Origin of the sequence: Prosthecobacter sp. (assembly GCF_034366625.1) — a bacterium.
In the GTDB taxonomy this organism is placed as follows: Bacteria; Verrucomicrobiota; Verrucomicrobiia; order Verrucomicrobiales; family Verrucomicrobiaceae; genus Prosthecobacter.
Window position 1 is genome coordinate 342,526 of record NZ_JAXMIH010000005.1, and the last position, 55,985, is coordinate 398,510.

The 55,985-nt window shown below is 60.6% G+C and carries 54 protein-coding genes (2 of these 54 only partly in view); 32 read left to right on the plus strand and 22 right to left on the minus strand.

Going from position 1 to position 55,985, the window contains the following annotated elements:
• Positions 1-907 carry the 5' portion of a sulfatase-like hydrolase/transferase gene (locus U1A53_RS02365; RefSeq protein WP_322278755.1) on the minus strand. Its footprint begins 1,001 nt before the window's first position, so only the first 907 of its 1,908 coding nucleotides appear in the window; the start codon lies at positions 905-907; its stop codon lies off the left edge, out of view.
• A 142-nt stretch (positions 908-1,049) separates the two neighbouring features.
• Here U1A53_RS02365 and U1A53_RS02370 point away from each other — a divergent pair, with 142 nt between their 5' ends.
• Positions 1,050-2,471: a DUF1501 domain-containing protein gene (locus U1A53_RS02370; RefSeq protein WP_322278756.1), complete on the plus strand. Its 1,422-nt coding sequence runs from the start codon at positions 1,050-1,052 to the stop codon at positions 2,469-2,471.
• Here the strand turns inward: U1A53_RS02370 and U1A53_RS02375 are convergent, their stop codons facing one another.
• Positions 2,472-3,821 carry a Gfo/Idh/MocA family oxidoreductase gene (locus U1A53_RS02375; RefSeq protein ID WP_322278757.1) on the minus strand — a complete coding sequence of 450 codons (1,350 nt, stop codon included), beginning with the start codon at positions 3,819-3,821 and terminating at the stop codon, positions 2,472-2,474.
• Between the two features lie 126 nt (positions 3,822-3,947).
• On the opposite strand from U1A53_RS02375, the gene U1A53_RS02380 reads away from it, so the two are divergent.
• Positions 3,948-4,583, plus strand: a complete 636-nt coding sequence (locus tag U1A53_RS02380; RefSeq protein ID WP_322278758.1) for a cyclase family protein — start codon at positions 3,948-3,950, stop codon at positions 4,581-4,583.
• On the opposite strand, the gene U1A53_RS02385 is transcribed toward U1A53_RS02380, so the two are convergent.
• Together U1A53_RS02385 and U1A53_RS02390 are read right to left on the minus strand one after the other, a co-directional pair.
• On the minus strand, positions 4,580-5,380 hold the full coding sequence (locus tag U1A53_RS02385; RefSeq protein ID WP_322278759.1) for a rhomboid family intramembrane serine protease: 801 nt from the start codon (positions 5,378-5,380) through the stop codon (positions 4,580-4,582). The two genes, U1A53_RS02380 and U1A53_RS02385, sit on opposite strands and share 4 nt — an antisense overlap.
• 13 nt (positions 5,381-5,393) lie before the next feature.
• Complete coding sequence (locus U1A53_RS02390; protein WP_322278760.1) at positions 5,394-6,692, minus strand: ABC transporter permease; 1,299 nt, start codon at positions 6,690-6,692, stop codon at positions 5,394-5,396.
• Positions 6,693-6,790: 98 nt separating this feature from the next.
• Between U1A53_RS02390 and U1A53_RS02395 the strand changes: the two genes are divergently transcribed.
• Positions 6,791-7,459, plus strand: coding sequence for a DUF4412 domain-containing protein (locus U1A53_RS02395; protein WP_322278761.1), 669 nt, complete (start codon positions 6,791-6,793; stop codon positions 7,457-7,459).
• 1 nt (position 7,460) lies between these two features.
• On the opposite strand, the gene U1A53_RS02400 is transcribed toward U1A53_RS02395, so the two are convergent.
• Both U1A53_RS02400 and U1A53_RS02405 read right to left on the minus strand, forming a co-directional pair.
• Positions 7,461-8,486, minus strand: a complete 1,026-nt coding sequence (locus U1A53_RS02400) for a beta-ketoacyl synthase N-terminal-like domain-containing protein (RefSeq protein WP_322278762.1) — start codon at positions 8,484-8,486, stop codon at positions 7,461-7,463.
• Positions 8,483-9,706 (minus strand): beta-ketoacyl-[acyl-carrier-protein] synthase family protein, encoded by a 1,224-nt coding sequence (locus U1A53_RS02405; RefSeq protein WP_322278763.1) that lies wholly within the window; start codon positions 9,704-9,706, stop codon positions 8,483-8,485. Before U1A53_RS02405 ends, U1A53_RS02400 begins: the two co-directional genes overlap by 4 nt.
• Positions 9,707-9,750: 44 nt before the next feature.
• Between U1A53_RS02405 and U1A53_RS02410 the strand changes: the two genes are divergently transcribed.
• Both U1A53_RS02410 and U1A53_RS02415 read left to right on the plus strand, forming a co-directional pair.
• The gene (locus tag U1A53_RS02410; protein ID WP_322278764.1) at positions 9,751-11,013 is read left to right on the plus strand and encodes an AMP-binding protein; all 1,263 of its coding nucleotides are present in this window, start codon (positions 9,751-9,753) and stop codon (positions 11,011-11,013) included.
• Positions 11,010-11,672 (plus strand): class I SAM-dependent methyltransferase, encoded by a 663-nt coding sequence (locus U1A53_RS02415; protein ID WP_322278765.1) that lies wholly within the window; start codon positions 11,010-11,012, stop codon positions 11,670-11,672. The genes U1A53_RS02410 and U1A53_RS02415 overlap by 4 nt, the downstream gene beginning before the upstream one ends.
• Here U1A53_RS02415 and U1A53_RS02420 read toward each other — a convergent pair.
• Both U1A53_RS02420 and U1A53_RS02425 read right to left on the minus strand, forming a co-directional pair.
• Positions 11,622-12,449, minus strand: coding sequence for a polysaccharide deacetylase family protein (locus U1A53_RS02420; protein WP_322278766.1), 828 nt, complete (start codon positions 12,447-12,449; stop codon positions 11,622-11,624). The genes U1A53_RS02415 and U1A53_RS02420 overlap by 51 nt on opposite strands.
• Positions 12,446-13,381, minus strand: a complete 936-nt coding sequence (locus U1A53_RS02425) for a hypothetical protein (RefSeq protein WP_322278767.1) — start codon at positions 13,379-13,381, stop codon at positions 12,446-12,448. Before U1A53_RS02425 ends, U1A53_RS02420 begins: the two co-directional genes overlap by 4 nt.
• A gap of 88 nt (positions 13,382-13,469) precedes the next feature.
• On the opposite strand from U1A53_RS02425, the gene U1A53_RS02430 reads away from it, so the two are divergent.
• The 4 genes from U1A53_RS02430 (at position 13,470) to U1A53_RS02445 (ending at position 16,842) form a co-directional block, all read left to right on the plus strand.
• A complete protein-coding gene (locus U1A53_RS02430) occupies positions 13,470-15,020 on the plus strand; it encodes a tryptophan 7-halogenase (RefSeq protein ID WP_322278768.1) in 1,551 nt (516 codons plus the stop codon).
• A 64-nt stretch (positions 15,021-15,084) separates the two neighbouring features.
• Positions 15,085-16,170: a chorismate synthase gene (aroC, locus tag U1A53_RS02435; protein ID WP_322278769.1), complete on the plus strand. Its 1,086-nt coding sequence runs from the start codon at positions 15,085-15,087 to the stop codon at positions 16,168-16,170.
• Between the two features lie 4 nt (positions 16,171-16,174).
• Positions 16,175-16,426, plus strand: a complete 252-nt coding sequence (locus U1A53_RS02440) for a hypothetical protein (protein ID WP_322278770.1) — start codon at positions 16,175-16,177, stop codon at positions 16,424-16,426.
• Entirely contained in the window at positions 16,423-16,842 is a 420-nt protein-coding gene (locus U1A53_RS02445) for a hypothetical protein (RefSeq protein WP_322278771.1), read from the plus strand. The genes U1A53_RS02440 and U1A53_RS02445 overlap by 4 nt, the downstream gene beginning before the upstream one ends.
• A 25-nt stretch (positions 16,843-16,867) precedes the next feature.
• On the opposite strand, the gene U1A53_RS02450 is transcribed toward U1A53_RS02445, so the two are convergent.
• Positions 16,868-18,316, minus strand: a complete 1,449-nt coding sequence (locus tag U1A53_RS02450; RefSeq protein ID WP_322278772.1) for a C39 family peptidase — start codon at positions 18,314-18,316, stop codon at positions 16,868-16,870.
• A 60-nt stretch (positions 18,317-18,376) separates the two neighbouring features.
• Entirely contained in the window at positions 18,377-19,687 is a 1,311-nt protein-coding gene (locus tag U1A53_RS02455) for a glucose-1-phosphate adenylyltransferase (RefSeq protein ID WP_322278773.1), read from the minus strand.
• 127 nt (positions 19,688-19,814) lie between these two features.
• On the opposite strand from U1A53_RS02455, the gene U1A53_RS02460 reads away from it, so the two are divergent.
• Positions 19,815-20,780, plus strand: coding sequence for a c-type cytochrome domain-containing protein (locus tag U1A53_RS02460; RefSeq protein WP_322278774.1), 966 nt, complete (start codon positions 19,815-19,817; stop codon positions 20,778-20,780).
• Between the two features lie 21 nt (positions 20,781-20,801).
• Complete coding sequence (locus U1A53_RS02465; RefSeq protein ID WP_322278775.1) at positions 20,802-21,326, plus strand: peroxiredoxin; 525 nt, start codon at positions 20,802-20,804, stop codon at positions 21,324-21,326.
• A gap of 114 nt (positions 21,327-21,440) precedes the next feature.
• On the opposite strand, the gene U1A53_RS02470 is transcribed toward U1A53_RS02465, so the two are convergent.
• Positions 21,441-21,728, minus strand: coding sequence for a glycine zipper domain-containing protein (locus U1A53_RS02470; RefSeq protein ID WP_322278776.1), 288 nt, complete (start codon positions 21,726-21,728; stop codon positions 21,441-21,443).
• 108 nt (positions 21,729-21,836) lie between these two features.
• Here U1A53_RS02470 and U1A53_RS02475 point away from each other — a divergent pair, with 108 nt between their 5' ends.
• Positions 21,837-23,249: a class II fumarate hydratase gene (locus U1A53_RS02475; protein ID WP_322278777.1), complete on the plus strand. Its 1,413-nt coding sequence runs from the start codon at positions 21,837-21,839 to the stop codon at positions 23,247-23,249.
• Between the two features lie 24 nt (positions 23,250-23,273).
• On the opposite strand, the gene U1A53_RS02480 is transcribed toward U1A53_RS02475, so the two are convergent.
• Together U1A53_RS02480 and U1A53_RS02485 are read right to left on the minus strand one after the other, a co-directional pair.
• On the minus strand, positions 23,274-23,798 hold the full coding sequence (locus tag U1A53_RS02480; protein WP_322278778.1) for a universal stress protein: 525 nt from the start codon (positions 23,796-23,798) through the stop codon (positions 23,274-23,276).
• A gap of 115 nt (positions 23,799-23,913) precedes the next feature.
• Positions 23,914-24,366 carry a hypothetical protein gene (locus U1A53_RS02485; protein ID WP_322278779.1) on the minus strand — a complete coding sequence of 151 codons (453 nt, stop codon included), beginning with the start codon at positions 24,364-24,366 and terminating at the stop codon, positions 23,914-23,916.
• Between the two features lie 283 nt (positions 24,367-24,649).
• Between U1A53_RS02485 and U1A53_RS02490 the strand changes: the two genes are divergently transcribed.
• The 6 genes from U1A53_RS02490 (at position 24,650) to U1A53_RS02515 (ending at position 29,285) form a co-directional block, all read left to right on the plus strand.
• Entirely contained in the window at positions 24,650-25,108 is a 459-nt protein-coding gene (locus U1A53_RS02490; RefSeq protein ID WP_322278780.1) for a universal stress protein, read from the plus strand.
• 89 nt (positions 25,109-25,197) lie between these two features.
• On the plus strand, positions 25,198-25,638 hold the full coding sequence (locus U1A53_RS02495) for a hypothetical protein (protein ID WP_322278781.1): 441 nt from the start codon (positions 25,198-25,200) through the stop codon (positions 25,636-25,638).
• Between the two features lie 71 nt (positions 25,639-25,709).
• A complete protein-coding gene (locus U1A53_RS02500; protein ID WP_322278782.1) occupies positions 25,710-27,275 on the plus strand; it encodes a hypothetical protein in 1,566 nt (521 codons plus the stop codon).
• Between the two features lie 42 nt (positions 27,276-27,317).
• Positions 27,318-28,169 carry an alpha/beta hydrolase gene (locus U1A53_RS02505; RefSeq protein ID WP_322278783.1) on the plus strand — a complete coding sequence of 284 codons (852 nt, stop codon included), beginning with the start codon at positions 27,318-27,320 and terminating at the stop codon, positions 28,167-28,169.
• A gap of 66 nt (positions 28,170-28,235) precedes the next feature.
• Positions 28,236-28,847 (plus strand): plastocyanin/azurin family copper-binding protein, encoded by a 612-nt coding sequence (locus U1A53_RS02510; protein ID WP_322278784.1) that lies wholly within the window; start codon positions 28,236-28,238, stop codon positions 28,845-28,847.
• A gap of 21 nt (positions 28,848-28,868) precedes the next feature.
• The gene (locus tag U1A53_RS02515; protein WP_322278785.1) at positions 28,869-29,285 is read left to right on the plus strand and encodes an OsmC family protein; all 417 of its coding nucleotides are present in this window, start codon (positions 28,869-28,871) and stop codon (positions 29,283-29,285) included.
• Here the strand turns inward: U1A53_RS02515 and U1A53_RS02520 are convergent, their stop codons facing one another.
• Both U1A53_RS02520 and U1A53_RS02525 read right to left on the minus strand, forming a co-directional pair.
• Positions 29,286-30,005: a hypothetical protein gene (locus U1A53_RS02520; protein WP_322278786.1), complete on the minus strand. Its 720-nt coding sequence runs from the start codon at positions 30,003-30,005 to the stop codon at positions 29,286-29,288.
• 23 nt (positions 30,006-30,028) lie between these two features.
• Entirely contained in the window at positions 30,029-30,745 is a 717-nt protein-coding gene (locus tag U1A53_RS02525) for a DUF1080 domain-containing protein (RefSeq protein ID WP_322278787.1), read from the minus strand.
• A 115-nt stretch (positions 30,746-30,860) separates the two neighbouring features.
• On the opposite strand from U1A53_RS02525, the gene U1A53_RS02530 reads away from it, so the two are divergent.
• On the plus strand, positions 30,861-31,280 hold the full coding sequence (locus tag U1A53_RS02530) for a VanZ family protein (protein ID WP_322278788.1): 420 nt from the start codon (positions 30,861-30,863) through the stop codon (positions 31,278-31,280).
• On the opposite strand, the gene U1A53_RS02535 is transcribed toward U1A53_RS02530, so the two are convergent.
• Positions 31,243-32,445: a complex I subunit 1 family protein gene (locus tag U1A53_RS02535; RefSeq protein WP_322278789.1), complete on the minus strand. Its 1,203-nt coding sequence runs from the start codon at positions 32,443-32,445 to the stop codon at positions 31,243-31,245. The genes U1A53_RS02530 and U1A53_RS02535 overlap by 38 nt on opposite strands.
• A gap of 79 nt (positions 32,446-32,524) precedes the next feature.
• A complete protein-coding gene (locus U1A53_RS02540; RefSeq protein WP_322278790.1) occupies positions 32,525-32,902 on the minus strand; it encodes a DUF4282 domain-containing protein in 378 nt (125 codons plus the stop codon).
• 94 nt (positions 32,903-32,996) lie between these two features.
• Between U1A53_RS02540 and U1A53_RS02545 the strand changes: the two genes are divergently transcribed.
• From U1A53_RS02545 to U1A53_RS02575, 7 genes are all read left to right on the plus strand, one after another.
• A complete protein-coding gene (locus U1A53_RS02545; RefSeq protein ID WP_322278791.1) occupies positions 32,997-34,097 on the plus strand; it encodes a TraR/DksA C4-type zinc finger protein in 1,101 nt (366 codons plus the stop codon).
• Between the two features lie 23 nt (positions 34,098-34,120).
• Complete coding sequence (rpmG, locus tag U1A53_RS02550; RefSeq protein ID WP_294397372.1) at positions 34,121-34,294, plus strand: 50S ribosomal protein L33; 174 nt, start codon at positions 34,121-34,123, stop codon at positions 34,292-34,294.
• Between the two features lie 18 nt (positions 34,295-34,312).
• Positions 34,313-34,552 (plus strand): 30S ribosomal protein S18, encoded by a 240-nt coding sequence (gene rpsR / locus U1A53_RS02555; RefSeq protein ID WP_322278792.1) that lies wholly within the window; start codon positions 34,313-34,315, stop codon positions 34,550-34,552.
• A 91-nt stretch (positions 34,553-34,643) separates the two neighbouring features.
• Positions 34,644-35,432: a GTP cyclohydrolase FolE2 gene (folE2, locus tag U1A53_RS02560; protein ID WP_322278793.1), complete on the plus strand. Its 789-nt coding sequence runs from the start codon at positions 34,644-34,646 to the stop codon at positions 35,430-35,432.
• A complete protein-coding gene (locus U1A53_RS02565) occupies positions 35,429-36,472 on the plus strand; it encodes an L-threonylcarbamoyladenylate synthase (protein ID WP_322278794.1) in 1,044 nt (347 codons plus the stop codon). The genes folE2 and U1A53_RS02565 overlap by 4 nt, the downstream gene beginning before the upstream one ends.
• A complete protein-coding gene (gene murJ / locus U1A53_RS02570) occupies positions 36,469-38,082 on the plus strand; it encodes a murein biosynthesis integral membrane protein MurJ (RefSeq protein ID WP_322278795.1) in 1,614 nt (537 codons plus the stop codon). The genes U1A53_RS02565 and murJ overlap by 4 nt, the downstream gene beginning before the upstream one ends.
• 6 nt (positions 38,083-38,088) lie before the next feature.
• Positions 38,089-38,688, plus strand: a complete 600-nt coding sequence (locus tag U1A53_RS02575) for a hypothetical protein (protein WP_322278796.1) — start codon at positions 38,089-38,091, stop codon at positions 38,686-38,688.
• A gap of 2 nt (positions 38,689-38,690) precedes the next feature.
• On the opposite strand, the gene U1A53_RS02580 is transcribed toward U1A53_RS02575, so the two are convergent.
• The 3 genes from U1A53_RS02580 to U1A53_RS02590 all read right to left on the minus strand — a co-directional run bounded on the left by U1A53_RS02580 (position 38,691) and on the right by U1A53_RS02590 (position 42,939).
• Positions 38,691-39,974 carry a hypothetical protein gene (locus U1A53_RS02580; RefSeq protein WP_322278797.1) on the minus strand — a complete coding sequence of 428 codons (1,284 nt, stop codon included), beginning with the start codon at positions 39,972-39,974 and terminating at the stop codon, positions 38,691-38,693.
• Between the two features lie 28 nt (positions 39,975-40,002).
• Positions 40,003-41,958, minus strand: a complete 1,956-nt coding sequence (locus U1A53_RS02585; RefSeq protein WP_322278798.1) for an alpha-1,4-glucan--maltose-1-phosphate maltosyltransferase — start codon at positions 41,956-41,958, stop codon at positions 40,003-40,005.
• Between the two features lie 66 nt (positions 41,959-42,024).
• The gene (locus tag U1A53_RS02590) at positions 42,025-42,939 is read right to left on the minus strand and encodes a sugar phosphate isomerase/epimerase family protein (protein ID WP_322278799.1); all 915 of its coding nucleotides are present in this window, start codon (positions 42,937-42,939) and stop codon (positions 42,025-42,027) included.
• A 51-nt stretch (positions 42,940-42,990) separates the two neighbouring features.
• Here U1A53_RS02590 and U1A53_RS02595 point away from each other — a divergent pair, with 51 nt between their 5' ends.
• Positions 42,991-44,187: an alpha/beta hydrolase gene (locus U1A53_RS02595; protein WP_322278800.1), complete on the plus strand. Its 1,197-nt coding sequence runs from the start codon at positions 42,991-42,993 to the stop codon at positions 44,185-44,187.
• A 22-nt stretch (positions 44,188-44,209) separates the two neighbouring features.
• Here the strand turns inward: U1A53_RS02595 and fabF are convergent, their stop codons facing one another.
• Positions 44,210-45,466 (minus strand): beta-ketoacyl-ACP synthase II, encoded by a 1,257-nt coding sequence (fabF, locus tag U1A53_RS02600; protein ID WP_322278801.1) that lies wholly within the window; start codon positions 45,464-45,466, stop codon positions 44,210-44,212.
• A 123-nt stretch (positions 45,467-45,589) separates the two neighbouring features.
• Between fabF and U1A53_RS02605 the strand changes: the two genes are divergently transcribed.
• A complete protein-coding gene (locus U1A53_RS02605) occupies positions 45,590-46,234 on the plus strand; it encodes an outer membrane lipoprotein carrier protein LolA (protein ID WP_322278802.1) in 645 nt (214 codons plus the stop codon).
• Here U1A53_RS02605 and U1A53_RS02610 read toward each other — a convergent pair.
• Positions 46,228-47,112 carry a farnesyl diphosphate synthase gene (locus U1A53_RS02610; protein WP_322278803.1) on the minus strand — a complete coding sequence of 295 codons (885 nt, stop codon included), beginning with the start codon at positions 47,110-47,112 and terminating at the stop codon, positions 46,228-46,230. The two genes, U1A53_RS02605 and U1A53_RS02610, sit on opposite strands and share 7 nt — an antisense overlap.
• Positions 47,113-47,256: 144 nt before the next feature.
• Between U1A53_RS02610 and secG the strand changes: the two genes are divergently transcribed.
• The 4 genes from secG to U1A53_RS02630 form a co-directional block, all read left to right on the plus strand.
• Positions 47,257-47,790, plus strand: a complete 534-nt coding sequence (secG, locus tag U1A53_RS02615) for a preprotein translocase subunit SecG (RefSeq protein ID WP_322278804.1) — start codon at positions 47,257-47,259, stop codon at positions 47,788-47,790.
• A gap of 111 nt (positions 47,791-47,901) precedes the next feature.
• On the plus strand, positions 47,902-49,854 hold the full coding sequence (locus U1A53_RS02620; RefSeq protein WP_322278805.1) for a hypothetical protein: 1,953 nt from the start codon (positions 47,902-47,904) through the stop codon (positions 49,852-49,854).
• 247 nt (positions 49,855-50,101) lie between these two features.
• Complete coding sequence (locus U1A53_RS02625) at positions 50,102-50,596, plus strand: DUF6036 family nucleotidyltransferase (protein ID WP_322278806.1); 495 nt, start codon at positions 50,102-50,104, stop codon at positions 50,594-50,596.
• Positions 50,593-55,985: the 5' portion of a PVC-type heme-binding CxxCH protein gene (locus U1A53_RS02630; protein WP_322278807.1), read on the plus strand. Its footprint extends 10 nt past the window's final position; only the first 5,393 of its 5,403 coding nucleotides appear in the window; the start codon lies at positions 50,593-50,595; its stop codon lies off the right edge, out of view. The genes U1A53_RS02625 and U1A53_RS02630 overlap by 4 nt, the downstream gene beginning before the upstream one ends.

Genomic DNA, 55,985 nt, shown 5'->3' on the forward strand with positions numbered 1-55,985 from the left:
CGTGGCCCTGCATCCACTCCGGCGGCTGCACGCCGATGATGCTGAGCAGCGTAGGCGCGAGATCGACAAAGCTGACGAGGCGGTCGGACTTCAAGCCAGCGCCGTATTCCTTCGGCGCGAGGTGTTTCCAGTTCGGCGGGAAATACACGACCATCGGCACCTGGAGGCCGGAGTTGCAGGGCCAGCGTTTGTTGCGCGGCATGCCGCTGCCGTGGTCGGCGTAGTAGAAGATGATCGTGTCAGCAGCGAGACCGGCTGCTTCGAGTTCGGCGAGGCGTTTGCCAGCGGAGGCGTCGGCCAGCGTGACCTGATCATAATACTGCGCCCAATCCTGCCGCACTTCGGGCGTATCGGGATGATACGCGGGCACACGGACCTTCGCCGGATCGTGAATCGCCTCGTGCGGGCGTTTGCGGAGCTGGCTTTCGTGGCTGCAGGTCTCGTTGAAGATCGCGAAGAAGGGCTGGCCATCCTTGCGGTTCTTCCAATGCGCGTTGCCGGACGACAGATCCCACACGCCTTCGGGCTTCTTGAGGTTGTAGTCCTCCTTGCTGTTGTTGGTGCAGTAGTAGCCGGCCTCTCGGAGGAACTGTGGATACATCTTCGTGCCCTTCGGCATCTGCGTCATGCTGCGCATATGCTCGCCGCCCGTCGAAGGCGGATACATGCCGGCGATGAGCGTTGTGCGTGCCGCGGCGCAGACGGGGGCGTTTGACCACACGCGCTTGAAGAGCATGCCCTTGGCGGCAAGCGCATCGACATTCGGCGTGGTGGCAAACGTGTCGCCGTAGCAGCCCATGTGCGGGCCGTGGTCCTCGCTTGTGAGCCAGAGAATGTTGGGGCGGTCAGCGGCGAAAGCTGAAAGCTGAAAACTGAAAGCTGAAAGGAGGATGCTGAGGAGCTTCATGGGGCGCTGAGAACGGCGGCATGTTTGTCGATCCTTCATTTCAATGCGTTTGCATGGACAAAGCCGCCTCCCCTGATGTGTTCTCGTGCCGCTGGGGATAGACAGCATCGTCAGACGACGATTTTCATGCCAGACTGCCACTATGAACCTCCGCCAAGAACTTCAGGCCGAATACGCCCGCTACCGCAGCCGCCGCTGGTTTTTCAAAGAGTGCGGTGTGGGGCTGGCGAGCATCGCGGCGATGGATCTGGCCGTGAAGGCGGCTCCGGCGGTGGTGAATCCGCTCGCGATCAAGAAACCGCATTACCCGGCGAAGGCGAAGCGCGTGATCTACCTGTTCATGGGCGGAGCGCCGAGTCATCTGGAGTTGTTCGACAACAAGCCCGAACTCGCGGAGTGGGACGGCAAACTGCCGCCGCCGGATTTGCTCAAGGGCTATCGTGCCGCGTTCATCAATCCGAACAGCAAGCTGCTCGGGCCGAAGTTCAAATTCGCGCGGCATGGTCAAAGCGGCGCGGAATTGAGCGAGCTACTGCCGCACACGGCGAAGATTGCCGACGATCTGACGATTGTGCGCTCGATGAAGACGGACGCCTTCAATCATGCGCCGGGGCAGATCTTGATGAGCACTGGCTCGCAGATCTTTGGTCGGCCGAGCTTTGGCGCATGGACGCTTTACGGACTGGGCACGGAGAATCAGGACATCCCCGGCTATGTCGTCATGCAAAGCGGCCAGAAGGGCCCCAGCGGCGGCATGAGCAACTTCGGCTGCGGCTTTTTGCCAACGGTTTATCAAGGCGTGCCCTTCCGCAGCAGCGGCGAACCGGTGTTGTTCCTGAACAATCCGCAGGGTGTCGATGATGCCACTCAGCGCGACACGCTGGATGTTTTGAAGCAGCTCAATGAGGAGCGGCTCAACATCGTGGGCGATCCCGAGATCGCCAGCCGCATCAACAGCTTCGAGCTGGCCTATCGCATGCAGCAGACCGCGCCGGAGCTGATGGACATCTCGAAAGAGCCGAAACACATCCTCGACATGTATGGCGCGAAGCCTGGCGAGGCATCGTTCGCGAACAACTGTCTGCTCGCGCGTCGGCTCATTGAGAGCGGTGTGCGCTTTGTGCAGCTTTTTCATGAGGCGTGGGATCATCACGGCGGTCTGGTGAAGGGCCTGAAGGATCAATGTGGCCTCACCGACCAGCCCTGTGCCGCGCTCGTGCGCGATTTGAAGCAGCGTGGTCTCTTGGAGGACACGCTCGTCATCTGGGGCGGCGAATTTGGCCGCACGCCGATGGTGCAGGGGGGCAGCGATGGGCGCGACCATCATCCGAATTGCTTCAGCATGTGGTTTGCCGGCGGCGGCATGAAACCGGGCTTCACGCTCGGTCAGAGCGATGAATTTGGTTTCAACGTCGCGGAAGATCCCGTTCACGTTCACGATCTGCACGCCACCCTGCTGCATCTGCTCGGTTTCGAGCACACGAAACTCGCCGTGAAGTTCCAAGGACTCGACATGCGCCTCACGAACGTGCATGGCGAGCTGGTGCCGAAGTTGCTGGCGTGATCAGATGCCGTAACCTGCGCGATAGGCTTTGTGGATGATCGCGTCCGCTTCGGGCGTGTTGGGCGATTTGAGCGCGTTCGTGTCCCATTCGACGCGTTTGCCGAAGCGCACGGCGAGGAGACCGACGAGCAACGATTCGGTGAAGGGGGCAGAATACCAGAAACCACTCTTCGCATCCTCGGGTTTGCCGGTTTTGCAGGCTTCGAGGAATTCTTTGCGATGGCCGCTCAGGCAGCGCGGGATCGTTTTGGCGGGGATGACGAACTGCTGCATTTTCGACTCGGGCACAATGCGTGGAGTGCCGGACCAGCCACCGGCGAGGATGCAGCCTTTGTCGCCGACGAAATAGATGCCGTTGTCGCCGAGGTTACGGGTTTCTTCGAGGCCTTCGGGACGTGGTGGTAGCTTGCCGCCGTCATACCAGACCATTTTCACGGCGGGGCGGTCGCCTTTGGCGGGGAAGTGGTAGGTGATGATGCTCCAAACTGGGAAGGACTGGTTGTTGTTCGGGCCGTTTTCGGCCTCGACCCAGTCGGGCGCGTCGAGATCGAGCGCGTAGAAGGCGGGATCGGCGTTATGCACGGCCATGTCGCCGAGCGCACCGCAGCCGAAGTCCCACCAGCCGCGCCATTTGCGCGGGCAGAAGTCGGGGTGATAGGCGCGCTCCTTCGCCGGGCCGAGCCAGAGGTTCCAATCGAGGTTCTTCGGCAGCGGTGGCGTGTCGGTGGGATAGGCCTTGCCTTGGGAATCCCAGAATTTGCCAGGGCGGTCGGACCACACATGCACTTCGGTGACTTTGCCGATGGCACCGGCCTGAATCCACTCGCGAGTGAGGCGGATGCCTTCGCTGGCGTGGCCCTGATTGCCCATCTGTGTGACGCGGTTGGTTTCCTTCGCGACATCGCGCATCGCACGTGCTTCGGCGATGGTATGGGCAAGCGGCTTCTCGACATAAACGTGACGGCCCGCCCGCATCGCCATGATGCTCGCGGGCGCATGCACGTGATCCGGCGTGGCGACGAGCACGGCGTCGATGTCCTTCTGCTTCTCAATGAGTTCGCGGTAATCGCGGTAGAGCTTCGCTCCGGGGTATTTTTTGATCGTGCCGGCGGCGTGATCGAGATCGACATCGCAAAGCGCGACGATGTTGGCGAGGCCGGACTCATCCAGGTCGCGGATGTCGCCGCCGCCTTGTCCGCCGATGCCGATGCAGCCGAGGTTGACCTTTTCACTCGGCGGCGTGAAGCCGGGGCCGCCGATGACGTGACGCGGGACGATTTGGAAGCCGAAGACCGTTGCGGCGGCGGTTTTGACAAACTGGCGGCGAGGAAGCGTGGAAGGCTGGGGCATGCGCATGCAAACGGGCAGCTTCAGCCCGCTCTTGCGCCGTCGCTTGCCGCCCCGATATCCAGGGGCTCGCTGTTAAAGCTGTCTTTCAGTGTGTCAATAATGCAGGTTGTGTCGTATTTATTGCCTATGAAACGCCCTTGGAAAGACGTCTCCGTGTCGCTGCGCGACGGCATGGTGACCTGGCCCGGTGATCCCGAGTGCCACATCAAGCGCGTGAACCGCATGGAAGACGGCGCGGTGTGCAACCTGACTCACCTCAGCATGAGCGCCCACACCGGCACGCACATGGACGCGCCGCGGCATTTCATCGCGGATGGCATCACGATGGAGCAGATGCCATTCGAGGCGGTGATCGGCCGCTGCCGCGTGTTTGAGATCGAGTGCGAGGATCAGATGCAGATCACGGTGGATGATTTGAAGAAGCTCAAACTCTCGCCCCGGCAGCGTGTGTTGTTCAAGACGCGCAATTCAACACGGAGCTGGGCGATGAACGAGTTCGACAAAGACTTCATCTCCATCCGCGCCGACGCCGCGCAATACCTCGTCGATCACGAGGTCATGACGGTCGGGGTCGATTACCTCAGCATCGGCGGTCATGGGAAGGATGTTGTCGAAACGCATCAGATCCTGCTCGGCGCGGGCATCTGGGTGATCGAGGGCCTCAACTTGGCCGAGATCAAGCCCGGCTACTACGAGCTGATCTGCCTACCGATCAAACTCGAAGGCGCGGACGGGGCACCGTGCCGGGTGGTGCTGCGCTAACCGGCGCGGCGTTTCATTTCATCGCTCGCCTTGTCCAGAATGCGGCGCTCCTCGGCGGTGAGGCTTTGCATGCCTTGACGACTGATTTTGTCGAGGATGTCATCGACGGTCGGAGTGGCATTTTTCGCGGGCTTTTTGGCCTTGGGAGAGGGTTTGGGCATCGAGGGCAGCTTCAACTCGCCTGTTTCGTAACGGATGAAAGCGTAGGCGGTGCCGACGTTGGCGGCGAGGAGGAGCAGGGAGGCCCAGTCGCGTGCGGCGAGACTGCTGAGGGCATTCAGACCGACGAAGATAGCGGCAAGCACCCAGGCGTCGATGGTGAGGATGATGATGCTGATTTTCGCACGCGGATAAAGCGTGGCGAAGGCGATGAAGACGCCGAACTCGAGCTGCATTATGCCTGCGCAGGCGAAACCGCGAACACCTGCGAGGCCAAACAAAGTGATCAGCAGCGGTGAGACCAGCAAAAGCAAGGCCAGCAGGCGCACGAAGGCACGGCGGCCGAGATGGCGCTCCACGGCCTCGCCGAAATTCCAGAGCAGGTAGCAGCCAATGAGAATCCACAGGCTGGGTGGATTGACGATGACGTAGGTCAGCGGCGTCCAGAGATGGAGCTGGTTGAAGGTACTGTCGAAGGTGAAGACAAGGTGCGCCATGACGCCGTAGCCGAGCACGGCGGTGACGATCATGCTCGCGGCACCGACGAGCGCGATGATTGCGGCGAGATAGACGGGGTGCTGCTTCCACCAGGTCAGCGGGAGGCGGTCTTGAGATTCGGGGAACCAGGAATTGAACATGGGATGATGAGTTTCACTTTCGCACCCGATCCACGAGCACGGCACTGAGAATGACGAGTCCGAGGACGATTTTCTGGGTGTTGCTCTCGACGTTGGTGAGGTTCATGCCGTTTTGAATCACAGCGATGATGAAAGCGCCGATCAAGGTGCCGGACATGGTGCCTTTGCCGCCGCTGAGACTCGTGCCGCCGACCACGACAGCGGCGATGACATACAGTTCATACATCTGGCCGTAGGTGGGCGATCCGCTTTTGAGCAACGATGCCGTGACCACACCGCCAAGGCCTGCGAGCAGGCCGCAGAGGATGTAGGCGATGAGAATGACGCGTTTCACCGGTACACCGGAGAGGAACGCGGCCTCGGTGTTGCCACCGACGGCGTAAAGATGACGGCCGAGGCTGGTTTGAGTCATCACGACATGCGCGGCGGCGTAAAGCAGCAGCATGAGCACGACGGCGTTCGGCAGGCCGAAAAGGTCGGACCCACGACCGAGCCAGACGAAGGAGTCCGGCACCTGATAGACGGATTGATTCTCCGCCAGACGATACGCGAGACCGCTGCTCACGAGCATCATGGCCAGTGTGACGATGAAGGGCGGCATGCGCAGGCGTGTGATGAAGGTGCCGGAGATCAAGCCACACACGCCGCACAAGGCGATGCCGCCGAGGCCTGCCAGGAACATTTCCATCACACTCGCGCTCGTGCCTTCAAAACAATCGCGCACGATCATCGCCGTGACGACGGCGGAGAGAGCGATCAGGCTGCCCACGCTCAGATCAATGCCACCGGTGATGATGACCAGTGTCATGCCGATGGCGAGAATGGCGATGACGGCGATTTGATTGGCGATGTTGAGCAGGTTGTCCGCTTTGAGGAAGTTCGGCCATGCCTGCGATCTCGGTTTGAGCACGCGAGCGTCCTTGAGCGCGGGGAAGTCGGTGGCGAGATCGCTGAACACGAGCCAGGAGGCCGTGGCGTGATTGCAGGCGATGACATCGAGCCCGCCGGAGGTTGCGGCGCGTTGCAATGCGACACGGGCGTCTTTTGGCTCGCCCTTCACGATTTCGCCACGAGAGCCGAGCGCGGCGTTCAGAGCTTCCGCAAAGGCGATGTCCTCGGCCTGCGGGCGCACGACGATGAGCACTTTGGCATTGGGAGCGATCTGTGCGGCCAGTTGTTTCGCCGCCGCCGCGTCCTGCGGATGTTGCTCAGTCCAGGTGACGATGCTGAAGAAGGCGCAGAGCAGCAGCAGCGCGACGAGCATGCCGGAACCAGCAAGGTGATGGCGGATGAAGGCAAGGAGGCGGCTCATGCGGAAAGAACGATCATGCGGAGTGGATGAACGCCGTTCAAGACCGGAGATGATCAGGATTGACCGCACAAACAGTCATGGGGTAGCCTCAAGGCATCATGAAAACCTCCATTCGCGTTCTCGCCGTCCTGTTTTGCACTGTCGCGTTCGCTCGTGCGGACTGGGTCATCATTCAGAAGACCAACACCGCTGGTGAGGAGAAGGAGACGGTCACGAAGATCAAAGGCGAGCAGGCGCGTGTGGATGTGGGGACGCAGATGAGCGTGATGGTGGGGGCGGAGGGCATGATGATGCTCATGCACACGCAGAAAGTGCTCATGAAGATGGATCTGGCGACGATGAAGACGGCGCTGGAGATGGCGGCCAAGGCCTCGGCCCCGCTCGACAAGCAGCCGGCCACCAAGCCGGTGGCGACGGGGCAAAAAGAAAAGATCGGCGACTGGGAGGCCGAGATTTTCACCTGGGAAGGCCAGCTCGGCAAAGGGCGCTTTTGGGTGGCGAAGGACTTTCCGAAGTTCGCGGAGATCAACGCGATCAATGACAAGCTGGGCAAGGCGATGGGCAACGCGATGGCCGGTCTCGCACCTCAGGCGTCTGATTTCAGCGGCATGGTGGTGAAGTCGGAGATGACGATGATGGGCAAAAACATGGTCACTCAGCTCATTTCCGCGAAGGAGCAGGAGGTGGATGCCAAGGAGTTCACCGCCCCGGAAGGCTATAGTGAAATGAAGATGCCGATGGCGCCGGGTGGAGCGCCGCCGAAGTGAGTCATGGCGTCAACACGCACGCGTAGGCCGCCGTGTTGGCGCCGGGCATGGAAATGACCACAGGCTGCTGCGTTTCACGTGTTGCCAGAGTTCCGAGCACAAGCTGCAAGGCCGCGCTGGCGCCCATGCTCTCGCCCAGAACGAGCTTCGGGCTGAGCACGGTCTGCCATGGGCTCCCAGACCACGCGGTTGTCTCCGCACGGTCGAGTTTGGAGATGCCGGTGCGGTCGTCGATGAGGGTGGCTGGTTCGCGGAGCTTTGCCTGTGTTTGTGCCGCAAGTTCCGGCAGCAAGGCGCAGCGTTCTTGCCAGGAAAGATAGGCCAGCGGGCCGATCACATCACGCACACGCGGGCCGCCACTGCTGGCGGAGAGCAGCAGCGCACCTGCTCCTTCGGACGCGATGAGCTGTGGGTGATAATAGGTGAGCGCCTCGGCGCTGAGCCAGTCGCACTCTTCGGCGGCGATGAGCAGGCATTCCTCGACGAGGCCGCTGTGAATCCAGAACGTGGCGGTGTCGAGCGCCTCCATGATCGTGTTCGGCGCGCCCACGAGCGTGCTGACCGCACCGTCGATGCCGAGGAAGGAGGCGAGGTGCGAGGCAGGTGCGTTGAACACGGTTTCCGGGAAGATGAGCGGGCTGGCTTGCGCGGGATTTTGCAGCACCTCGTGGTAGAAGCGGCCTGTGTAGTTCACACAGCCGTTCATCATGATGAAAAGGATGCCCAGCCCCTGTGGCGGAGCCGCAGGGTCGTGCCCGGCATCGGCCAGCGCCTCGAGTGCGGCGGCCACCGAGTAGCGCGTGATGGCACTTGAGCGGCGGAGGCGTGGATGACGCGAGATCTTTTCCGGCGGCACGGCGGGAACGAGGCGCGTCTCGCAGGGCCAGGTGCGCTCATCGCCGGGACGTGCGCAGCCGGTGGCTGGCAGCGGCGTTCCAGCACGCACGGCCTTGAGCAGGTCAGCGGCGCTCCAGCCTGCGGCGCTCACGGCTCCAACACCGCGAATATGGATGTCGCTCGTGTTCATGCGGTCCTCCTTTGCAGGACGAGGGTCGCGTTTGTGCCGCCAAAGCCGAAGGAATTGGTCAGCGCATGCTCCAAACGGGCTTGGCGGAATTTTTGCACGAGGTCAAAGCACACGGCGGGATCGACCTCGCGCACGTTCAGGCTCGCGGGGAGCCATTGGCCGCGCAACGCCATCAGGCAGATCACCGCCTCGACTGCTCCGGCACCGCCGAGGAGATGACCCATCGCCGATTTGGTGGAACTGACGGGAATGTTTTTCACAGCATCACCCGCCCAAGCGGCGATGGCGGCGGCTTCGGCCACGTCATTGAAGGGCGTGCCGGTGCCGTGGGAGTTCACATAGCCAATTTGCGCCGGAGAAACACCGGCCTGGGCGCAGGCGCTCGTCATGGTGCGGATCGCGGCTTTTCCCTCGGGGTCGGGCTGCGTGAGGTGATGCAGGTCGGTGGCGGTCGAATAGCCGGCCACATCTCCCAGCGCGTCGCTTTGGCGCGCATCCTCGGCTTCGAGCAGCATCACGGCGGCACCTTCACCCAGCGCGAGGCCATCGCGCTGCGCATCAAAGGGGCGTGGAATGCCGCTGGGGGCGAGGGCGTGCAGGCTGTCGAATCCGGAAAACACGAGTTTTGCGAGCGCATCGTAGCCGCCAGCGATCACGCGTTTGGCCCTGCCAGAACGAATCATGTCGGCCGCCCAGCCGATGGCGTTGGCACCGGAGGCGCAGGCGTTGGAAACGATGATGACCGGGCCACGCCAGCCGAATTCGGCGGCGATGCTGCTCATCTGGCGCTGTGGCTGGTAATGCTCCGCACGGGAAAGCTGGGAGGGGACACGTCCTGCATCCTGGCGCGCGTTTTCGAAATAGGCCTCGCCCAGCGGCATCGCCCCGGCGGAGGTGCCGATGACCATCGCGTCGATGCCGTCCATGGTTTCACGCCCGGCCTGGGCCAGCGCTTCGCGGATGGCAAGGAGCAGCATGCGCGTGCCGCGATCGACGAAGGCCTGTTTGTGCGCGGAAACACGGTGAAACAGGTTTTCCGCAGGCACATCGACCACCCCGGCAGTTTTGGCGATGAGACCGGTCGTGTCGAAAAGCTCGACCGGCCGGAACGCGATGCGATCCGCCGCCAACGACTGCTCATTCGCCTGCCAGCCCAGGCCCAGCGGCGAAACAATCCCGGCTCCGGTGATGGCGATGCGCTGGCGTGGGGGTGGCGGCACGGAAGAAAAGATTGGAAACAGGTGAGATTCGTCGCGCACGGTGGTTGAACTGCCCACGCAAGTGTTCATTCTACGGCACGACGCAGGACATGGATTACGCCTCGTCGCAAGGACTGCAAATGTTTGGTGAACGCTGGGAACGTATTGTGGCAGAGCGCGGCGCGCAGGCGGCCCTGTATCTAGCCGACGGCAGCGCCACGACCTTCCGCCAGCTTGATGACGAAGCACGGGCGATGAAGCCTGCTGGGGATCACGTTTTGGTGCAGGGCGATGCGCCGGAGGTTTTGCGTGCGTTGCTGGCCGGGTTTCTCCACGACGTGTCGGTGCATCTGGTGGAAAAAGACCGTCAGCGCCGTGTTCCGTCCATTCCACCGCCCGCAGGCACCGCACTGATCAAACAAACCGTCGGTGGTTCTGGTCTGCGTCGCTGCCAATTCTTCACGCTCGATCAAATCGCCGCCGATGTGGACCGCCTGCATGCGGCGCTCGATCTTGGCGCGCACGGCGTGGGGGTGGCGGCGATTTCATGCGCGCACTCGTTCGGCCTGACGATGACGGTGCTGCAAACGCTGTTCAACGGCGTGCCGACTTGTTTTGCGCCGCAGCCGTTTGCCCAACCGTTGATGGAGGCGATGAAACATCACGCGCGTGTCTTTCTGCCGGGCGTTCCGGCCTTGTGGAAGGCCTGGCTGATGGGCGAGGTGCGGTTTGGCAATGTCAGCCTTGCGATTTCCGCCGGATCACCGCTCACACTCGAACTGGAGCGTCTTGCGCTGGAGAAGCACGGGCTGAAGATTCATAACCTGTATGGCACGAGCGAATGCGGGGCGGTGTCGTGGGATGATTCGGACGTTTTGCGCAGTGATGCGCGTGATCTCGGCTCACTCCTGCCCGGTGTGCAGACACAGACGGATCATAAAGGCCGCCTGGTCGTCACCAGCAGTTCGGTGGGCCTTGGGTACGATGAATTGCTGCCGGAGGAGCGCTATGGCGGCGGTTTTTTCACCACCAGCGACCAGATCGACCCGAGTGGAGAGCGCTTGATGTTCGAACAGTGCATCGGAGGCGGCATCAACGTGGCCGGCCGCAAGCTGAGCCCGGCCGAGATCGGCGAAAAGATCAAGCGTGCCGCAGAGCTGCCGAGGGTGACGATTCGAGGGGCGTCGAGCCGTGATCCCGAGCGCTGTCAGGATATCGTGGCCGAACTCGATGTGCCACAGGCGGAGATCGACGCCGCGTTCAAAACCAAAGCCTGCTCATTGCTGGCACCGTGGGAAGTGCCGCGTAGATGGATTGGAAAATCATGAATACCCCGCTGCCTGCCGCCGCCTTGAAACACATCGCCTCGCTCAGCGCCAAGCGCTGGGACCGCTGTTACACGGCGATGAAGCTGCGTTCAGACCCGGTTTATACGGCGGTGACACGTGAGCTGGCCGGATCAGCGCTGCCGGTGCTCGACATTGGTTGCGGCCTCGGCCTGCTGCCCTTTTATCTGCGTGAATCCGGCTTCACGCCGGACATCATCGGCTTTGATTACGACACGCGGAAGATCGCCAGTGCGCAAGTCATGACAGGGCAGGGTGGTTATGCGGGTTTGAGCTTCATGGCAGGCGATGCGCGCACCGGACTGCCGGATTTTGGCGGAAATGTGGTGATCCTCGACATCCTGCAATTCTTCACGCGTGTGGAGCAGGAGACGCTGCTGCACGCGGCGGCGGCCCGAGTGGAGGAAGGAGGGAAATTGATCATCCGCAGTTGTCTGGCGGATGATTCGACGCGTTTCCGCATCACCGTGGCGGGTGATTGGTTCGCCAAGCTGACGTTTTGGATGAAGGCGGCGCCTGTTTGCTATCCCGACCGTGCTTTGTTCGAGTCCGTGCTCAGTTCCGCCGGGCTGCGGGTGCGCGCGGAGCCGTTATGGGGCGGAACGCCGTTCAACAACCACCTCATCGTTGCTGAACGTTAGCGCGCCCGGCTCCGTGCCACATTCCAGGCCGCTTTCCGCCAACAACGCCACCACGGACTGCGCGACTTCGATGGCGATGGGCGTGGCCTCATGAATCAGGACGATGGAACCCGGTTTCAGCCGGTTGCGGATGCGTTGCGTGACGAAATGCACGTTTTGAATCACACCGTCGAATCCTCGCGCATCCCAGAGCATCATCTTCAGGCCCAACGCCTGCGCGACGAGGGCGGTGAACATGTTGTGATGACCGGCGGGCGGGCGGAAGAAGCGCGGTGGATGTTCCGGGCAGATGGAGGTGAGCGTCTCCTGGCAGCCGGCGATCTCGCGCCACAAGCCTGCCGGGCGCAGCGCCCAGAAGGTGGTGGCGGGATGCGTCTGCGTGTGATTGCCGACCTCATGACCGCGCGCGACGATCTCACGCACGAGTTCGGGATGCTGTGCCGCCCGATCACCGATGAGGAAAAAAATCGCCTTGATGTGGTGACGGTCGAGGATGTCGAGAATCGCGGGTGTGTGCTGTGGATGCGGGCCGTCGTCGATGGTGAGCAGCGCGCGGTTTCCAGCCTGCGGCAGCCGTTTGATCATGCGGCCGAACAATGCGCAACGCGGCACCAACGTGCCGATCGTGATGGTGGTGAGCACGGTGCAGAACAAAAACACCGCCGCGCCCACCCACCCCTGCCAGACCAGCCAGCCGACGATCAGCAGCGGCGTGAACGAGATGGCGAAGCGAAGATACGCGCGTTGCAGGCAGCGATGGCGTGATTCTGCATTCATGCCGGATCGCGGGTGACGAGCGGTTCAAACACAAACCATTGGTCCCAGTGTCGTGAGAGGAAATCATGCATCACCGGCACCCAGGCGGCGCTGACTTCGGCCGCCTTGGGCTTGCGCCCGCCTGGATGGAACGGCTTGCCAATTTCAATGCGATAAGCAAGCCGACCACGACGGCTCAAGAAGACGGGGTAACACGGCACGCCGGTCACTTCAGCCAGCACGAGCGGTCCACGGGGAATGAGATAGGTCACACCGTCGATGCTGGCGTGCGTGGGTGCCACATCGCCCATAACGCGGTCGCCCTGGACGCAGACGACCTCGCCGGCGAGCAGCTTGCGGCAGAGTTCCATGCCGAGGTGGCCGCCGGGTTCGTTGTAATGGACGTGCAGATGCGGGTGGCGGCGCTCCTCCTCGCGCAGTTCTTCCTCGCGCAGTTTTTGCAGCGATGCCGTGGCCTCAGGCATGCGCACGGTGTGGATCGGGCGGCCAAACTTGCGTGCGAACAGCCCGGCGCCGATGTCGTAGTTGCCGGAATGCACGGTAAAGACCAACGCTCCTCCCGCCGTCTTTTGCAGCGCCTCGAAATCCTCCTTGCCGATGATTTCCCAATTCACCTCACGCTGGAAATGCAGATGCCACAGCCGGTCCAGATAGGTCAGCGCAAACTGGAGGAACACCTGGAAGCCCGCCAGGGCGCTGGAACCCCGGCCCGGCATGAGGGCGTTGAGATTCGCACGCACCGCCTCACGCTGCGGCACCGCCAGCAGATAAGTCACCGCCGTCACTGGATAAACGAGCGCCGTGATCACAAAAGCGGGCAACCAGCGCATCATAAACAGCATCAGACGCGTCCAGAACGCCGCATGCAGGCCCATACGTGCAGGGGCGGCGTGCGTCTGCGGCTGGTGGCTTGCAGTTTCGGCGGATGGCATTATTTAGACGCGGACAAGGGTAGGCGGGAGGCGTTCTGTTTCGACCGTCACACCGCCTCCGACAACTGACTTTTTCACCTCTCACGCCATGACGACACCTGCAGCCGATTACGACGTGGTCATCATGGGCGGGGCGTTTTCGGGCGCGGCGGCCGCCATGCTGCTGAAACGCGACCATCCCGACATGCGTGTGCTGATCGTCGAACGCACCGTGCATTTCGACCGCAAGGTGGGCGAAAGCACCTCCGAGGTCGCCGGCTGCTTCCTCACACGCGTCCTGCACCAGTCCAGCCACCTGAGTGCCAAACACTACCAGAAGCACGGCCTGCGCATGTGGTTCTGCAAAACGCCCGAAGACTCCGTCGATGATCTCACGGAGATCGGCCCGCGCTTCCAGTCGCGTCTGGCGACCTTTCAGCTCGACCGCTCGATTCTGGATGAGCATCTGCTCCAAGAAGCCTGCGATTTTGGCTGCGAGCTGCTGCGGCCAGCCACGATCAAATTGATCACACTGTCCGAGAGCGAGGCACCGCACACGCTCGAAATCATGCCGCAGGAAGGGCAGATGCGCACCATCACCACGCGCTGGCTCATCGACGCCTCCGGCAAAGCTGCCTTACTCGCCAAAAAGCTCGGCATTCACCACTCCATCGGCGACGAGCATCCCACCTCCTCGGTCTGGTGCCGCTTCCGCAACGTCAATGACCTCGACAGCTTCAAGAGCCGCAAGATGTTTCCGAAGCTCGCGACAGAGGCCAAATGCATCCGCACCACGGCCACCAATCACCTCATGGGCCGCGGCTGGTGGTGCTGGATCATTCCGTTGTCGGATGGCAGCTTCAGCGCCGGTGTCACCTGGGATCGTCGTTTGTACACGCTGCCGGAAGGGCCGTCCCTCGTCACCCGGCTCCAGGCGCATCTGGTGAGCCATCCTGTGGGCAGGCTGATGTTTGAAAACGCCATCCCGGACGCGGACGACACGTTCTATTACAAGAACCTCGGCTACCACGCCGAATACATCGCCGGGAACCGTTGGGTGATGGTCGGCGACGCTGCCGGGTTCATGGACCCGCTCTACAGCCAGGGCCTCGACTTCTGCGGTTACACGGTCTTCGCCGCCAGCGAACTCGTGCGTAAAAATCTCGCCGGTGAGGACACGCAGATGATCACCGACTACCTGAACACGGCCTACCCGCGCAGCTACCGCACCTGGTTCGAGGCGCTCTACAAAGACAAGTACACCTACCTCGGCGACGCGGAACTGATGCACGCCGCCTTCCTGATGGACCTCGCGACCTACTTTCTCGGCCCGGTGCGCGGTGTTTACACCAATCCCGCGCTCGAATGGACGCTGATGCCCTATGACGGTCCGGTGGGGGCTTTTTTCGGCAGGTTCATGGCCTTCTACAACCGCCGCCTCGTCTGCATCGCGCAGGAGCGTGTGCGCAAAGGCATCTACGGGCGCAAGAATCACGGCCACTTCCTTGCACCGCGCATGAGCATGTCCCCCGACACTTCGGCGGGCCGCCTGCTCTTCGACGGCATCATGGTCTGGCTCAAAGCCGAGTTCAGCACCTGGATGGCCCCCGCTCCGGCGAAGGATGCCATCCCGATGACGGAGAAGCCGGTGGAGGCGTGAATCATCGGCGCAGGCGAGCACGAGATATTTGCAGCACGTTCATCCCCGGCCATGATGCGGTCTCATGTCCAGCAGTCTCGGCACACTTTTCCGCATCAGCACCTGGGGCGAATCCCACGGCCCCGGCGTCGGCGTCGTCATCGACGGCTGCCCGCCGCGCATTCCTCTGACGGTGGAGGACATCCAGGCAGAACTCGACCGTCGCCGTCCCGGCCAGAGCAAGATCGTCACGCCACGCAAAGAAGACGACAAAGCCGAAATCCTCTCTGGCGTGCTCGACGGGCAGACGCTCGGCACGCCGATCGGAATCTTCGTGCGCAACACCGACCAGCGCCCTTCGGCCTACACCGAAATGCAGCAGGCGTACCGGCCCAGCCACGCTGATTACACCTACGACGCCAAATACGGCATCCGCGCCGTCTCGGGCGGCGGCAGATCGAGCGCGCGTGAAACGATTGGCCGCGTCGCGGCCGGTGCCATCGCCCGCAAGGTGCTGCAGCACTCGATTTCCGGCTACGAATGCCTCGCCTACGTCAAAACGGTGCAGAACATCCACGCTGAGGTTCCGACCGGTGCCGCACTGAATTCCGCTGTCATTGAATCCAACATCGTCCGCACCTGCGACCCCGCCGCAGCGGAGAAAATGATCGCCCTGATCGAAAACATACGCAGCGAGGGCAACAGCGTCGGTGGTGTGATCGAATGCGTCGTGCGTGGTGTGCCGCCCGGCCTTGGCGAACCGGTGTTCGACCGCCTGGAGGCCGATCTGGCCAAGGCGATGCTCAGCCTGCCGGCAACGAAGGGTTTTGAAATCGGCAGCGGTTTTGCAGGCTCGAAAATGACCGGTCTGGAGCACAACGACGAGTTCTACATGGATGGAGAAAACGTCCGCACTCGAACCAACCGCAGCGGCGGCGTCCAGGGCGGCATCAGCAACGGCGAGGACATCGTCTTCCGCGTCGCCTTCAAACCCACCGCCACCGTGTTGCGCGAGCAGAAGACCGTGACCAACACTGGCGAGGACACCACGCTCTCCGCCAGAGGCCGCCACGATCCCTGCGTTCTCCCACGCGCCGTGCCGATGGTCGAGGCGATGGTGCATCTGGTGCTGGCGGATCACTTTCTGCGCCAGCGGGCGCTGCGAGGGTGATGTCATGCGCTGGCTGGTCTTGCTGCTGATGGTTCCACTTGGAGCCGCTTCCAAGGAGGTGGAGATTCCATGCACGACCTGGTTTGAGGGCCACATCACGGCTGCTGATGTCATCGTGATTGCCGAAGTCGTGCAGGCTGAGTCGGAGGTGATTCAATCGCCGGGCAAGGCTCTTCTGAAGGAGTCGTGCGTTTTGCGCATTCAGGAGGTGATCGGGAAAGCCCAAAGCTCCATGCGGCCACGACGGTTCGATTGAGCAAAGAGCATCCTCATGATCTTTATGAGCAGATCGATCCAGGCTGGGGCGATTACCGTCACCTGCGAGCGGGCCAGAAGGCGGTGCTGCTGGTTCACTTTTATGAAAACAATGTGGCCATCGGCAGTGATGCCGTGATCGTGTTGAACGCAGAAAACCAGTCGTTGCCCGAGATCTTGAGGCGCACGGGTTTGGACTGCTCTCTCCTCACGGACGCGGATCTTGCTGTTTGGAAGACGGCAAGCCCGAGGATGTATCCGGAACTGGCCGCACGCGTGGCCTACGAACGTGAATTGCGTGAGGAAGAGCGAAGTAAATCAGTGCTTACCTGGACCGAATGGCTGGTTCTTGGAAGCATCATCATAGTCTTGATGTTCGCCGTCTCACGGGTTGTGAGACGGATCAAACGAGCATGAGTTTGTTCTCCGTTTACAGCGCGAATTAAAACCCCACGACCCAGTATTCCTGCTGAGAGATCATCTCCGCTTCAGGAATGGTGATCCAGCGCTCCTTGTAGCGTTCGCCCCAACTGTCGCTGAAGGCGATTTCGTTGGTCTCTTTGTTGTAACCGATGATGAGGACGACGTGGCCCTGGTCCTTCTCTTTGCGAAGCGTGGCCGCGCCATTGGTTTCGGCCAGTTTGGCCTTCCAGGCGGTCAAATCGGTCATGTCCTGGCGGTCTTTGGTGCGCTTGTTGGCCAGATCGTTGAAGGCATCCGTACTGTAGAGACCCCAGATCACCGGAACGCCTTTGTCGATGTACTTTTGCAAGTCCTTGAGCTTGAACTCGCTCTGCCAGGAGTCGAACGAGCGGCCTTTGCGGCGGATGTCGCTGCGCACGCCTTCCAGCAGCATCTGCACGCTGGTGCCGCCGCCGATGTTGGTCTCGCCAGCCATCGCCAGCACATACATGTCCGCGGGAACGCTGAGGTAACGCATCGCACGCTCCGCCGTGGCGGGAACACAGTAGCCTTTCGGTCCTTGATCCACCATCGGGATCTCGCTGATCACGACATCGCCGTTCGGGCGCTTCTCCACATTTGCCAGGGCACGATCACGGATGATTTTGTCACCGGTCATTTTGACCTTGCCACCAGCGTCGGACACTTCGGTGGTCACCAGCTCCACGCCAACATACTCGCCCTCCTGCTCGCGCAGCAGGATCGAGTGACCGCGCCAGTCCCAGCGGAGCATGGTGTCGCGTGCCTCGCCGTCGCCAAAACGCTGCTTCACTGGTTCGCCCAGCTTCTCGGAGAGCTTCGCGGTGATGGCCGCCACATCCGCCTTCATGGCCCTTTCCAAGATCGCCAGGGCCTGGGCTTTGGGCGTGTTGCGGTCCACGCGATTGTTGTTTTCGCCGTCCATGCCGAAGAGGTCGCCCTTGTTGGCAAACACCAGCGAGAGGTTGGTCGTCAGTCCGTCGGCGGCATAGAGCGCCACGGAGTAGGGCCGGGCGCCGAACATGCGGAAGGTGTCCTTGGGATAGGAGCGGAAACTACTGGAGACCTTGGTCTCTGATTCTTTCTTGAGTTCCAGCTTGCCTGCCACTTCGTCCGCCTTGGTCTGCCACAGCATCGCGTCCGCGAACAACGGCAGGCCGACAACTTCGTTCACGACTGCCGGGTCCAGCTTGTCGTTCGGGCCGTTGAATTTCAAAACAGAGGATTTCTTCACATACTCCTGATCCGCAGGCGAAAACGTGTTAATCCCCAGCGTGAAGCGCTGGCCGCCGGCCATTTCGATCGTCACCTGATCTCCTGCGGTGCCGACGAGTTTCGCCTGGATCGCCTTGCCCTGGGTGTTGGTGAAGGTGCGGAGTTCAGACGATTGCGCGCTCGCCGTGGCGAGGATCAGTCCGAGAACAAGGAAAACGCAGGATGCATGCTTCATGGCGGCGTTTTAACGTAACGTGCCGTGCTTGTGAAGCATGAAATTTTGGCGGGCACCCCGTCAGATCCACGTACCCGCCGGAATGATGGCGTCCTTGGGAATGCAGACGATGCCGTCACGGATGTAGAAGTTGTCGCCGTCCATCTCGCTGGGCTTGCCTTCAGGAGTGATGACGACGTTGTCACCGATGTGGACGTTTTTGTCGATGATCGCACGCTCGATCCGGCAATTGCGGCCGATGCCGGGCGGCGGACGGTCCGGGTCTGTGCCGGCGGCTCCAGCGTAGAAGTCGGCACCCATGATGATGGTGTCGCGGATCGTCGCGCCGGGCTCAATCTTGGAGCGGACACCGATGACGGCGGTTTCGATGTGGGCATCGGTGACGATGCAGCCGTCGGCGATGAGCGCGTGATGGATGGTGGCACCGTTGATCTTCGTGGCGGGCAACGCACGGGAGTGGGAGAAGATAGGGGCGGTGGAGTCGAAGAAATCGAACTGCGGGACCAGTTTGCAGAGATCCAGATTGGCCTGGAAGAAGGAACGGATGGTGCCGATGTCCTCCCAGTAGCCTTGGAAGTTGTAGGTGTGCACACGGCGGTCTTTGATCGCCGTGGGAATGATGTGCTTGCCGAAGTCGTTGTGCGTGTTGTCCAGGCACTCTTCGAGCACCTGACGGTTGAAGAGGTAGATGCCCATGGAAGCCTCAAACCGTGGCTCGTCGGTGGGCAGCCCCATTTTGCGCAAGGTCTCCACCGGCATACTGAGCTTCTTCAGCACGGCGGGATCCTTGGGTTTCTCGACGAACTCATAGACGCGGCCGTTTTCATCCGAGTGCATGATGCCGAAGCCGGTCGCGTCCGTCGCGTTCACCGGTAGCGTGGCGATGGTGAGATCCGCCTCATGCGCGAGGTGCTCGCGCATCACTTTGCGGAAATCCATGCGGTAGAGCTGGTCACCGCTGAGGATGAGGAAGTAGTCGTGTCCGCCATCGAGGAAGTAGCGCAGATTTTGCCGCACAGCGTCGGCGGTGCCCTGGTACCAGCGCTCGCCCTCCGGCGTCTGCTGCGCGGCGAGCACCTCGACAAACCCCCGTGTGAACTGGTCGAAGCGGTAGGTGCGCGAGAGGTGGCGGTTGAGCGAGGCGCTGTTGTACTGCGTGAGCACATAGACCTGACGCAGGCCGGAGTTGATGCAGTTGCTGATGGGAATATCGACGAGGCGATACTTGCCGGCGAGCGGTACGGCGGGCTTCGCGCGATCCTTGGTCAGCGGAAAGAGCCGCGTCCCGGCTCCGCCGCCCATGACAATGGCCAAAGTGCTGCGGCGAAGGACCGAATCAGCTTCGATTTGGGCGGAGGTGGGCGTGCTCATGATTGGTAGTTGGGTTGCTCATCATTTCTCTGAAACAAGACAGGCAGGCAAGCGTTATCCCTGCCCCTATTTTGGCGGGCAGACGCGCCTCGCAATTATTTTTAGTTCTATCACCCTCCCCAACCACATGTCCACTCCTGCGTTTCGTTTCACACTATTTGTCGCCATCTGCCTGTCCGTGTCCTCCGCATTTGCGGCGGTAAACTTTGAAAAAGACCTGCTTCCCGTCATCACCAAGAAGTGCATCGAGTGTCACAAGGCTCCCTTCGAAGAGAACGGTAAAAAAAAGGAACCCAAGGCTGGCCTGCGCCTCGATGCCTCCTGGGCCATCCTGAAAGGCAGCGAAAACGGCCCTGTGCTCACGCCGGGTGCTCCTGACAAGAGCGGCATTTACGAGTCTGTCATGCTGCCGAAGGATGACGACGGCCACATGCCGTCCAAAGGCGAGGATCTCACCCCTGCGGAGATCAAGCTGCTCAAAACCTGGATCGAGGAAGGCGCGAATTTCGGCGGCTGGGTCGGCAGTGTGGCAGGCATGCCCGCCGGTGCCCAGACCGAGTCGGCGAAGCCCTTCAAGCCCCGCCCTCACGATTTGTTCTACGCCAGCCTCGAAAAAGAAGTGAAGCCACTCTCCGATGACCTTCTCGCCAAGGCGAAGGCCGCCGGTGCCCAAGTTGCCCCGGTAAAAGTCGAAAGCCCGCTCGTGCGCGTCGATTTCCTGACCGGCGTCTCCAAGTGCGATGACGCCAAAGTCGTCGCCATTCTGCCGATCAAAGAAAACATCGTCCAGCTCGATCTCGGCCGCACCATCATCACCGACGGTGCCTTGAAGACCCTCGCGCAGCTTCCCCGCCTCGTTTCCCTCGATTTGCGCCAGACCAAAATCACGGACGCTGGTCTCGAAGCACTCATCGGGCTCAAAAAGCTTGAGAGCCTCAATCTCTACGGAACCGACATCACCGACGCCGGATTGAAGCACCTCGCCAAAATCAAAAGCCTCAAAAATGTCTATCTCTGGCAGTCCAAGGCCACCAAGGCCGGCGTAAAACAACTCGCCAGTGCCATCCCCGGTCTCAAAGCCAGCATCGAATAACCCAGTCTTTACGTTATCCTCATGAAAACGCGCCTCCTTATGCTTACCGCCCTGTTCAACGCTCTCTTTGGCACCGCCGTCGCCGGAGAAGGTGAAAAGGTCAACTACGACGCCCCCGCCGTCTCCGGCATCAATCAAGACGGCGCCACCGTCAACTTTGCCGACGTGTACAAGAAAGGCCCCATCGTTGTCTTTTTCTACCCGAAGGCTGACACCCCCGGCTGCACTAAGCAGGCCTGCTCCCTGCGCGACGCCTTTGCGGATCTGACCAAGGACGGCGTGCAGGTACTCGGCGTCTCCTTCGACAAGCCGGACGCTCAGAAAAAGTTCAAGGACAAGTTCACGCTGCCCTATGACCTCATCGCCGACCCCGAGGGCAAGATCGTCGCCGCCTTCAAGGTGGAGAAAATGCTCAAAGGAGCGCTCTCGCTCGCCAAGCGCAGTTGCTTCCTCATCAAGGACGGCAAGGTCGTCTGGCAGGACTACCAAGCCAGCACCGACCAGCAGGCCGCTGACATCAAGCGAGTGCTTGGCGAGCTGAAGTAGAGCGAGCGCACCGACGAGGGGCCACACGACGGCAAAGAAACATCCACCGTGGCAAGACAGTGGATGCTATTCTTTATCGATCCCAGTTTGGCTGAACTAAACGTCGCGGATCAATTAGCGGCGACGTCTGTCCATCGAGCCACCGATCACGTTCCCAGCCAGGGCACCGACGCCAGCGCCAACGGCGGCACCGCCGAGGCTTCGGGAAGCGAGTCCGCCCACGGCTGCTCCGCCGAGGGCACCGATGACAGTTCCCTCACGGGCACGGGGTCCGCTGGTGCAGGAAACCAATGAGGATGATGTGAGTAGAGTGCAAAGTAAGAGCGTTTTCATAGCAAGAGTGTTTTTACGCCAAATAATACGAGCGGGCACCGCATCGCCACCCATCCGCAGGCAAGACATATTCAAAATAAAAACACAGCCAGAAAGCTGCCATCTGCGATTGTGCTGCGCGCAAATCAGAACCTCATCGGCATTTTATCTTTCGTTTTCTTGCGTGCATAGTCTGGCATGAGCACGCGCATCGAAACAGACAGCATGGGCGAGATGTCCGTGCCGGTGGACGCCTTGTATGGGGCCAGCACACAACGCGCCGTACTGAACTTCCCCGTCAGCGGGCGGCCCATGCCCTATCCCATCGTGCATGCGTATGGTCTCATCAAGTGGGCCGCAGCTCGTGTGCATCACGAGCTGGGACTCCTGCCGAAGGACCAGGCGGAACTCACCGAACAGGCCGCGCTCGAAGTGGCGGAAGGGAAACTCGACGCCCATTTCGTGCTCGACATCTATCAGACCGGTTCCGGCACGAGCACGAACATGAACGTGAACGAGGTCATCTCGAACCGCGCGTGCCAGTTGGCTGGCAAACCCATCGGAGCGAAGGATCCCGTCCACCCGAACGACCATGTGAACATGGGGCAGTCATCCAACGACACCTTCCCCACTGCCATGCATGTGGCTGTCGCGCAGGAGCTGCAGAACAAGCTTCTCCCCACCCTTGAAAAACTCCAGGTCGCGTTGACGACGAAGGGGGAGGAATTCTGGGACGTGCTCAAGATCGGCCGCACCCATCTCATGGACGCCACGCCTGTGCGGCTCGGCCAGGAGTTCAATGGCTACGCGCGACAAGTCGAACACGGCGTGGACCGCGTTCATAAAGCCCTCAAGGCCATCGCCGAGCTTCCTCTCGGTGGCACCGCTGTCGGCACCGGGCTGAATGGTCACCCTGACTTCCCCGCGAAGGCCATCGCATTGCTCGCGGAGAAGACCGGCATTCCGTTCCGCGAGGCGAAGGATCACTTCGAAGCCCAGTCCTCCAAAGACGCCCTCGTCGAAGTCAGCGGCCAGTTGAAAACCATCGCCACCAGTCTTTTCAAGATCGCCAACGACATCCGCTGGCTCGGCTCCGGCCCGCAATGCGCCATCGGCGAGATCGCACTGCCTGCCACCCAGCCCGGCAGCAGCATCATGCCCGGCAAGGTGAACCCGGTGATGTGCGAGAGTCTCATGCAGGTCTGCGCGCGGGTCTTCGGCAACGACGCCACCGTCACCTGGTGTGCCGCCGCTGGCAGCAATTTTGAGCTCAATGTCATGATGCCCGCCCTCGCCGCCGCCTTGCTGGAGAGCATCGAACTGCTGACAAACGCCTCCAAAATCTTCTGCGAACGCTGTGTCGTCGGCATCGAGGCCAGGAAACAGCGCTGCAACGACTTGATCGAATATAGCCTCGCGATGGTCACCGGACTGAACTCAAAAATCGGCTACGACAAGGCCGCGGTGATAGCGAAAGAGAGTGCGAAGACCGGCATCCCCGTGCGCACTCTCTGCATGGATCGCCTGAGCGAACTTGGCATCACCGAAACCGAACTGAATGAAGCACTCGACCCCGCGAGGATGTGCGCACCTGCTGTGACAGCCTCCTAACGTTTTGTACTTACGTCCAAGCAGTCAAAGAGGGGCAGGTGTTCCACCCAACGCGCCGATCAGCGTGCCAGTCTTCATGCTGCGCCGGGTTTTCTTGGCGGCTGCCTTGAGAGGAGTGGTTTCAGGCGCAGGCATGCTTGGTATGACCAGCACGGGCCGGGCGGCGTGCTTGATGATCCCTTCCGTGACCGAGCCGACGATCAGATGGTACAGCGCACCGTGCCCGTGCGATCCCATGATGATGACATCTGGATTGAGCTGTCTGATCTGGGCCAGAACGGTTTCCAGCAGCAGGCCGCCAAACAGTTGCGCCGTCGCGTTGACGCCTTGCTCCATCAGGGAGTCACGCATGGCGAGCAGTGCCCGCTGTCTTTCCTTAAAGATATCCGGGGGGACGGCGGGAGGTTCAAAATCCACCACCAGAGGCTCCGGCGGCACGACATGCATGAGAACAATGTCGCTGCCAAAAGCTTTCGCATGAGCATGTGCGTGCTCCACGATCTTCGGGGTGACATCTGAGAAATCGATGAGGGCAAGAATGGTTTTCATAGCTTGAGGGGGTGGTTTGTCGGCCTTTCAGCGCCCCGCTGGATGATACGCGTTTCGATGCCTCCCGGGTTGGGCTTATCTCCAGGCATTCAAAATGCCGTGCCTGCCCCGTGTCTCACACCAGACACCACAGCAGCGACACCTTTTGGGGCTTGAGCGGTGTGACGGCGCGATAAGCCTGGCTTGCGAGGACGGCGGCTTCAAATACCGCCAGTCCTGCCGGTGAACCGCATTGGTGCCCGCCTTTCCCCAGTGTCAGCAGACCATCGGTGGACGCGTATTGCAATGTCAGTGAGAGCTGGCTCATGCCGTCCTCATCCTCATCACCGGGCTCGATGAACTGACGCGTCAGCTCCAGTTGGAAATTCGGCCCCTGGCCTTGGTCATACGTACTCCATTGGAAGAGGAGCGTGTCCCCCTCCTCGTCCTGGATGCAGTTTTCCGCACGTACGTCGTGGTAGAAGGCCAGCATCCGTGCCAGAGCCTTCGCTGCGTCGAGACCCTCCACCGTCATTCCAGAGGCGTTGACGGAGTCTTGAAACTTGGCGGCGGAGTCTGCAGGGTGCATGGCTGAAAGAGGAAAGACTGGAGCAGGCTGTCTGATTTCGTTGGCGATGAAGATGGAGGAGTGAGGCGTTCTATCGCAGTGAACGTCCTCATTATACGCCTCACAGCTCTTCTTTGAGTGTCAGATGTTTTACTGGTGACTGCGGTGGCACAGGTGCCGGTCACATTTTCGAGCGTTTTCGGAAAAGTCCTGCCCGGTGGAACTGGCCCGCCCGGACTCCCATGATGGATTTTCACATCCGGCATCTGCTGTTTTACGTTTGTATAAGCAGGAGGACAACCCCATGAAAACCATCGTTGCCTTGGTGGACTTCACCGATGCCTCATCCAAGGTGCTCAAGCAAACCCATGCCCTGGCATCCGCCCTCGGCAGTCAGGTGGTTTTGATGCACGTGGTGCTTCGCGAAATGCCGGTTGCCACTTACGGCGGCGAAGTTCCACCCATTCCGATCGAACCCTCGCCGGAAACCATTCTAGCGGACCAGAGACAGCTCGACGGGCTTGTGGAATCATTGACCAAGCTCGGGGTGGATGCTCGCGCGCTGCAATTCAAGGGCCCAGTGGCGGAGACCGTCCTGGCTGAAACACCACGATTGAACGCCGATCTCGTCATCATGGGTTCGCATCACCACAGCGCTCTCTACAACCTGTTCATTGGCAGCGTGACTGCGGACGTCCTGAAACGCGCGCCTTTCCCGGTGCTCGTGGTGCCGTGCGATGCTCCGGCGCAAGAAAAGGCATGATCATGGCCGCTTAGGCCGCGAGGTGCGTCGTGCTCTGCCTTTTTTATCGCAATTTGGGCAATCACTGGCACAGCATGGGAGCATTCCACATGAATTCTTCCATCCATCCCATCGTCGTGCTGGCCGTGTTGGGCATCGTGGCGTCATTGATCTTGATGGTCACGGTCTTTCACGTGCGTCGTGCGGGTCTGAAGGTGCTGCTGGTGCTCATCGCCGTCCTGACGCTGGCACCGGCGGGGCTGGTGGTGCTGACAATGTATCCCGAGTGGGTGGATGCACGCTTTCGTAGCTACAAGGCCTTCTATGACGGCATCCAGCTCGGCATGACGCGCGATGAGGTGCTGACGGTGCAGGCGAAACTTTATCCTGACAGCGGTCCGCGTCAGAAACCCCGCATCATCGTCGATGAGGTCGAGAGCCTGACGTTTTTCATGCATCCCGAAGTTTCCGACAGTTCGGTGAATTGCGAGGGCATCCTGCTCCACCTCAAGGAGGGCAAAGTGGTCTCGAAAGTCTATTCACCAGATTAGCGTGCATCCGACACAAACTTCATCTTTTCCTCAACAGCGCCGTCGTTGGCGCTGTCTCTTGCTCGCGCCCCATGCTGTTCCGACCACCCCCTCGATTCGTCATCTTCACGCTGAACAGCGTGATCCTGACAATCTGGCTTTGTCTTCCGACGCCGCTCCTTGCCGACTGGCGCGATGACATCGGCTACACCCAGCTTGCCGCCGAACTTGGCGTCTCCATGCCCACGGGCGCGGGAATTCCCCTGCTGCAGGCTGAAGCCAACTCAGTGACCTCACCACCCGATTATCTGCCGCAGGCCGGCGGGCCTGGCTCATTTGCTGGCGCAGGTTCTTATGCCGGCAAAACATTTTACGCCGAGTCCGGTGCGGGCGTGGTTCTGGGCCACGCTCAATCGGTGTCCTCCTATTTCTACGCGAATGGTTCCGGCATCGCTCGTGGTGCCACGGAGATTCACAACTACACCGCGACGGATTTCATCAACCGCCTTAACAGCGCAAACGCGCCGGAAGCATTCCCCGGCCGCGTGCATAACCATAGCTGGGTGGGCAGCGCCGGGAGCGCGGACACGCAGCTTCTGCGCCGCCTCGATTATCTGATCGAGCGCGATGGGCGCATCGTGGCCACCGCGCTGGACAACAGCACCGGCGCCATGTCAGGGCTCTTGGGCAACAATTACCACGCTCTCACCGCCGGCCTCCGCTCCGGGGGGCACAGTCAGGGCGGGACGAACACCGATGGCAGTGGACGTATGAAGCCAGATCTCGTCGTTAATGAGAGCCTGACCAGCTATGCCGCACCGGTGATCGCCGGATCGGCCGCCGCACTGCTACAGTCTGCGGTTGCCTCCGGGAACGCAAATGCGGAGAAGCCCCAGGTCATCAAGGCACAGCTCCTCGCAGGTGCCTCAAAGCAAAACCTGCCGCAATGGCAGCGTGATGCGGACACCGAACCTTACGACGACGTTTTCGGCGCTGGTGAAATCAATCTGCGTAACGCGTATTACATCCAGCAAGCCGGTCAGCACACGTATTCCACGAGTGTGGAGCGGCCATCCCGAGGTTGGGATTTTGCCACCGCGTCTAACACCACCGGACGCCGCTATTTCTTCAGCATCCCGACAGGGAAGTTTGCAGGCATTTTTTCCGCAGCACTCAACTGGCATCGTACACTCACCGGGATCGCAGGCACCTACAGCAGCACCACTTACAATCTCACCCTGCGTCTTTATGCCTCCCAGAACTTCACGCCGGACGCCACAGCGATCAGCGCTTCCACCAGCAGCGTGGACAACGTGGAGCACCTGTTTCAATACAATCTGCCGCCTGGCCAGTACATGCTCGAAGTCACCTCCGGGACCAATAACCGCCCCTATGCGCTTGCCTGGGCCGCTCAATTGGGCACCGGACCCATTCTGACGCCGCGAATCAGTGACGGACAACTCACCCTCGACGCCGCGAATCTTGACCCCCAGGTCAGCTACACTCTCGAAAGCTCCCCCAATCTCGCGGATCCATGGACTGTCGAGCAAACCTTTCGTACCGCTGACACCGTGCCCTCCTTCACCCACAGTTGGCAGAATCCATCCTCGCTCACAGGCAGCGGCTTTTACCGTCTGCGCTGGACGCCGGTGCGTTAAAAGGGACTCTTGAAAACGTAACCGTTCACCCGATTGAACGCCATGACACTTTGGAAACGCTTGCTGCGCCTCGTTGCCATTGCCATCCTCACCCCTGCGATATTCCTGCTTGGCTGCCAGTCCAGTCTCATCTACCACCCGAACCCCTGCCGACCGCAGCACGAAAGAATGCTGAGCGCCATGCAAGGTGCTCGCGTTCGCTTCACCACCTCGCAGGGCACGCAGACGGCGTTTTACATCCCGCCACGCGCGAGCACGCCGGGCCTGCCGCCAACGATCTGGCTCTGCTTCGGTGGGAACGGCGCTCTGGCGCTCGACTGGCTGCATTTTACGGACGCGTGGGACGAACAATTTGCATACTTGCTCGTCGATTATCCCGGCTATGGCGACTGCGAGGGTGCGCCGACGCCGGGGCGCATTCGTGAGAGCAGCAAAGCGGCTTTCGAGGCGCTGGCGAAGCATTTGAACACGACCAAAGAAGATCTACAGCCACGGATCGCAGTGCTGGGCCATTCGCTCGGCGCTGCGGCGGCGCTGATGGCGGCGGAGGATCTCGACGTGCGCCGCGCGGTGCTGCTCTCCCCTTTCACCACGATGACGGACATGGGCCGCCTCGTGCTCGGCTGGCCGCTGTGCTATTTGAACCTGCACCGCTTCGACAATCGCAAGACGCTGCGCCACGTCGCCTCGCGCACGGGTGCGCGCCTTGTGATCTTCCACGGTGCGGCGGACGAGGTGATCCCTGCGCACATGGGGCGTGAACTGGCGGTGGCGCACCCGCAGGTGGTGACGTTCCATGAGGTTCCGGACGCGCATCACAACGACATTCTGGCGCTGATTTCGGATCGGGTCGGCAAGGCCATGACAGAGGTCGCGGGCGTGACGGCCCAGTGAGGCACACGGCGGTTGCTTTCGAGCGGTGCTGTGCTCTGATGCGCGCTCAAACCTCCATCCCAAGCCATGTCCGCGCACTCCCCTTCCTCGGAAAAATCATCCTCCATCTGGTCCACTCTCAATGCCATCATCGGCACCGTCATTGGCGGCGTTGTCCTGCTCTGGGTGCTGGCTTTTATGTGGAAAGGATGGATCTCCCTGCGTCCGAAGCCGAAGGCAGAAACGCCTGCTGCCGTTGCCGCAGCCCCGGTCGCTGGTGCGGCTGCACCCGCCGCCACTTCGGCCCCTGCCGCCAATCTCCCGGTGCTCGAAGTCACCATCAAGCCTGACTCTGCCAACCCGCTGGCCTACGATACGAAGAGCATCAGCGCCAAGGCTGGCCAGAAGGTGAAGGTGACCTTCATTAACATACATCCTACCCTGCCGCAGCCGCACAATTTCGTGCTCGGCAAGCTCGGCACGAAGGACAAGATGATGACCATCGCCATGAGCGCGATCACGCTGGTGGACAAGGGCTACATCCCCGACTCGCCCGACATTCTCGCCCACACCAAGCTCCTCAACCCCGGCCAGACCGAGTCCATCGAGTTCACGCTGCCTGCCGCCGGTGAATACCCCTATTTCTGCACCTTCCCCGGTCATGTCGCGATCATGAACGGCATCCTCACCGTGCAGTAATCATCGCATTCTCCGCAGCCTATGGCCGTTTCCATCAGCATCGATTACGAGGGTGGCCTGCGCTGCCGTGCCACGCATGGCCCCTCGCAGAACCAGATGGTCACGGATGCGCCGGTGGACAATCACGGCAAAGGCGAGTCCTTCAGTCCCACCGATCTCGTCGCCACCGCGCTTGCCACCTGCATGGCGACGGTGATCGGCATCAAGGCGCAGCAGAAGGGCTACGACCTCCCCGGCATGAAGGTCAGCGTGGAAAAGCACATGAGCACGGACAGCCCGCGTCGCATTGTGCGCTTGCCCATCACCATCGAGATCCCGCTGCCCGCCGATCATCCCGACTGCAAAGTTCTCGAAGCCACCGCTCTCGGCTGCCCCGTGCATCACAGCGTGCATCCCGACATCGACAAGCCGGTGACGTTTGTGTGGAGCGGGAAGTGATCACCGCCGCACCCAGTACGCATCGGGGGACAGGCCCACCTGCCAGTTGCGCTCGTGCATGTAGGAGTAATCCGTCTTGCCCTTGGCACCGATCATGAAGGTGCCTGTGGCCCGTTTCCAAGCCTTGCTAAAGCTCTCCGCCGTGTGGCAGCCCCAGCTCTGGCAGTAGGCTTTTTTGAGGAAGGCCCAGCGGCTGATTTTACCCAGATCATTCTCATGCAGCCACGCGGTGGAGGTGGCATACACATCGGAACTGTAATCGAACATGAAGCTGTACTTGTTCGAGTGGCCGAAGTACTCAAAGCCGGAGATCTTCATGCCGCTGCGTCCTGAGGCGCCGTGGTTGATGTAACGGATGAGTTCATCCGTGCTGCGGAACCAGACAAGGTTGATGAATGGATACGCCTGCGGCACGGACTCGATGTTCTGCGTCAGCGGCTGGTGGTCGGCGGCGGAGCGGCGTACATAGCCGTCACGATACACCAGCCAGGTGATCTTCGTGCCCGGAGGAGCCGTGCTTTGGATATCCTGCATACGCACGCGAGCGGTGCGGATGAAATTGCCCCACCAGCGGTCATGCTGCTCCCCCGGTTTGCGCAGATCCTCGAACCGCCGCACGGCAGGCCCGCCGCTGACGACGATGTATTCGGTTCCAGCGACCGCCTTGGCAGCAAGGCCGCAGGTGCACAGGAAAATCGCGGAAAAAATCAGTCGGGTCATGACAGCGTGATGAATGCCAGGGCTTACTTCGATTCGACGAGCTTGAAGTTCTTGAATTGAACGATCATCGGCGGGCCCTGGTGAATCTGCAGCGCCAGCAGACCTTCCTTCGGCGCATTGGCGGCATCTTCATCAGTCACATCGACCGTCTGCATGCCATTGATGAAGTGTTGCACATGATTGCCCTTGGCGACGATGCGGTACTCGTTCCAATCCTCTTTCTTGATCGCGGCCTGGATCGCGGCGCTATCGCCCACGGTGCCGGCTTTTTCGACCACCGGCTTCTTGCCGTCCGGACCGGCCTTGATCACGGTCTTCTCACCACGCAGGGCCAGAATGCCGCGACCGCGTTCTTCATAAAGAATGCCGCTGTATTTTTCCCCGGCCTCAAAATCGGCCTGATAGCCGCTGATGATCGGCCCGAACTCGCCTGGGGTGAGTTCCTTGCTGCGGTACTGGACGCCAGAGTTGCCCTTTTCGATGCGGAACTGGAACGTCAGCTCGAAATCAGCCACGGTGCCGCCCTTCCAGACGAGGAAGGTGTTGTGCTTGATGATGCCTTTCTTCGGATCGGCGGGGTCAGGTGGCGTGATGCCGGTGATCGCGCCGTCCTTCACGCTCCAGAGGTCTTTGTTGCCCTCCCAGCCGGTCAGGTCTTTGCCATTGAAGATCTCTTTCTCTTCGGCGCTGGCAAAGGAGAGCGCGGTGAACAAAGCGGCGAGCGTGAGGTGCAGTTTCATGGTTGGATGAGGTTGGGCGGGCGAGGTGTAACGCGAGGGCGTGCGCTTGTCTATCGCTTTGCGGGCGTGGCGAATCGTGCTTGCGGTTCTTCCCGCCGGTGATACACCGCGCGCGATGCAACTGCCGCGTTTTTTCTCCTCGCCCCAACTGTGGCGCTCGTTCGTCATCCTTTGGGCGGCCGTTCTCTACTGGCTCTCAGAGCAGAGCAAACTGCCCTCGCCTGGGAAATTCGAGGGCATCGACAAAATCGAGCACACACTCTATTTCGCCGCCGGTGGCATGTGCTTCCTGCTCAGCCTGCGGCTCGCCGGTTTCGCCCGCAAGACGGCGGTCGCCATCGTTTTGACCGTGCTGTTCTGCTCCATTGTCGGCGTCCTTGATGAGTGGCATCAAACCTTCACCCCTAGCCGTAGCGGCGGCGATTTACGGGACTGGATCGCTGACACGCTCGGCGGCTTCCTCGGGTTTTTCCTCGCGTTGTGCGCTGAGAAATGGCTCACTTCAACGGGAACCACCACATCAGCAGCGCGGTGAGGAACACGTTCGCGAGGGCGAGTTCGAAAAAGACCTTCCAGCCGAGCGCCATGAGCTGATCGAAGCGGAAGCGCGGCAGCGTCCAGCGGATGACGATGAAGAAGACGATGAAGAAGAACACCTTCGCGAAGAACGTCGCGATGTGCAGCAGGCCGGTGTAGAGCGGCGTGTCGCCGGGGCTGAAATGGAGCTGCAGCGGGATGATTTTTTCCAGCAACGGCCAGCAGGGAATGCTCCAGCCACCGAGGAACAGCGTCACCGCCATGCCTGAGCCGATGATCATGGCGGCGTATTCACCCATGAAGAACAGCGCAAACTTCATCGAGCTGTACTCCGTATGATAACCTGCCACCAGCTCCGTTTCGCACTCGGCTAGGTCGAAGGGCAGGCGGTTCGTCTCCGCAAACATCGAAACGGTGAAAATGACAAAGGAAATGGCAATGGGGATCAGCAGCACCCAGCGTGCGACGCTGAGGCCTTCGCCCCAGAGTGGCAGCAGCAGCCAGCCGTTGGCATCTTGGAACGCGGACATCTTGGTCAGGTTCAGCTCACCGAAAATCATCAGCACCGGGATGACCGACAGTCCCAGCGAGATTTCATACGAGATCATCTGCGCGCTCGCACGCACACCGCCGAGGAAGGGGTATTTTGAATTGGAGGCCCAGCCAGCGAGGACGATGCCATAGACCCCGAGAGAGGCGATGGCGAAGGTGAACAGCGGCCCGACACTCAGATCAGCGATCACCATTTTGATCGGCTCGGCGAGCCCGAGAAAGGACAGGTTCAATTCACTGCCAAACGGCAGCACCACGCAGGTGAGCAGGGCAGGCACCACCGTCATGCAGGGCGCGAGCCAGTAATAGAAGGTGCGCACATGGGCTGGAACAAAATCTTCCTTCAAAATGAACTTCAAGCCGTCCGCTGCCGCCTGTGCCAGACCACCGATGCCAAAGGGCTGCCAGTCTTTCTTGAAGCCCAGCAGCGTCAGCGGCACGCCCACGCGGTTTGGCCCCACGCGGTCCTGAATCACCGCCGAGATGCGTCGCTCAAAGTAAACGGCGATCGAAACCAGCGGGAGGATGACCAGAAAGGTCAAAAATACGATCTTCCCCACCGAGGCGGCGAGGGCAATAAGATCAAGATTGGCGAGCAGTGGCGTGAACATCAGCGCGGCGATTATCCGGCCCTCCGCATGGGCGGCAACCCGATTTTGTGAAAAGTTTCACAAAGTCCCCCTCTTTGGGTCACAGAGGCTGATTCGCAGGCGGAGCTTGGGCAGACTTTGCCCCCGCTTCCTCGTTCAGCGGCGCGATGTGGTCGGCAATGCGGAAGATCGCGAGGATCAGTTCCACCGCCACGCGTGCGACGATCAGGTAGAGCAGAAAGGCCAGCGGTGCGGTGACCATCTGGAAAATGCCCGTGAACGTGCCGTTCTGGAAGCCGCTGAACATGTAGGACAGCGCATAGAACGAGGCCGCCAGCAGGCTCAGCACATACAGCATGCGCACCAGCCGCGGGGTGACAAAGCGCTTGAAGGAAAGATCCAGCACGAGGTCGAGCACGGCACGGATTTGCTGCCACAGGCTGGAAAGCGCGGAACCGGGGGACTGTTCGGCATTCATGACCAGCAGAGTATCCCGGCAGAAACCTGCCGCAACCCGTCAGATCACTCATCTGGAGGGGCTTTTGCAACGCCTCGGAATAGTGGTTGCGCGCATGGACAACCACAGCCAGAATCCGCGCCTCTTTTTCCGCATCCGTGGCCGGGTGCGGTTATACGATAAGCTCATCGACAATCCCAACATCGACCTAGTCATGCCTGCGAAATCCAAGAAAACCGCAGCTAAGAAGCCTGCGGCCAAAAAGCCTGCGGCCAAGCCAGTCAAGAAAACTCCCGCCAAGGCAGTGAAGCCTGCGGCCAAGTCGAAGAGCAAACCCATTTCCAAAAAAGCGGCGCCTAAAAAGCCTGCTCCGAAGAAACCCTCCCCCAAACCTGTGAAGAAAACCGTTATCAAAAAAGCCCCCGCCAAGAAACCCGTTTCCGCCAAAAAGCCCGCCGTCAAGGCTGCTCCTGCCAAAAAAACCGCCGCGAAAGCTCCTGCCAAGGCCGTCACGCCTGCCGCCAAACCGGCTCCGGCTCCCGTGAAGCCCGTTGTGGCTCCGGTCAAAGCGACCAAGGCATCCAAGGCCGCGCCCGCCCCGCTTGTTCCCAAGGGTCGCACCTCGGTTTCGACCGCCGGCACACCGCGTTCACGCGCCAACCGCGAAGAAGAGGGCGTCACCATCGAAATCGCCAAGGGGCCGGTGAAGATGACCCCCTTCCTCAAGAAGCAGAAGCAGCGTCTCGTCGAACTGCGCGACGCCTACCTCAACTCCATCGAAGGCGTTGCCAGCGAGACCATCCGCAACGAAAACGGTGACTCCTCCGCCTTCGGCATGCACCAGGCCGATGCTGGCAGCGACGCCTACGACCGTGACTTCGCCCTCAGCCTCCTCGGCAAGGAGCAGGACGCTCTTTATGAGATCAACGAGGCTCTGAAGCGCATCGAAACAGGCACCTACGGCCTGTGCGAAGGCACCGGGGCCAAAATCCCCGAGGAGCGCCTTGAGGCCATGCCTTTCGCCCGTTATTCCGTCACTTATCAGGAAAAACTCGAGCGCAACCAGATGAGCGGCCGCTGGAGCCGTCCGGTGCATTCCCTCTTCGGCCTCGACAACGCCGACGATGCCGCCGACGACGACAAGGACGAGGATGACGCCACCCCCGCCGCCAACAATAACAACTCCGGCGAATCGCTTGACTTCTCCAAGGAGTGACCTAGCCTCCGCGCCCCAAATTTATGCCGCGAGAAATCATCACCCTTGAATGCACTGAAGCGAAGGCCGCAGGAATGCCGCCCTCCCGTTACGTGACCACGCGCAACAAAAAGAGCGTCCGCACTCCGGGTCGTCTTGAGAAGGTGAAGTTCAATCACTTCATGAAGAAGCGCACCCTGCACCGCGAAACCCGCTAATTTTTACCCACGACCGCCATGCAACCGAAGACCAAAGAACGCATGTCCAACTTCCGCCGCGCGAATCGCAAGATGCCGCGTCGCCGTGTGGACATTCCGGTGGAAAAGATTTCTTACACCAATCCTGAGCTGCTCGCCCGCTTCACCACCGAATCCGGCAAGCTCATCCCCCGCCGCATCACCGGTCTTCCAGCCTGGCTGCACCGCAAGGTCGTGCGCGAGATCAAGCGCTCCCGCGCCGTGAACCTCATGGCTTGATTCGTAGCTTCCGCCCGTGAAGGGTTTCTTTTGATCCGCTTCCCACTGTTGCATCACGCGGCAGTGGGAAGTTTCATTTCCGCCCCTGACCATGCCCGCCCTCACCGACACGCAAAACGAACGCGACGACCGCCGTCTGCCCATCGACCGCGTGGGCGTGCGCAGTCTGCGTTTCCCCATGCGCATTCGTGATCGCGACGCGGCCGTGCAGCACACCGTCGCCACTGTCTCGCTCGCCGTCGATTTGCCGCATCAGTTCAAAGGCACACACATGAGCCGTTTCGTCGAGATTCTGCACGCGCATGGAACCGAGCTGACCGTTTCAAACATCGTAGCCATGCCGCGTGAGCTGATGAAAAAGCTCCACGCCGACAAGGCGCACGTCGAAATGCGCTTCCCGTACTTCCGTTCTAAAAAGGCCCCCGTTTCAGGTGCTGAAGGCCTCCTCGACTACGGCGTCGTCTTCGAAGTGAACGCCGATGCCGCCAAGACCGACTTTGTCCTCACCGTCGAAGTCCCCGTCGCCACACTCTGCCCCTGCTCGAAGGCCATCAGCGACCGCGGTGCGCACAATCAGCGCGGCACGGTCACGCTCGCCGTCCGCTTCACCGAACCGGTGTGGATCGAGGATCTCATCGAACTCGTCGAATCCAGCGCCAGCAGCGAGTTGTACAGCATTTTGAAACGTCCCGACGAAAAACACGTCACCGAAGCTGCCTACGACAATCCCGTCTTCGTCGAAGACCTCGTGCGCAACGTCGCCGTGAAGGCCAAGGCCCACACAAAGATCACCTGGTTCCGCGTCGAGGCTGAAAATTACGAATCCATCCACAATCACAACGCCTGGGCGGTGATTGAGAGCCACACTTCCCCTTCATGAGTTACGTCACCGCCGTTCTGCCCACCGACCAGCCACCGCTCATGCACCAGGCGGTCGAGGAGGCCGTCCGGCTGCTCCGCGAAGGCGAAGTCGTTGCCCTGCCGACCGAAACCGTCTATGGCCTCGCCGCGAACGCACTCGATGCCGCCGCCGTCGCGAAAATCTTCGAAGCCAAAGAACGTCCCACCTTCGATCCGCTCATCGTTCATCTGGCCAGCAAAGAGCAGATTGATCTCGTTGCGGAGGTGCCTGCAGAGATCGCTCTGACCTTGAAAAAGATGGTCGAACGCTTCTGGCCCGGGCCTCTCACAATCCTGCTGCCGAAAAAGCCCATCGTTCCCGACATCGTCACCGCCGGACTGCCCACTGTGGCCGTTCGCGTCAGCTCCAATGCGATCTTCCGCCGCGTCATCAGCGCGCTCGACAAACCGCTCGCTGCGCCCAGCGCGAACCGTTTCGGCTCCATCAGCCCGACTTCCGCCAGCGCCGTGCTCACCGAGCTCGACGGCCGCATCCATCTCATCGTCGATGCCGGTGCCTGCATGTTCGGTTTGGAGTCCACCATCATCAAAATCGAGCCTGGCAGCCCGAAGATGTTTATCACCATCGTGCGCCCCGGTCCCATCACGGCGGAAGATTTGAAACTCTATGGCAAAGTGCGCTACGCCACGCGCACCGTCGTCGATGAAGCCACCGAAGCTCCCGGCCAGCTCGCATCGCATTACGCGCCGAAGACGCCGCTGCGCCTGCTCGAACGTCCGTCCGATTTCATCCCCGAAGAAGGCAAACGCTACGCCCTCATGAGCTACCGCGGCGAGGAAAAGGACGGTTATCTCAATCTCACCGACTGGGAAGAAGTCATGATGCTCAGCCCCGGCAACGGCAAGCTTCCTGAAGCCGCTGTGCGCTTCTTTTACGTCCTGCGCGCGCTCGACAAGCTCGGCGTTGATGAAATCATTGCGGAACCGTTGCATGAACACGGCATGGGCATCGCCATGATGGACAAACTGCGGCGTGCAAGTGTGCGCAAAGCCTCATGAGCGACGAAAAGAAAGATTCTTCCCAAGCACGGTCCACTGGGATCGTCTCCATCGCCATCCTCTGCAGCCGCGTCCTCGGACTCGTGCGCGACCAGATGCTGAACGGCTTCTTCGGCTCCGCCTTCACCGGCATCTTCACCGCCGCCTTCCGCACGCCGAACATGCTGCGCGATCTCTTTGCCGAAGGCGCTCTCTCCACTGCCTTCGTCACCACGTTCTCGAAGAAGATGAAAACCGAGGGCGACGAGGCCGCCTGGGTGCTCGCACGTAAGATGATCTCGCTCTCGATGTGGTTCATGACCATCGTCGCCATCGCCGGTGTGGCTCTGGCTCCGATTTTGTTCCGCATTCTCACGCCGGGCCTCAGTGAAGAGGCCAAAGTACTTGGGACATGGCTAGCGCAGATCATGTACCCCTTCATCGCGCTCGTGTCCGTGACGGCGCTAGTGATGGGCATGTTGAACTCGAAGAAGGTCTTCTTCATTCCCGCCGTAGCCTCCGCCTTCTTCAATCTCGGCTGCATCGTCGGCGGCGTTGTGCTCGCTTGGTTCATCGATCCTGGCTTCCGCCATGGCAATGTCAGCGAAAAGGGCCTCACCGGCTTCGCCATTGGCACCTTGATCGGCGGCGTGCTGCAGCTTGCCGTCCAGCTTCCCTCCCTGCGCCGCGTCGGTTTTCGTTTTCGCTTCGACTTTGGCTGCAAAGATCCCGCCGTGAAGGAAGTCCTGCACCTCATGTGGCCTTCCATGCTCGCCGCCAGCGGCACGCAGGTGGCCGTGCTGCTCAATTCCATCTTCGCCTCCTATACGGTGGGTAAAGAATCGTCTTTGGCCTGGTTGGCGAACGCCCAGCGCCTCCAGCAGCTCCCTCTCGGCCTTTTCGGTGTCGCTGTCGCCACCGTCACGCTGCCCATGCTCTCCCGCCTTGCCACCGAAGGCATGACGCCCGCGTTTCGCGGCGCTTTGGCCAAAGGATTGCGCCTCGTGCTCTTCCTGACGCTGCCCTGCGCTGTTGGCCTCTCGCTGCTCTCGCACGAAATCATCTCCATCATCTTCGAGCACGGCAAATTCACCGCACACGACGTGCAAATGACCGCTGCGCCGCTGCAAGCCTATGCATTTGGCCTCATCTTCTACGCCGCCATCAAAGTGCTCCAGCCCGCGTTTTACACGATCAACCGCCGTTTCATCCCGATGATGGTCAGCTTGGGCATCATCGTGTTCACCGCGACCGTGAACTCCATCACCGTCTTCGTCCTGGAATGGGATCACACCGCGCTCGCCTGGGCCACAGCGGTCGGTCTCGCACTGAATTTCCTCACGCTCTACCTCTGCATGCGCAAGTTCGCCAGCGGCCTCGAAACGCGTTCGCTCATGCAGGCGCTTATCAAGCTCATCGTCGGCATCGCCGCGATGTCCGGCATCTGTTTGGCGGCCAAATTCACGATCATGGCCGACTGGGCACACCTGAACTTCCTCCTGCGCTGCGCCACGCTCGGTGTGAGCATCGCCATCGCCGCTGTCGCTTACTTCGCCGTCACCAAAAGGCTCCAAGTCGAGGAATCGGGCGAATTCCTCTCGTTGCTTGGCCGCCGTTTTGGCAAAAGATAGCACCGCATGCCGGTCCAACGTCTCTGGCTTCAAGTCGCCGCCTTCCTCGCCCTCGTCTGGGGTGCGGTGACTGTTGTCATGTGGGTCACTGAAGATTCCGTGTTCTCGCCGGAAAAGACGCTCACAATGATGGAGACGGCCCCGTGGCTTGAAGACGAAGACCTCGGCCACGAGCAGCGCCAGCAGCATCTCGACAAAGTCATCACCTCCGTCATCAAGCTCGACTTCAACCAGCGCAGCACCCTGCGCGAGGATGGCTTGGAGACCATGGATCGCTTCTTCAAGTCGCTTACCGACGAGGAAAAGGGCGAATACATCAGCCGCACCGTCGAAGAAAACTTCAAGGCCGTCATGAAGGGCATCGAAAAGCTGCCTCCCGAGGAGCGTCGCCGCATCATCGGCGGCATCCATCGTGAGATGAAGAAGAAAGCCTCCAACAATCCGGAAATGCAGCTCCTGCTCGATCAAGACGCCGCCGGCTTCGAAAAAACCTTTACCAAGGACATGGGCGCCTTCTTCAAGGAAGCCCCGCTCTCAATGAAGCTGGAAATGGCTCCGATGCTCGAAGGCATGCAGGCCCGCATGCAGGGCATGCGGATGCGCTGAGATTACTTTTTCCAGCCCATCGGCTGCGTCCACGCGGTCTCCGTCTGGCCCATGAACGACGGATTTGGATGAGGCTTCGATGACACAATCGACGCGCGGATGTACAACTCCTTGCCCGTCGCCTTCCAGGCGATCTCCGCGCCTTCCAATGTCGCCAGCGTCTTGCCCACGTCATCCGAGTAGAGTTTTCGCGTCGGATAGGTGTCGCCCGTGGGTGTCTGGACTTCTCTCGTGGCCGTGTCGTAGCCCTGCAAGGTGCCGCGAATCTCCGTGACGTATTTCACCCCTGGTTCCGCATGAATCCGAATGCGCAGCATGCCGTCGGTGAAGCTCACGTCATCCAGCACGACACCGGAAGACGCATAAAAGTCGCCAGCCTTCATCGCCTTCACAATCTCATCCGCATCCAGCTTCGCCGCCCGCACCATCACCCAGCCTCGCCCTGGGCTGCTTTCCTCGCCATGGTAGTGATGCGAGTCATCCGTGCCCACGCCATACAGCGGCGGCGCCTTGAACTGCGCGATGCGCAGCGTGTTGGCGATGTCCCACAGCTTCTCGTGTCCCACGCGCGTCTCATCTCCCAGCCAGTTGATGCCCGGATGGCCATTGTAGATCTCCCAGAAGTTTTCCTCCAGCACGGCGGCCATATCCTCCGCCGTGAAGGCCCAGCGGAAGTTGGGATGATTGATGTGCGTGAACATCGGCACGCCGAGGCGCTGCGATTGCTCGTTCACTAGCTTAAAATTGGCCCGCAGCACTTCCTGAATGCTGCCCAGATCTTTGATCGGCTTGATCTCCTCCCGCAGGTTCACCGCGTTCATGTGGACCGGCGCCTTGCCCAGTCCCGCGCTGATCTCCTCCGCCTGCACGATCAAAAACTTGCCCGGTTCCTCAAACTTGGGTCGGTATTCCTCGAGTTTCTTCAATCGCACCTCGGTCACGCCGTCCTTGTCACGTGTCGTCACCCATTCGTCGCCAAACCGGGCGCGATACTTGTCCATCGTGGTCTTTCCAAGCGCCTTGCGTCGCTTTTCCACTGCCGGAACACCCATCCACACCTCTTTCGCCTGAAGCACGTTGTGATCGGAGATCGCCAGGAAGTCGTAGCCCTTCTTCTTGTACCAATCCGTGATCATCTCCGGGAAGTCATTCCCGTCGCTCCACAGCGAATGCGTGTGCGTGTTGCCCTTGTACCATTTCGGCTGCTGGGCATTGGCGGTGTGGAGGAGTCCGAGGACGAGAAGACAAAGCAGGATGTAGCGCATCCACTCGAAACGATGCGTCACTTCATGATCTTCCTGTCTTGTATCTGAATCACTGCTCCACCCGGAACACATGCATCGACACGCCGTTTGGATTGAGCGCGACGTAGTTGTTCGCACCACGCCATTCATAGCTTTGATTGTGCATGAGGTCGGTAACCTTGAAAGGGCGGCTGCTGTCGAGACCGAGGGCGGCGAGGTTGAGACGCACCATGCTCATCACGGACTGATGCGCATCATGGCTGATGATGCAGAGGATGCGGTTGCTGAAATCGGGCGTGGATTTGCTGTAGCAGATGATCTGGCCGTGGTCGGAGCCGTGGAAGCTGAGGTTGTCGTAGAGGTGCAGCGCAGGGTTGTCACGGCGGATGAGATTCAGCGTGCGGATGAAGGCGGTGAGATTGCCGGGCTTGTCGTAGTCGCGCTGTTTGAGTTCGTACTTCTCGCTGTTGTTGTACTCCTCCTTGCCGGGATACGGGTCGTTTTCACACAACTCGTAACCGGAATACAGGCCCCAGCTCGATGACAGCGTGGCGGCGAGCGCGGCGCGGATGCGGAACATCTGCGGGCAGGCGTTTTGCAGGTGTTCGGGCAGAATGTCCGGCGTGTTCGGCCAGAAATTCGCGCGGTAATACCAGCGCATGTCGCTCTGCGTGAGTTCAATGGCATACTCGGTAAGCGCATGGCAGTTCTCGCGCCAGGTGAAGTAGGTGTAGCTCTGCGTGAAGCCGACTTTCCCCAGCACCTGCATCATCTTCGGCTTCGTGAAGGCTTCGGCGAGGAACAGCACATCGGGATCTTTGCGCTGGATGGTGGCGATGAGCTCTTCCCAGAACGCGACGGGTTTGGTGTGCGGATTATCGACACGGAAGATTTTCACGCCGACATCGACCCAGTACTGCACCACGTCCGTCAGCTCTTTCCACAAATTGCGCCAGTCGTCGCAGTGGAAGTTGAGGGGGTAGATGTCTTGGTACTTTTTCGGCGGATTTTCCGCGTAGCGGATGCTGCCGTCGGGGCGCTGATAGAACCATTCGGGATGATCTTTGACGTAGGGATGGTCGGGCGAGCAGTTGAGGGCGAAGTCGAGCGCGATTTCCATGCCGCGTTTCTTCGCCTCCTTGATGAGCCAGACGAAGTCCTTCTCCGTTCCGAGTGCCGGCTCAATGGCGCGATGTCCACCCGCCGGACCGCCAATGGCCCACGGACTGCCCACATCGTCAGGCTTGGCTGTAAGCGTGTTATTTTTGCCTTTGCGGGCCGTGATGCCGATGGGATGGATCGGCGGAAAGTAGATCACATCGAAGCCCATGTGAGCCGCATGATCGAGACGTCCCAGGCAGTCGCGGAAGGTGGAATGCTTGTCTGCACGGCCTTCCGCGCCACGCGGGAAGAACTCGTACCACGCCGAGAATCGTGCGCGCTCACGTTCGACGATGACACCGAGCGCATCGGAGGTGGTGGACTGCGAGCGGTCGGGATACTGGTCCATCAGGCTCTGCATCTCGTCAGACAGCAGTACATCCATGATGTCTGTTGGTGCCACTGAGGTCAGCAGATCAGCGCAATCCTCAAGCTGAGTGGCTGCGGCAGGCACACCAGCGCCACGAGCACGTTTGCCTGCCTCGCGCAGCAGCCTTGCGCCTTCCTGCGCCTCGATAGGCGCATCGGGATCCTTGGCCTGCACCCGCACGGCAAAGGTTTTCTTCCACGAACGGAATGTGTCGCCCCAAGCTTCGACGACGTACTCCCAGCGCCCGGCTTTTTCAAAACGGCACAGGCCCTGCCAGCGGTCGTTCGACAGCGGCTTCATCGGCGCTTCAAACCAGCGTCGCGTGCCCGTCAGCCGCCAGCGCAGCACCGCGCTCATCACATCATGACCGTCTTTGAAAATGTCGCACCAGACATCCAGCGATTCGCCAATCACCCTCTTAACAGGATGGCGCCCGCCTTCGAGGCAGGGATAGAAGTTTTCGATGACGACGGTGGGAGCGTGAGAGGCAGACATGACCCCGCATGAATAGCCGCAAAACGCCGCAAGAAACGAAAAAAATCCAGACTTATGCGTCTCCGCTTAACCCAACAAAGGGCGCAGCATGACACAAATCTCCGGCACCTTAACGAACGGATCTTCTTTCGTCTCGAATTCGAGTGTGAACCAGCCCTGGTAGTTCGCGTCGCGCATGATCTGGATCACGCGCTTCACGTCGCTGGGCTCGGCTTCCTTCGCGCCTTCGCGTTTGATCTCCATTTTGAGCTGCACGTTGACGGCATAGGGCGCGATCTTCGCGAGGTCCGCATAGGGATCGGCGGTGTGGAAGTTGCCGCTGTCGAGATTGATGCCGGCCCAGGGGCTTTTTGCGGTCTGCACCATCTTGATGAGGTTGTCGGGCAAAGCGACGATGCCGCCGTGGTTTTCCAGGCCGAGGAAGACACCCTTCTTCGCTGCGTAATCAAGGCACTCCTGATAAGCCTCCTGGCAGTTCGCCACCGCCTCTTCTTCCGTGAGGTCTTTTGGCTTCGCTCCGGCGAAGACGCGAATGTGCGGTGCTCCCATGATCGCGGAGTAATCGATCCACTTCTTCGTGTAGGCGATCTGTTCGTTCAGCTTTTCGCCCTTTGGCAAAGCGAAGTTGTTGCCCACAGCAGTTCCGGCGAGCTGCACGCCACGTAGATAGGCGCGGCGCTTCACTTCGAGCAGGAAGGCTTCATCGACCTCGGGCGGAAAGAAGTAGCTCGTCACCTCGGCACCGGGAACACCGTTGTCGCCGCACCAATCGACGAAATCAAGAATGCTCCATGCGTTGCGGTCGCCCTTGGGCTTTTGCTCCTTGTCACGCATCCACTGGAAGTACTCGCGGAAGCTGTACGCGGCCACACCGAGCTGCATGCGGCTTTTGCCGGGACGCTTGATCGGCTCAATGGCAGGCAGGGTGGAAACGCTGAGAGCGCCGAGGCTGGTGGAAAGAAAATGACGACGAGTGATCATGGTGGATGAAAGAACGGGTTGGAATGACAGGATTAACAGAACTCCCAGCCCATGAACAAGCTTTCTCTTTTCACCGCCGCCCTCTTTTTCACCACCATCGCTCACGCCGAGCCTGCCAAAGTCCGCCTCTGGCCCGATGGCGCACCGGGTGCGAAAGGGAATGAGGACAAAGACCAGCCCTTCGTCTATGTCTGGCCTGCGGCGAAGGAGAAAGCGAATGGTGCGGCCTTTGTCGTGTGTCCTGGTGGCGGTTACGGTGGCCTGGCAGCCGATCATGAAGGCGTGCAGGTGGCGAAGTGGTTCAATGGCCTCGGTGTGTCCGCGTTCGTGCTGCATTATCGCCTTGGCAGTCAGGGTTACCACTTTCCAACACAGCTCATCGACGTGCAGCGTGCCATTCGCCATGTGCGGGCAAATGCGCAGCAGTACGGCATTGATCCGCAGCGCATCGGCATCATCGGTTTCTCCGCTGGGGGGCATCTCACCTCCATGGCGGCCACGATGTTCGATGAAAAGCCCGCTGGCATGACGAACGATGCCGTGGATCAAGTCAGCGCCCGTCCCGATGTCGCCGCGCCGACATATCCCGTGATCTCGATGATCGAGGGCTACGGCCACAAAGGCTCGCGCAAAAACTTGCTTGGCCCGAATGACACCGACGAACTCGCCAAGCACGTCAGCACTGAAACCCGCGTCACTGCCAACACCCCGCCGATTTTCATCTTCCAGACAGATGAAGACACCGCCGTGCCCGCCGAAAACGCTGTGAACTTCTACCTCGCCTGTCGCAAGAACAAAATCCCCGCCGAACTGCACATCTACCGTCCTGGTCCGCACGGTGTCGGCCTGTTTCTCGGCGATCCCGTCATCGGCAGTTGGAGCGGCCATCTGCGCGACTGGCTTCGCAATCAAGGTTTCCTCAAACCCGCCAAACGCACGGCGATCGACGGTAAAGTCACCGTGAACGGCAAACCCGTGAGCTGGGGCAGCGTGATCTTCACGCCCGAAGATTCCTCGGCACCCGTCGCCTGCGCTCGCGTGATGGGTGGCAAGTTCAAGCTCGATGAAAAAACCGGTCCCGTGCTAGGCAAAGTGAAACTCACCGTCAGCTACAGCGCCGCCGATATCCCCGGTCTCGAAACGGCCGATGGAACGGTGACTACGAAGGAACAGAAGCCCGGCGCAGGCGATTGGAACCTCGAAGTCGGCGAAAACGCGAAGAACCTGGAACTCCAGGTCTCGCGTTAACAGCCTTCGATAAAGCCAGTGATCAACCCTCGAACTTCTTGATCAGCAGCGCGGCGTTGTGGCCGCCGAAGCCGAAGGAGTTGCTCAGCACGGCGTTCACTTTCGCGGGACGTGCGGTGTTCGGCACGACGTCCACGTCCACTTCTGGATCGAGATTTTCGACATTGATCGTGGGTGGGACGATCTGGTCCTGGATGGCGTAGATGGAGGCGACGAGTTCGACACCACCGGCAGCACCGAGCAAGTGACCGGTCATCGACTTGGTGCCGGAGACGAGCAGGCCGTTGCCGCTCTTGGCGTAATCACCAAACACGCGCTTGATGGCACGCAGTTCGCACAAATCGCCGACCGGGGTCGAGGTGGCATGCGCGTTGATGTATTGCACGTCCGTCGTGTTCAGCTTGGCGTGGCGCAGGGCCATTTCCATGCACTTGGCAGCGCCGAGGCCTTCGGGATGCGGCGAGGTGAGGTGGTAGGCGTCCGCCGTGGTGCCGTAACCGGCCAGTTCGGCGTAAATCGTCGCGCCGCGCCTCCTGGCGTGCTCCAGCTCTTCGATCACGACGACGCCAGCGCCCTCGCCCATCACGAAACCGTCGCGGTCTTTGTCCCACGGACGGGAGGCACGCTCAGGCTCGTCATTACGCAAACTGAGAGCCTTCATGTTGGCAAATCCGGCCAGACCACAGGGCCGGATGGAGGCCTCGGCACCGCCGCAGATCATGGCGTCAGCATCGCCGAACTTAATCATGCGCCAGGCTTCACCGATGTTGTTGTTCGAGGTCGCGCAGGCGGTGACGATGGCCATGTTCGGGCCCATGAAGCCGTATTCCGCCGCGATCATGCCGCTGGCGATGTTCGAGATCATCATCGGGATGATGAACGGCGACACGCGGGAGGGTGATTTCGTCAGCAAGATCTCATACTGAGTCTCAAGGGTGCCAAGACCACCGATGCCGCTGCCGACCATGACGCCCACCCGATGTGGATCGAGGCTGTCGGGATTCAAACCAGCGTCCTTCGCGGCCATTTTCGAGGCCGCCATGGCGAACTGGAAGTAGCGGTCGGCACGGCGTGCGTCCTTGTGGTTGTTGAAGAACTTGGTGGGATCAAAGTCCACCACTTCGCCCGCGATCTTGCAGTCGTATTTTTCGGTGTCCATCGACTGGATGCGACGGATGCCGCTCTTGCCGGCGAGGAGGCTCTTCCAGAACTCTTCCTTGGTGTTGCCGTTCGGGGAGACGACTCCCATGCCGGTGATGACGACGCGACGCTCGTTCATTGTATGTGAATTGGTGGGTTGATTTGAAAGTTGAGAGAACACGGTTTGCACGGTGGGGCAAGGGGAAATCATGACCTCTGCGATGCTGTGCGCTTGAGAGTGGGGCGATTCTGGTGTCTGGCTATGAATGTGATACGCCCGCACCTCATTTTGGCGCTCCTTGTTTTACCGACGCTCACGGTTCTCGCGGCACCGGAGGCGGCGGTGATTCCGCCGGTGTTTCGCGACTGGATCGCTGCGCAAAAGGACAGCGGCAGCATCAAGGTGACCTTCCAGCAGACGCGCACCACGCCCGCACTCAAAGAACCCGTGAGCGCCAGCGGCCGCTTCTGGCGCATGGCCGACGGTCGTTTCCGTTGGGAGCTGGGATCACCTGCCACGACCATTCTCGTCTTCGACAAGGAAACGGTACGCCTCAAAGAGAATGCGTCCGCACCCTGGCAGACCTTGAAGCCGGATGACAGCCGCGTGCGCATGTGGATGAAATTTCTCAGCGGCCGCGAGATGGACGCCGAATCGCTCACGAAGAACTTCACACTCAAGATCACGCAGCAGGAGAAGACCTTCGTCACCGTCGCCATGATTCCGCGGCCGCTGCTCATCAAGAAATACCTCACCCAGCTCGACATGCAGATCGAACCCGGCGGCAAGCGTCTCCTCGGTTTTCGCATCGTGCAGGGCGATGGCTCCACGCTGCTGATGAACTTTGGTCCGCCGGAGAAAGCAGGAGCGGAAGTGGAGAATCTGTTTCGAGCTCAAGCTCAATAATCCCGGTTCAGCAGGTAATCCGAGAGCTGACGCAACCGTGTTGAGGCATCACCAAATACATCCAGGGCATGATGCGAAGCCTCGGTGAGGCGATGCGCTTCAACTCGAGAAGCCTCCAGACCCATCAGCGCCGGATAAGTGCTTTTTTCGGCCGCGATGTCCTTCCCGGCGCTCTTGCCAAGTTTTTCACTCGTCTGCGTCACATCGAGGATGTCGTCGATGATTTGAAAGGCCAGGCCCGTCGCCATGCCGAAATCATGCAGCGCCTGCATCTGTGTCGCGCTCGCGTTGGCGCTCATGGCACCGAGTTTCACACTGGTGGTGAGCAGCGCGGCCGTTTTGCCTTCATGAATGAAGCGCAGATCCTCCAGTGGCAGTTTTTTGCCCTCGCCTTCCAAATCCGCCACCTGTCCGCCCACGAGATGGAGACTGCCTGCGGTGCGAGCGAGTTCGAGCACCATCGACGCCGTGGTATGATTCGAAGTGGCGGGCGTTTTCGTCACCAGTTCAAACGCCAGCGCTTGCAGCGCATCTCCCGCGAGCAGCGCCATCGCCTCGCCATAGACCTTGTGGCAGGTCGGCACGCCACGGCGCATGTCATCGTCGTCCATGCAGGGCAGATCATCATGAATCAGCGAGTAGGTGTGCAGACACTCCGTCGCGCAGGCGTTGAAGATCGCATCATCCACCGAACCGCCACACGCTTCCGCCGCCGCAAGGCACAGGATTGGCCGCAGACGTTTGCCGCCGGCGAAAACACTGTGCCGCATCGCCTTGTGGAGCGTCACCGGCCGCGTTTCCGCGCTCGGGATGAAACGTTCGAGCGCCGCATCCACGAACTGGCAGCGCTGGGTCAGGTGTTCTTTGAGGTCGGACATGAACCGTGACACTTGGAGCCGCCCGGGCCGCGTTCAACCTCATTTCTAGCCCCTGGGGGTCGAGTCAGGCCAGTCAGGCATCTGGAACAGCCCGAACTACCCCTTGCCAAGCCGGGAAGTGCCCCCATATTCGCGCCCCTTTTTATGGACATCTTTATTGGCATTCTCACCGCAGTCGAAGTCATCGTCAGCCTTCTGCTCATCCTCGTCGTGCTCATGCAGCGCCCGCGTCAGGAAGGCCTCGGTGCCTCCTTCGGCGACGCCGCCGCCAGCCAGGTCTGGGGTGCGCAAACCACCAACGTGCTGCAAAAGTTCACGGTATATCTGGCCATCATCCTGTTCGGCCTCACATTGCTGCTCGCCGTCCTCGTCAGCCGCAACCAGAACGGCGGCAAGAGCGAAAAAATCTTCGGCGACGCCAAACCTGCCCCCGCTGCTCCTGTGGCAGTTACTCCCGCTGCTGAGCCTGCCAAAGCCGCCGAAACGCCGAAGACCGACGACAAGAAAGCCGCTGCTCCAGCCGCCACAACACCTGCCAAAGCTGCTGAACCTGCCAAGGCACCTGCCCCGGCCAAGTCCGAGCCCGCCAAGGCCCCCGAAGCTCCCAAGGCCGCTGCTCCAGCACCTGCCCCGACTGCAACGCCTGCACCTGCAGCTCCGGCCACGCAGCCGAAATGACGGAAAAGTAGTTTGGTGATTTTGCCCCGAGGACGGGGATGGACACATCGCGTCAACGCGGTGGAATATGGAGGAATGCCCGACGTTAACTCGGTTCCATTTCCCTGACCCATGAAACGCCGTACCTTCCTCAAGTCCGTTCCCGCCGTCGCCGCCGCAACGCAGATTCTGCCTGCGCAAAATGCCACGCCGCCGTTTGGGACTGAGTTTCCGATGCTGGATTCGCAAACCACGGGCCAATGGTGGAATCGTGCGGTGGCTGCGGCTCCGACAGCGAATCCGGACGCCAAAGGGAAAGCGAAGGGCAAAGGCAAGGCCAAGGGCAATCAGGGACCGATTGTGGATCTGAACGTGCCGCGTGACCAGGTCGTGTGCTTTGCCATCTACACGCATGATCGCGGCGTGTTGAAGGTTTCCGCGCAGTTGTTCCCCTTGAAGCCGGACGAGGCTCGCGAAGCTCGCTTGGAACTGAAACGTGACGGCGAATGGAAGGAAGTGGCGAAGGCGGAGGTGCATTATCCGGGCTGGGACGCGCATTTCCGCGTCGAGGACTGGGACAACACGCAAACCGTGCCTTACCGCGTGCGCCACGGTGAGAAGGCGATGTTTGCAGGCACGATTCGACGTGATCCCATCGACCAGGCCGAAATCGTCATCGCGAACATGTCCTGCAACTCCGCGCGCACGAAGGGCGGCAGGCCGGAGATCGTGCAGCATCTCATCGCGCAGAATCCCGATGTGCTCTTCTTCGCCGGTGATCAGACCTACCAGCACACCGAACACACGGCGGGATGGTTGGAGTTCGGTCTGCAATTTCGCGATGTGATGAAAGATCGCCCGACGATCTGCATTCCTGACGACCACGATGTGGGCCACGGCAATCTTTGGGGCGAGAACGGCAAGCGTTCGACTATTTCGGGCGATGCGGACGGCGGTTATCGCTATCCAGTCGAGTATGTGAACCAGGTGCAGCGTGCGCAATCCTGGCATTTGCCTGATCCGGTCGATCCTGCGCCGGTGGATCGCGGCATCACGGTGTACTTCACACGCATGCGCGTCGGCGGTGTCGATTTCGCGATTCTCGAGGATCGCAAATTCAAATCGGGACCGGCGGGAAAAATACCACAGATGGGACCGCGTCCCGATCACATCAACGACGAGAAGTACGATCCCAAAACCATCGACCTGCCAGGCCTGCAACTACTCGGTGAGCGCCAGATGAAGTTCCTCGGCCAGTGGACGCAGGATTGGACCGGTGCGGAGATGAAATGCGTGCTCTCCGCCACTGCCTTCTGCGGCGCGGTGCATCTGCATGGCAGCCCCGACAACCGCCTGCTCGCCGATCTCGACTGCAACGGCTGGCCGCAAACGGGTCGCAACGCAGCACTGCGCGAAATCCGCCGCGCACGCGCCACGCATCTCTGCGGCGACCAGCATCTCGCCGTCTCGATGAAGCATGGCATCGACGCGTTTGGCGACGGCCCCTACGGCTTCACCAGCCCGGCGCTCGTGAACACGATCTACGGCCGCTGGTGGCATCCAAAGGACGAGCAGCCCGGTGCGAATCCCGTCGCAGGCAGTCCGTTGCCATGGACCGGCGATTTCAAAGACGGCCTCGGCAATTTGATGTCCATCATCGCTTACGCGAATCCCGAGGATGTGCAGGATGAGAAAAAACGCGCCGACGGCTACGGCCTCGTGCGCTTCAACAAGAAGTCCAATCAAGTCACCTTCGAGTGCTGGCCGCGCTTCTCCGAAGGCAAACAATTCCCCGGCTGGCCGATCAACGTGAACAGCGATGACAACGATGGTCGCATCCCCGTCGCCTGGTTGCCAGACCTCGTGATTGAAGGCGCGGAACGTCCCGTGATCCAGGTCATCGCTGAATCGAATGGCGAAATCTTGTACACGATTCGCGCCCAAAGCAGCCGCTTCCAGCCGCCGGTGTATGCCGCAGGCTCCTTCACCGTAAAGATCGGCAAAGACAAGCCGGATGCGCAGACGCTCACCGGATTGAAAGCCGCATCGAAGGACAAGGCGGGATCGAAAACAATGAAGCTCTGAGCTTCATGTGCATTTCCGATAGTGCGCCGTGCGAAAACGGGCTTCACAGCACGCGTTGGTTCCGCTAGCATCCGATTTGCAATGCGATGCTGACAAACCAATCGCGCGCCTTTATGTTCTCTCATGCCGACAAAGCCAGACCCCATGCAGCAGCCGATCCGCAAGGCGGTCGGTCGCGTGTCCACGGCGTCGGATCGGCTGCGCCAGCTCGAGGACATGCAGCGTTTCCTCGCCCAAACCATCGGTCATGACGGACTCCGAGGAACAGACACAGAGCCTTTCCCAGTACGGAAAGTTGTTGGACGCGCTCAGCACGGCACGGGTTGATTATGCCGTCGTGGGTGGACTGGCGGTTATCTTCAATGGCTACCCGCGTCTCACCCTCGACGCTGACATCATTGTCGATGAGTCTCCCGCCAATCTGGAGCGCATGCTCGCCGTCTTGCGTGCTTGGGGCGAAGGCTGGGCGCGTGAGCTGTCCATTGCCGATTTCACACCCGAGGAAGGTGCCGTGCGGCTTGGTGAGGACTTCGAACTCGATATTTTCACACGCTTGCGCGGCCTCGGCTGGAAAGACTTCCAGCCTCGCATGCGCTTCATCGAGCACGGAACCGCTCGCATTCCTTACCTCAGCCCCGAGGACCTCATCCACTGCAAAGCCAATTCCCGCCGCGAGAAAGACCAGCTCGACGTCATCGCTCTCACCAAGATCATTCAACAAGAAAAAACCGCCCAGCCATGAAGCGTCTCCTCCTCTGCCTTGCCGTCATTTCAGCTTTCAGCTTTCAGCTTTCAGCTTTCGCCGCCGAGCCTCTGCGCATCTTCATCCGCGCGGGAAAGAAATCCCACGGGCCTGGCGCGCATGACTTCCCACAGTTTTTAAAGGAATGGGTGCCCATGCTCAATGAACGCGGTGCCAAGGCCGATGGCAGCCTGGAATTCCCGACCAAGGAGCAGCTCGACAAGACCGACGTGCTCATCCTCCACGCGCAGGAAGCGGGAAACATCAAGATCGGTGACGAGCGGAAAAACCTGATGGAGTTCCTGGCTCGCGGCGGCGGTTTGGTCGTCATCCACGCGGCGGCGGTGTCGAAGGACCATGATTGGTTCAAGACGATCATCGGCGGCTCCTGGCATTTCGGGCAGACGAAGTGGCTGGAGGCCCCTATGAGCCTCTACTTCACTGATCACGAAAATCCGATCACGAAGGACATCTCCAACTTCGACATCGACGACGAGATCTACTACGACATGGACCTCCTCCCCGAGGCCAAGATCCTCGCCGCCGCCTACACGCCGAACACCCCGCAGATCAAAGGCGGCAACAAAGAAGCTCAGCAGCGGGCCGCCGAGGCCGTGGCGAAGAAGAAGGCGGTCAATATTTACGACATCCAGCCGCAGATGTGGACTTATGAGGGCGTTTCCAACCAAGGTGGCGTGAAGTCGCTGGACTCCCTGCCAGGCATCGCTGGGAATTACTACCGCGCCTTCACCTGCATCCCCGGCCATTATCACCGGAACTTCAGCCACAACGGCATCCGCACCGCCATCCTGCGTGGCATCGCCTGGGCTGGTAAGCGTGAAAACATCGACGAACTCTGCCTCCCCACTGAACTCGGCGAGGCGCTGCGTTACGCCGAAGGCGGCGTGCCACGTCCTGAGGAGATGCCGAAGCAACTCGAAGTGCATCCCGAATTCGACCTGACACTGGTTGCCTCCGAGCCGCTCATCAACAAGCCCATGAACATCGACTGGGATGAAAAAGGCCGCCTGTGGGTCGTCGAGACGCCGGAGTATCCGAACGGTCTGCGTCAGGCCAATGTCGATGCCTGGAAGGACAGCGGTGCCGTCAAACCCGGCCAGCATGACCGCAAACCGCTCGACCGCGTCAGCATCCTCTCCGACACGAATGGCGACGGCGTCATGGACAAGAAACAGGTCTTTGCCGACGAGATCGAGCTCGCCACGAGCAGCGTGTTTTACAAAAACGGCGTCATCGTCTGCGCTGCGCCGGATGTGTGGTTCTTCGAGGACACGAACGGCGACGACAAGGCCGACAAGCGCACCAAGCTCTACACCAACCTCGGCAATCGCGACACGCACGCCGTCATCAACAACATGCGCTGGGGCCTTGATGGCTGGGTGTATGCCACACACGGCTACTCCAGTACTGACGACGTGAAATCCGGCGATGGCAGCAAGGGCTTCGGCCCTATCGGAGCCGGTGTCGTGCGCTTCAAGCCGGACGGCAGCGCTTTCGAGCAATACGCCAGCCGTGGCGGCAACACCTGGGGCCTCGACATCACCAGCGACGGCCAGGTTTTCTACACCCAGCCCACGAGCGGCAACCACTTCATCCACGTCGTGCTGCCGGAATACGTCCTCGCCAAAGGCAAGCTGCCTGGCGTCAGCGGCACGAACGGCCTCCTGCCGCGCGAGCCCACCTATCCGGCCATGCATTGGGAGCAGCAGGCCTATGTGCAGATCGACCAGGTCGGCAGCTACACAGCCGCCGCCGGTTGCGCCATCTATGAAGGAGGCGCGTGGCCCGCGAAGTGGAACTACGGCTACTTCACCACCGAGCCCACGCTGAACATCGTCAGCCACTTCATGGTCGAGCCCGATGGCGTCACCTACAAAGCGAAGCGTGAGCCCGGCCGCGAGCAGACCGAGTTCATCCGCAGCAAGAACCTCTGGTTCCGTCCCATCGAAGTGCGCGTCGGCCCCGATGGTGCGCTCTACGTCGTCGATTTCTGCAATCAGGCCATCATCCACAACGACACCCGCGGCCCCACCCACGGCCCCGCCAACGCCGCCGTCCGCCCCGACCGCGACCACTACTACGGCCGCATCTGGAAGGTGCAGCACAAGGAGGCGAAGAAGGTGGAGGTGCCGGTGTTGGACAAGACAAGCGTGACTCACTTGTTGAAAGCCCTCGAACACCAAAGTCCTCATGTTCGCATGGCCGCATCGCGATCGCTCATCGGACTGCCGAACCCTCTGCCGCCACGCAATCGCAAATGGTTGGAAGGTGAAATGGAGGAGTATGCGGTGATGATGGAGAAGAACTTCGGTTACAAATCGCTCCTCGCGCTCGCGCTCGACCATGCCAAGACTGCCGAGTCGCGTATCGCGGCTTTGGGGGTTATCGGAATGCGCGACAACCTGCTGATGCTCGGCTGGACGACGCTTCTGCATGACAAAGACCCCATTGTCCGCCGCAATGCGGCCCTTCTCGCCGAACGCTATACATTTGGCCAAGGCGAAGGAATTACCCTCAATTTCGTCACCGGTTCAGATGGGGACAAGGCGGTCTATGGGCTACTAAATGACAGCGATGCGCAGGTGCGGGTCGCAGCACTGCGCGCCCTCGCCAGTTGTAATGTGCCCGCGAGCGCTACGCATGAGATGGCCCGCCGAAACAGCGCCTATGCCACCAGCGCCGTTGTTTCAGCTTGGCCCAAGCTGTCTGAGGACTTCCAGAAGTCCGCAGCAGTGGCTGCTCTATCCATGTATCCCGGTGATGCGATTTCTGCGATTCTCGACAGTGGTGACGCATCACTGGCACAGGTGGCTTCCATTCTTGCGCAGCGCATCGGTGATAAAAACGTCGGAGATGCTGTCGCAAAGCTCGCCATTATGCTCGTGGACAAGCCGGCAAGTGCCGACCCGATTAAGCTAGTCATTCTCCAAGCCCTCGCCCAACAAACGGGCATAAGCTTGCCTGCGACCCCTGCGCTGAAACAGCCGTTGCAGAAACTCCTCGCCAATCCCGCCACCAGCGCCCTCGCGCTGCCGCTCGTCGCGAAGTGGGACACGAAGGGCGAGATGGCCGAAGTTATGAAGGTTCAAGTCGCCAGCCTCAGCACCACGCTTTCTAACAACGCCGCGCCTGTCGAGGCTCGCATCAACGCCGCCAAAGGTCTCATCGCTGTTGGCGGTGCGAGCACGGAGGTTGGAGTCCAGCCTTTAGGCGACTCTGGGAGCCCCGAAGCTCTCCAGATCGCCATCATCGAAGCGATGAACGAGAAAGGGGACGTGGGGCCGCTTGTTGCGTCATTAAGTCGGCTAAAGCCTAGACTCCAACAGATGGCATTCGAGGCCATTTTGAAGAGGCCGGAGGCCACGGGCGCCCTTCTCGATGCGGTGAAGGCCGGCAGCATCGACCGCACGATTTTTGCCCCCGGCGATGTCGCACGCCTGCGCTCGCATCCGAACAAACCCATCGCCAAACGGGCGAACGACCTCTTCAAGGTCAACAATGCCGCGAAGGATGCCATCATCGCCAAACTGGTGCCGGAGGTCGAGAAGCCCGGAAACGCCGCGCAGGGCAAAATGCTCTTCACCGCTGCCTGTGCCGTCTGCCACAAGCTGGGCGACATCGGCGTCGCCGTCGGCCCGCCTTTGGATGGCATGGGAGCGCATGGACCGGCCGAGTTGCTCATCCACATCGCCGATCCGAACCGCGAGGTCGATCCGAGCTTCTGGGCCTTCAATGTGACCACGAAAAAGGGCGAGGTGCTCGTCGGCGTCGTCACCAGTGAAAACAGCGCCACCGTCACGCTCGCCACGCAGGTCGGCGTGCGCGAGATCGCGAAGAGCGACATCGACAAACGCGAAAACACCCGCCGCAGCCTCATGCCGGAAGGTTTGGACGCGCTCGGCCCCGATGCGATGCGTGATGTCCTCGCCTTCATCTGCGGCGATGCGATGAAGCAGTTCCGCATCCTCCACCTCGCCGATGCCTTCACCGCCGACAGCCGCGAAGGCGTCTTCGCCGGACCTGCAGCCAACCAAGGTCAGGTGCGCCTCAACAAGTTCGGCATCGCGAAAATCCAAGGGGTGCCCTTCTTCATCCAAGATCCTGCCAAAAGCGCCACGGGTGCGAATTTCATCGTCCTCAAAGGCGGGCCTCCAAAAAGCCAGAGTGATACCTACCCCGCCAAGGTCGAGGTGACCGTCAACGTCGCCGCCAAGCGCCTGCAACTGCTCAGCGGCATCTCGGGTTGGGGCTGGCCTGCCGTGCGTGAGGAAGAGCCCGCGCTCAAAGCCACCGTCGTTTATGACAGCGGTGAGAAAGAGGAGTTCACCCTGCTCAATGGCATCCACTTCTCCGATTACATCCGTCCGACCGAGGTGCCCGGCTCCAAATTCGTCGAGGAAGAGCTGACCGACGGCCAGCAGATGCGCCTGCTCACGCTGGAACTCACGAAGAAAGGCATCGTGAAGACCCTCATCCTCGAAAGCCCGGCTGGAAACAAAACCGCGCCCGTCATCGCCGCCATCACCGCAGACATCGAAGGCAAGGGCCCTGGCGCTGGTAGTGCCGACGCCTCCAAGCGCCCACCACCTCCCGCGAAAGGCAAAGGAAAGGGCAAAGCCAAGAATGACGCCGCCGCGAACATGAAGCCCGAAGACGCTCCCAAAACCGGCGGCCCCGGCGACGGCCCGCTCGTTCCAGCATCACCCGCAAATTGGGAAGCTGGCAAAACCCGCGTCCTCGTCATCGGCGGCGGCAGCTCGCATAACTTCAAAGACTTCTTCGGCACCACCGATGTCGCCACGCTCAAAGCCGCCGGCTTCTCCGTCCATTACACCGAAGACCGCGACCAGGCCGCCGCCGAACTCGCCAATGCCGACGCCGCCATCATCAGCGTGAACCGCAAATTTTTCGACACCACCGCCTACCGCAAAGCCCTCTTCGACTTCGCCGCTGCGGGCAAAGGCATCGTCATGCTGCACCCCGGCACCTGGTATGGCTTTTCGGGCTGGCCGGAGCTGAACGCTCAGATCGTCGGTGGTGGCGCACGCGGGCATGACAAGATCCATCCTTTTGAGGTCAAGAAGGTCAAAAGTCATGAAGTCATGGAGGGCGTGCCAGACACCTTCACCGTCGAAGATGAACTGTATTATGTGAACGCCGAGCCCGACAAAACACCGCCCGGCACAGCCAAGATCACCGTTCTCGCCGAAACTAGCCCGAGCGACAAATACAAGGTCTCGCATCCGAGCATTTGGCTCACCGAACATCCGAAAGCGAAGATCGTCGGCATCGCTCTCGGTCACGACGCCCGCGTGCATGATCTGAAGCCCTACCGGCAGCTCCTCATCAACGCCGCGAAGTGGAGCAG

Excerpts from the sequence above, each read along its gene's own strand:
- U1A53_RS02450 (WP_322278772.1), bottom strand. The coding sequence starts at position 18,316 with ATGAAGCATGCATCCTGCGTTTTCCTTGTTCTCGGACTGATCCTCGCC.
- U1A53_RS02625 (WP_322278806.1), top strand. The coding sequence starts at position 50,102 with ATGACGGACTCCGAGGAACAGACACAGAGCCTTTCCCAGTACGGAAAG.
- U1A53_RS02590 (WP_322278799.1), bottom strand. The coding sequence starts at position 42,939 with ATGATCACTCGTCGTCATTTTCTTTCCACCAGCCTCGGCGCTCTCAGC.
- U1A53_RS02475 (WP_322278777.1), top strand. The coding sequence starts at position 21,837 with ATGAGCACGCGCATCGAAACAGACAGCATGGGCGAGATGTCCGTGCCG.
- U1A53_RS02595 (WP_322278800.1), top strand. The coding sequence starts at position 42,991 with ATGAACAAGCTTTCTCTTTTCACCGCCGCCCTCTTTTTCACCACCATC.
- U1A53_RS02370 (WP_322278756.1), top strand. The coding sequence starts at position 1,050 with ATGAACCTCCGCCAAGAACTTCAGGCCGAATACGCCCGCTACCGCAGC.
- U1A53_RS02515 (WP_322278785.1), top strand. The coding sequence starts at position 28,869 with ATGGCCGTTTCCATCAGCATCGATTACGAGGGTGGCCTGCGCTGCCGT.
- U1A53_RS02390 (WP_322278760.1), bottom strand. The coding sequence starts at position 6,692 with ATGAGCCGCCTCCTTGCCTTCATCCGCCATCACCTTGCTGGTTCCGGC.
- U1A53_RS02510 (WP_322278784.1), top strand. The coding sequence starts at position 28,236 with ATGTCCGCGCACTCCCCTTCCTCGGAAAAATCATCCTCCATCTGGTCC.
- U1A53_RS02395 (WP_322278761.1), top strand. The coding sequence starts at position 6,791 with ATGAAAACCTCCATTCGCGTTCTCGCCGTCCTGTTTTGCACTGTCGCG.
- aroC (WP_322278769.1), top strand. The coding sequence starts at position 15,085 with ATGTCCAGCAGTCTCGGCACACTTTTCCGCATCAGCACCTGGGGCGAA.
- U1A53_RS02420 (WP_322278766.1), bottom strand. The coding sequence starts at position 12,449 with ATGAATGCAGAATCACGCCATCGCTGCCTGCAACGCGCGTATCTTCGC.
- U1A53_RS02485 (WP_322278779.1), bottom strand. The coding sequence starts at position 24,366 with ATGCACCCTGCAGACTCCGCCGCCAAGTTTCAAGACTCCGTCAACGCC.
- U1A53_RS02495 (WP_322278781.1), top strand. The coding sequence starts at position 25,198 with ATGAATTCTTCCATCCATCCCATCGTCGTGCTGGCCGTGTTGGGCATC.
- fabF (WP_322278801.1), bottom strand. The coding sequence starts at position 45,466 with ATGAACGAGCGTCGCGTCGTCATCACCGGCATGGGAGTCGTCTCCCCG.
- U1A53_RS02545 (WP_322278791.1), top strand. The coding sequence starts at position 32,997 with ATGGACAACCACAGCCAGAATCCGCGCCTCTTTTTCCGCATCCGTGGC.
- U1A53_RS02575 (WP_322278796.1), top strand. The coding sequence starts at position 38,089 with ATGCCGGTCCAACGTCTCTGGCTTCAAGTCGCCGCCTTCCTCGCCCTC.
- U1A53_RS02505 (WP_322278783.1), top strand. The coding sequence starts at position 27,318 with ATGACACTTTGGAAACGCTTGCTGCGCCTCGTTGCCATTGCCATCCTC.
- U1A53_RS02470 (WP_322278776.1), bottom strand. The coding sequence starts at position 21,728 with ATGTCTTGCCTGCGGATGGGTGGCGATGCGGTGCCCGCTCGTATTATT.
- U1A53_RS02380 (WP_322278758.1), top strand. The coding sequence starts at position 3,948 with ATGAAACGCCCTTGGAAAGACGTCTCCGTGTCGCTGCGCGACGGCATG.
- rpmG (WP_294397372.1), top strand. The coding sequence starts at position 34,121 with ATGCCGCGAGAAATCATCACCCTTGAATGCACTGAAGCGAAGGCCGCA.
- U1A53_RS02500 (WP_322278782.1), top strand. The coding sequence starts at position 25,710 with ATGCTGTTCCGACCACCCCCTCGATTCGTCATCTTCACGCTGAACAGC.
- folE2 (WP_322278793.1), top strand. The coding sequence starts at position 34,644 with ATGCCCGCCCTCACCGACACGCAAAACGAACGCGACGACCGCCGTCTG.
- U1A53_RS02525 (WP_322278787.1), bottom strand. The coding sequence starts at position 30,745 with ATGAAACTGCACCTCACGCTCGCCGCTTTGTTCACCGCGCTCTCCTTT.
- U1A53_RS02455 (WP_322278773.1), bottom strand. The coding sequence starts at position 19,687 with ATGAGCACGCCCACCTCCGCCCAAATCGAAGCTGATTCGGTCCTTCGC.
- secG (WP_322278804.1), top strand. The coding sequence starts at position 47,257 with ATGGACATCTTTATTGGCATTCTCACCGCAGTCGAAGTCATCGTCAGC.
- murJ (WP_322278795.1), top strand. The coding sequence starts at position 36,469 with ATGAGCGACGAAAAGAAAGATTCTTCCCAAGCACGGTCCACTGGGATC.
- U1A53_RS02620 (WP_322278805.1), top strand. The coding sequence starts at position 47,902 with ATGAAACGCCGTACCTTCCTCAAGTCCGTTCCCGCCGTCGCCGCCGCA.
- U1A53_RS02375 (WP_322278757.1), bottom strand. The coding sequence starts at position 3,821 with ATGCCCCAGCCTTCCACGCTTCCTCGCCGCCAGTTTGTCAAAACCGCC.
- U1A53_RS02480 (WP_322278778.1), bottom strand. The coding sequence starts at position 23,798 with ATGAAAACCATTCTTGCCCTCATCGATTTCTCAGATGTCACCCCGAAG.
- U1A53_RS02385 (WP_322278759.1), bottom strand. The coding sequence starts at position 5,380 with ATGTTCAATTCCTGGTTCCCCGAATCTCAAGACCGCCTCCCGCTGACC.
- U1A53_RS02605 (WP_322278802.1), top strand. The coding sequence starts at position 45,590 with ATGAATGTGATACGCCCGCACCTCATTTTGGCGCTCCTTGTTTTACCG.
- U1A53_RS02465 (WP_322278775.1), top strand. The coding sequence starts at position 20,802 with ATGAAAACGCGCCTCCTTATGCTTACCGCCCTGTTCAACGCTCTCTTT.
- U1A53_RS02425 (WP_322278767.1), bottom strand. The coding sequence starts at position 13,381 with ATGCCATCCGCCGAAACTGCAAGCCACCAGCCGCAGACGCACGCCGCC.
- U1A53_RS02400 (WP_322278762.1), bottom strand. The coding sequence starts at position 8,486 with ATGAACACGAGCGACATCCATATTCGCGGTGTTGGAGCCGTGAGCGCC.
- U1A53_RS02610 (WP_322278803.1), bottom strand. The coding sequence starts at position 47,112 with ATGTCCGACCTCAAAGAACACCTGACCCAGCGCTGCCAGTTCGTGGAT.
- U1A53_RS02565 (WP_322278794.1), top strand. The coding sequence starts at position 35,429 with ATGAGTTACGTCACCGCCGTTCTGCCCACCGACCAGCCACCGCTCATG.
- rpsR (WP_322278792.1), top strand. The coding sequence starts at position 34,313 with ATGCAACCGAAGACCAAAGAACGCATGTCCAACTTCCGCCGCGCGAAT.
- U1A53_RS02430 (WP_322278768.1), top strand. The coding sequence starts at position 13,470 with ATGACGACACCTGCAGCCGATTACGACGTGGTCATCATGGGCGGGGCG.
- U1A53_RS02530 (WP_322278788.1), top strand. The coding sequence starts at position 30,861 with ATGCAACTGCCGCGTTTTTTCTCCTCGCCCCAACTGTGGCGCTCGTTC.
- U1A53_RS02540 (WP_322278790.1), bottom strand. The coding sequence starts at position 32,902 with ATGAATGCCGAACAGTCCCCCGGTTCCGCGCTTTCCAGCCTGTGGCAG.
- U1A53_RS02520 (WP_322278786.1), bottom strand. The coding sequence starts at position 30,005 with ATGACCCGACTGATTTTTTCCGCGATTTTCCTGTGCACCTGCGGCCTT.
- U1A53_RS02415 (WP_322278765.1), top strand. The coding sequence starts at position 11,010 with ATGAATACCCCGCTGCCTGCCGCCGCCTTGAAACACATCGCCTCGCTC.
- U1A53_RS02535 (WP_322278789.1), bottom strand. The coding sequence starts at position 32,445 with ATGTTCACGCCACTGCTCGCCAATCTTGATCTTATTGCCCTCGCCGCC.
- U1A53_RS02585 (WP_322278798.1), bottom strand. The coding sequence starts at position 41,958 with ATGTCTGCCTCTCACGCTCCCACCGTCGTCATCGAAAACTTCTATCCC.
- U1A53_RS02490 (WP_322278780.1), top strand. The coding sequence starts at position 24,650 with ATGAAAACCATCGTTGCCTTGGTGGACTTCACCGATGCCTCATCCAAG.
- U1A53_RS02440 (WP_322278770.1), top strand. The coding sequence starts at position 16,175 with ATGCGCTGGCTGGTCTTGCTGCTGATGGTTCCACTTGGAGCCGCTTCC.
- U1A53_RS02460 (WP_322278774.1), top strand. The coding sequence starts at position 19,815 with ATGTCCACTCCTGCGTTTCGTTTCACACTATTTGTCGCCATCTGCCTG.